Below are 57,671 nucleotides of genomic sequence, written 5' to 3' on the forward strand. Positions count from 1 at the left end.
AGATCAATTGCAATGTCAGGAGCTTCGATTGTATAAAATGTCACCACAGCCAAGAAAAAAGCGATACCAACCTTGAATTGATTTGGTACATTTCGATATGAAAAAATAGGGACAGTTGCAAAAAAAGCAGTAAATCGAACAAGTATAAGTAAAAAAGATGGTAAATAATTCAAATTAATCACTTCTAACATACCATTAACCTACAAACTGATTTAAATTTCGAAAAATATTACTAGCGAATTCGACCATGCGCACTAGCATCCATGGACCAAAAACAACTAGCCCAATCAACACCGCAACAATCTTTGGTATGAAGGCAAGTGTCTGTTCTTGAATTTGTGTTGTAGCTTGAAAAATACTAACCAATAAGCCAACAGTAAGTGCTAGTAACAACAATGGACCTGTAACGATTAACACAGTATAAATTCCTTGCTCCGCTAATGTAATGACATATTCTGCGCTCATCTTTTCACCTCTTCAAACAACTAACTAAATCCTTGCAGTAGTGATTCAGTTATCAAATACCAACCATCTACTAAAATAAATAATAATATCTTAAAAGGAAGTGAGATCATAACCGGAGGCAACATCATCATCCCCATGGACATTAAAACACTGGCTACAGCCATATCTATTACTAAAAATGGAATAAAGATCATAAACCCCATTTGAAAAGCCGTTTTTAATTCACTTATTGCAAAGGCTGGTATCAGCGTGGTTAAAGGAATGTCTTCCACTTTCTCTGGTTTCTCTGCTTCATTATATTTTAGAAACAAGGCTAAATCTTTTTGCCTTGTATGTTTTGCCATAAATTCCTTTAGTGGCATGCTTGCCTTGTTATAAGCTTCATCTAAAGTTATCTCTTCTTCAAATAGAGGTGTGATGGCCTCTTGATTCACCTGATGGAACGTAGGTGCCATAATAAAAAACGTTAGAAATAAAGCAATTCCAATTAAAACTTGATTTGGTGGCATTTGTTGTGTCGCCAATGAAGTTCTAACAAAAGACAAAACAACGATAATTCTAGTAAAACTAGTTAATAAAATAATAATACTTGGTGCTAATGAAAATACTGTTAACAGTAACAGTAATCGAACGGCTGTTGAAACATTACTTGGATCTGTACTTGAGAATAAGTCAATAAATTCATTCATATTTATCTTCTTCCTTGTGTTTATAACGATTGGTAACCTTTTTTCTCGTCTGTTTTAAATTATTTAATTCAGATTTAAACAGATGAGAAAAAGAGTCTGATATTTTTTCTTCGTTCTTTTCTTTTTTAATCGATAAATTGCTAAATGTACTGCCAAGTATTTTTGTTATGTGCGAACTATTTTCACTATCCGGGTTTTTTTCAGCAAAAAGTTTATCCTTTAAATCCTGGTCTTGTATTTCTGTTAGAAGTTCAATGTTTTCCCCAACACCGACCACAAATAAACGTTCACCTATTTGAATCACTTGAACAGATTTATTTGTTCCTAAAGGAATACCGCCTAAGTTTTTTAAAATGTTTGATTGCCTAGCAAATTTATTTTTTTTATTAATCAGTTTTAACATGCCGTAAATCAATCCAACAATTAGCAATAGTGAAAAGACGATACGAACAACAATAGTAAAAAAATTGGTTGATTGATCTTCTGAAATCGTCAAATCGTTACTATCTTGCTCTTTGTTCATTTGTTTACTGTTATTTTTTTCTTCTGAATCTTGCTGTTTATTTGCGTCATCATTAAGCCATTCATATACATTGTTATTGTCATTGTCTTGCGAAGCATTTATTGTATTAGGTAACGCAAAGAAACTTATCAGTAACAAAAAACAAATCATGACATATCTTTTATTCATTATCCACTCAACCTAATGCTTTTTGAATTGCTTCTATTACTCTATCAGCTTGAAATGGTTTAACAATAAAATCTTTAGCTCCAGCTTGAATCGCATCAATTACCATTGCTTGTTGTCCCATTGCTGAGCACATAATAATAATAGCATCGGGATTTATTTGTTTAATTTCTTTTAATGCCGTTATTCCATCTTTTTCAGGCATTGTAATGTCCATTGTTACTAAATCAGGTGTATGTTCTTTATACTTTTCTACTGCTTCATGTCCATCTTGTGCTTCCCCAACAACATCAAATCCATTTTTAACCAATATATCTTTAATCATCATACGCATGAAAGCTGCGTCATCAACAATTAATATGCTTTGTGCCATGTTAACCCCTCCATACCTTTTACTTTAATTTTTTTAATCTATCTGATTGACTAACAATATCTGTTACACGCACACCAAAATTTTCATCAATCACGACGACTTCACCTTGTGCGATTAATTTATTGTTTACATGAATATCTACTGGCTCACCTGCAAGCTTATCTAATTCAATAATAGAGCCAGAAGATAATTCTAAGATATCTTTCACTGTATGGGATGTTCTACCCAATTCTACAGTTACTTGTAGAGGGATATCTAACAACATATCTAAGTTTCGTTTTTCATGTTTAGGTAAATCCACTTGCTCAAAATTGGAAAATGAAGCGGAGTGCACTGTCGCACTTTCATGGGTACTTTCACCTAAATGTTTCGGCTTTACTTGTATATCTGAATTTGTTGCGCTAGCCTCATTCGTATGTTGTATATTTGACGACTGATTGCTTGTTTCAGTAGTTTGACTCTCATTATTTGTTGGAGGATTCAATAATCCATCTACCATATTTTTAGCAAACGGTATTGGTAATATTTGCATAATATTAGAATCGATTAATTCTCCAATTTTTAATTGAAATGAGACTTTAATTAATACATCATCATCAGGGATGTACTGATTATTCTTTTCAGTTTGTACATCAAAAATCATGATGGAAGGTGGTGATATGTCTACTCGTTTATGGAATACAGTTGACATACTAGTAGCCGCTGTACCCATCATTTGATTCATCGCTTCCTGTACTGCACTTAAATGAATGTCACTTAAATCTTCATTCGTTGTATGACCATCTCCACCAAGCATTAAATCTGCAATTATCGCAGCATCATTTGATTTCAACACAAACAAGTTCACACCTTCAAACCCATCTGTATATTGTACTTCAACACCAACATGTGGTTTAGGAAATTCATCAGCTAACTCATTTTGTTTAATGGTAGATATTGTCGGTGTTGTTATTTCTACTTTTTGACTCAATAATGTTGAAAGAGTTGTTGCTGAACTTCCAAATGATATATTACCAATTTCACCTAATGCATCGATTTCAACATCAGATAACACATCTTCTACTTCTGTTTTTGTGTCGTCACTTGAATTGCTTAACCCACTATCATCTGTACCATTAAGTAGCGCATTAATTTCATCTTGTGACAACATACCGTCATTCATCAATTGGATTCCCCCTTTTTTATTTCTTCTAATATCTGCACAGCTAGCTTATTCTTTTTCTTGCCTGGTTGCACGTAGAAAAGAGGCTCTTCATCAGCCAACAATACTAATGGATCTACAATAGACTGACTCAATTGTATGACATCATTCGTTTGCAAATTCAATAAATCATTCATCGTAATTTTAGTTTGCCCTAATAAAACTTGCATGTTTAATTTAGCTGCTTCTAAGTTTTTAGTTAAATCCTCGTACTCACCAGGTTTTCTTTCTTTATTATTTTCGGTCTGCATCCAATAATGGACAGATAATTTCGGTATTATTGGTTCTAGTACCACATGAGGAATACATATATTTATCATTCCGCTACTGTCACCTATCGTAGTATCTAATGACACGACAACGACCGTCTCATTCGGTGATACTAGTTGTAAAAATTGTGGATTTACCTCAAACTCCTCTAGCATTGGATCGATATCAACAAAAGAGGACCAAGCTTCTTGCAAGTAATCCAAACCATTTTCAAAAAGCTGTGTCATTAAAGTGGATTCAATTTCGGTAAGTGAATCTACTTTGTTAACACTTCCGCCTTGCCCTCCTAACATGCGTTCAAGCATTGCATACGCAATATTAGGATTAAATTCAAAAATAATTCTCCCATTGAGTGGTGACATACTATAAACATTTAATATTGTCATTGTTGGTATAGAGCGAATAAATTCTTCATATGGGATTTGATCAACCGATGCTACTGAAATATGTACGTATGTTCGTAATTGTGCAGAAAAATACGTCGTCAACAATCGCGCAAAATTTTCATGTATTCGTGATATACTTCTTATTTGGTCTTTAGAAAAGCGGAGTGCACGTTTAAAATCGTACACACGTACTTTGTTAGTTGCTTCATCTTGCCTGAGTTGATTTGCATCCATCTCTCCGGATGATAGTGCAGATAATAAAGCATCAATTTCATTTTGTGATAATATTTCATCTGCCAAACTTCTTCACCTCCTCGACAGGAGCCCTATCATTGTATAATTTTACTAATAATATATACATCGATGATCTTACCATCATCCATAAGCTCATTCATTTGATCTTTTAATTTAGTTTCTAGTGTTGATAATCCTTCTTGAAAATCTTTTTCTGTCAAATCAACCGACTCTTTAATTAAGAAGTTTTTTAATTGAAATTGTCGATTAATCACTTCTTTTTTTGCTTTTTTACTGTCTGTAATCAATTGAAATTGCACCTGTACGAAACTATCATCTTTTAAGTCTGTATTCATTTCCTCTGTTGTATGAGAATATTCTACCATCTCTTTAATACTTAACTCGTCAGATGTTTTATCATCATTGTTAAGAACGATATAAGCAATTGCTCCAACGCCAGCAATAGTGATAATAATTAAGCTTGTTATCATTGTTTTAAATAGTTTAGGATTCATCTTTTTCACTCACTTCTTTTTGAAATCCTTGTATACCAATCTTTTGGTAATACTGATCGACTGCTTCAATCACTTCAGAATGTGTTTCTCGAACAACGAGTTTCTTTCCGTTTATTAATGTTATTGTTGTATCAGGAAAGGATTGTATTTGCTCAATATACAATGCATTTAGTGTAAATGTTTCCCCAGTGAATTTTGTAATCTCAATCATTTGTATTTGGAGCAAGTTTGTTAGACTTGCTCCATGCCCCCTTTATTATCGTTTCAGGTTAACCAACTCTTGAAGTATTTCATCTGAAGTTGTTATAATTCTAGTGTTTGCCTGAAAACCTCGCTGAGCAGTAATCATTTCAGTAAATTCTTCAGCAAGGTCAACATTAGACATCTCTAATGCACCTGATACTACAGAAGCAGATCCGTTACTTTCTGGAATAACTAAATCAGCAAGATTATTGAAAACTCCGTCATCAGTAAATACTCCAGAGTTATTTGTTAATTGGAACGTATTTGATCCACTTTTTTGTAAACCACCTGGATTTGAGAATGATGCCAAGCGAATTTGCCCCGCAACCTGTACATTGTTATTCTCATCAACATAGTTCACCGTACCATCTGCAGCTATACTGAAGCTAGCAGCATTAGCTGGAATTTGGATTCGACTCAAATCTCCACTTAAAGCCATATCCCCGTTTGCATCCGCAGTAGCACCTTCCCCTAATAAATACAGCCCATTCGGATTAACGATATATCCATCATCATCTAAATAGAAATTTCCAGAACGACTAAAGCTAATATCTGATGCTTGCATGTCAACGTCGTCCGAGGCATCTAGACCTCTTCCTAAAACAAACATTCCATCACCTTCAAGTGCCATATCTAACGTTCTGTTCGTTGTTTGACGATTACCTTGTGTTTGAATATTATCAATCGAACCTACCTGCGAACCTAAACCTACTTGTGATGGGTTAATACCTCCTCGAATAGTTGTTGGAGCTTGTGCACCTGACATCGTTTGACTCATCATATCTTGAAATGTAACACGACCCTTTTTGAAACCGGATGTATTAACGTTTGCAATATTATTACCAACAACATCTAGCTTTGTTTGAAACCCTCTCATTCCTGAAATACCAGCATACATTGAACGTAACATGTAACATTCATTCCTCTCATTTATAAGTTATAAAATGGCTGTTTCTATCATTCCACAGCTCTCGGCTTCCCGGATAGGGTCCAGCCTAATCAATGACTATTGTTCCGTTGATGTTTGTAAAAATGCGGCTTTGCATTTCTTTTCTATCCAATGCTGTAACTACGGTGTTATTCTTCACGCTAACAAGTAATGTTGCCTCGTCCGTTATAACAAGTGAATCAGTAACACCTTTTTGTTTCGCTTCACTTACTTTCTCAAAAATGCTCTCCCATTTTGATGCATCAATCCTAATGTTTCTTTCATCTAAACGTGTTTGAGCATGCTTGCTAATTTTAAAAGATTGGGCACCTGTTAATACATCTTTAAAATTTGTTTTATTTTCAGTTTTAACTGTTTTATTTGGTTTGTTTGGCAATAAAACATGTTGGTGCACCTGTTGGATACGATGATCCATAATAATCCCCTCTCTAATTTTTAGAACTACTCGTTAGCAGGCTCTTCAATTTTGATAACCTCATCTGTATAAATATTTTGACCATTTTCTAGTTCTAATACGGCAAATCCTTTTTTTTCACTCACCGCAATAACGGAGCTTGTTATTTCTTCTTTTGGTTCAACGATTTCCCCTGTTTCCTCATCAAATTTATAAAAAGTCACTTCTTTACCGATTAAATGACTATACTGTATAACCGGAGACACCGATTGATTATTTACTAAATAACTAATCGACTGGTTCATATTCATCATTTGTTCTAACGAAGAAAATGTTGCCATTTGTGAGATAAATTCTTTATCTTCCATTGGATTTAATGGGTCTTGGTTTGCAAGCTGAGCCATAAGAATTTTCAGAAATTCATCTTTACCTAAATTTGAGCCACCAGTCCCTCTGGGCTGATTGCTTAAATAATACGATGGGTCAATTTTTGTCACCTTACTTCACCTACACTTTCTCATTCATCAGCAGCTCTTGAAAACTTAATGATTCATCCGTTGTTGGTTCATCTCGCTTATTATTCGCATCATCTTCTTGATGAGAGGATTCTGACATTTGCTCACCAAATTCCCCCTGTGCATCTTGTTGTGATAATTGAAATTGCTGCGTTTCTTGTTTTTCAATAACAACTTGTTGTGGAGAGAACATATGCTTTAATTGTTGTAAATTACCTTCTAACGCATCTTTAGCTAATTGCGTAGTTGTTGTAATCTTAACAAGCATTTCACCATTTTGTTGAATCATTTTAACTGTTATATCTCCAAGCTGTCTTGGATTTAAGCGTAGCAATAGCTCATTTGATCCTTTTGCCTTTGAGAAAAACTGACTTGATTTAAGAATTTGCTGAAATTTTTCTATTAACTCATTCTGTGTTGCTTTTGTGTTACTTGTATTTGATTGATTCATATAGACTAGATATTGTTCAACTTTTGAGATAGATTGACCAGTTGCATTAGGTATTGCTGTGTTCGTTTGTTTTATATCACTTGCTTCATTGGAATAGTTGGAGAGGGCATTTTTAACCCATTTAGCAACATCTGTTGAAGTCACTGTTGCATTAGTTTGATATGCTCCCTTTACAGCACCATTCAATCTTTTTTGGTAAACATGCATCAACTGGTTCCATAATTTAGCTTCAGCACCTTTTTGATTTGACAACACTTGATTAGCAGTATTCGATGAAGTATGGTTCATCTCATTCCATTGCTTCATTAATTTTAGTAATTGAGCACTCAGTTCATTGGTCGACCCCTTAGCATTTATCTGTTGCAGTACATCCTTTATTTGACCCCATAACTGGTTCGCTTTTTCTAAAATTGTTTCGCTACTATCCATTGGTTTTATTGACGATTGAGCAAAAGCTAGATTTTGTACAGTAAAAGCATTCTCCAAATCAAGACTTTGTTGTGTCTGAATTTGTTGATTGTTGCTAATGTACCAATGTATTATAGCTGCATCGATTTTATTCAATCCATCTATATCTAGTTTTTCTTGTAGCGCTGTTAACTCTTCTTGGCTTAATTGTTCCGAGAATTGCTCTAATTGTTGCGAATCAATTCCTAATAGCTGTAAAATATGTTCTTTATTTTGATCAAACTGCTGTAAAAATTGTAATAAATCTTGTTCTGACGCATCTTTACTTGTTAACATCGTTCGAATAGAACTAGATCTATTCGTGAGGCCGCTATTGGAGATAACTTTAAGTATGTTACCAAATTGACCCTCACTTTCTTGCTTAGGTACATTTAAATTATGAGCCATACTTCGTGTTGAAACGTGTGTTAATAAAGTACCGATATGCATTTTTTCACCCCCTTTCAACTTTAAATGGTTATTCTAACAAGCTTTTTGTTAATTTGGCAGCAATTTCTGCATCCATTTGACTCAAGACTTCTCCACGATCTTCATCTTTCATTTCGTTTAGTATCGCGGTGGTCGTTTCCAAATCTACACTAGCTAATATAGATGCAGCGCGATCTGGTTTCATTTCTTCATATGACTTTGTTAGCTTTGTTAAATTTTTTATTTCTTTTTGATCCACTTCTTTATTTTCAGTCGCTTGTGCTAACTGCTCTGTTAACTTCACAACCTCTTGATTCAATTCGTCAATTGTTTGACTTTGAGAAGACACTTCCACTTCTAATGTTTCAATTTTACTATCTTTTTCAGCTAGTTGATTTTTAAAGTTATCCTGCTCCCGAGCTTTATCTTCTTCTTCTTGGGTTGTAACTACTGTTGATATTATAGGAACTTGATTTGCTATTTCCTTTGATTTATTAATGACATCAATCCCCATTAAAGACAGAACAATAGATAGTACAATGATTAAGAAAATCAGTGGGACGATAATGACTAATACCCATTGAAAAAAACCTGCTTTTTTACGTTTTGTTTTTTCTTGTGTTTGAGCCATTTAATTCACCTAATTTCATTCTTTAAAAACTGTCGCATCGACGTTTCATCTAATTGTTTTGATTCTTTATATAAAATACTATTTTTTTTATTTAATTGTTTAGTTTCAACAATCTTTTCGATTTTTTTTACTTCTACATGAGCTGCTGTCAAGTTATCCTGTTTAAGTTCCATTTGAGTTCTTGCTTGATCAACTTGAGCTTGGATATGCTTTATTTTACTTTTTATCCCGTCGATATAAGCATGGTGAGTCGCTAACGTCGTCACGGTACCAGTAGACTCTAAGTAGTAATTATATTGAGCTTGCACTTCTTCCTTTTTTCTCAACAACTGGTACAATGTTGTCGCTACAGTTTCAAATTGATCAACAGATTGTTTGTATTCCATCTGTGCATTTTTTTTCAACCGCTCTTGGTGGGATAGTATTTTTTGAAAAGCGTGTATTTCTGCCATTAATTAACCCCTCCATACAACGTTTCCTTCATTATCTCAAATGCCTGTTCCCTTGAAACTGCTTCGTCCATTTCTTGTTTTAAAAAGCGAATGACTTTAGGATGAAATTGAATCGCATGATCGACTTCTTTACTTGCCCCTTTTTTATATGCACCAATTTGAATAAGTTCATAATTTTCCTCATACGTTGCTAAAATAGCTCGGATTTCTTGTGCTAATTGTTGTTCTTTTGTTGATGTGATTTGTGGCATAACACGACTAATTGATTTAAGTACATTAATAGCAGGATACTGTCCTTGTTCTGCTAATTTTCGATCCAAAACAAAATGTCCATCCAATATTCCTCTAGTTGTATCTGCAATTGGATCATTTAAATCATCTCCATCAACTAGCACGGTATAAAAAGCAGTAATCGTTCCCTTACTGCTTGTACCCGTCCTTTCTAACAACTTTGGCAACATGGCAAATACAGAAGGTGTATATCCTTTTGTTGTAGGTGGTTCACCGATTGCCAACCCTACTTCTCGTTGTGCCATCGCAACTCTAGTAACAGAATCCATCATTAAATTCACATTGTAGTTTTGGTCTCTAAAATATTCAGCTATTGCTGTTGCCGTATAAGCACCTTTAATTCGCATTAATGCAGGCTGATCAGATGTTGCAACAATGACAATAGATTTTTTCAAACCTTCTTCACCAAGGTCTTTTTCTACAAACTCTCTAACTTCTCTACCTCTTTCACCAATCAAAGCAATGACGTTAATGTCAGCTTCGCTATTACGAGCAATCATACCTAGTAAAGTACTTTTTCCAACGCCACTTCCAGCAAATATCCCCACGCGTTGACCTTTCCCTACTGTTAATAAGGTATCAATCGTTTTAACACCAATTTGGATTGGTTCTAAAATTCTCGGTCGTGCTAAAGGGTTGGGTGGTGATTGTTCTGTATGATAAGGTAGCAATCCCTTTGGTAACGCTGATTCGTCCAATGGTTCGCCAATCGCATTAACTATATTCCCAACCAAACCTTTTCCCACCTTGATTGTCAAAGGGGCATTAGTCGCTTCCACCAAACTTCCTGGACTAATTTCATTAATAGAAGCATATGGCATGAGCAGCACATTTTCATTATGAAAACCAACCACTTCAGCTAAAATTTTCGTTGTATCTGACGTATGGATGTAGCAAACATTGCCGATACTGACAGATGGTCCGACTGACTCAATCATTAGTCCAATCACACGCTTTATTTTGCCATAATATTTATACAAATCAGCTTGCTTCACATGTTCCGCAAAACGTTCAAGATTCACTATCCATTTCCTCCAACAACGCATGCAATTGATTGCGTAGATTTTCAAGTTGTGTATCTATACTTGCATCAATTTTCCCAATTGGAGTCTCTATAACACAGCTCCCCACCTGTAATGTATCATCAGGATAAAAGCTTAACTCTATTTTTGGATCTACGATAGAAAAAAGTTCGTCTTTATATTTTTGGCAAATAAGATAATCATCTGGATGTGCATGTATTTGAATGGTAGGTTGTTCTCTTGCTTCTTGTAACACACTTTTAACTATTTCTATGTAAGCATCTTTGTCAACAATTGATTGATGAACAATTTTCGTTGCGGCATCTAAGCTTATGTTTAAAATAAATCGTTCATTTTGAGTTATCATTTCCATTCGTTCAGCCCTAGTGATGTCTATTATTTTTTTTGCTTCATGAATTAAATTTTGATAATTTAATAGACTTTCTTGTTTGCCTTGTTCAAAACCAGCGTTGTACCCTTCTTCTTTTGCTTGCTCAATCCATGTTAACTTTTCTTCTTGCCATGCTATTTTCTCTGCTTCTATTTGCTTGTGTTTTGTCTCTATCCATTCTTGGGTGTCTTGTTTTTGTTCTTGTAATTGCTGTTCAGCTTTTGTAATTTGAACAAATTTATCTTCATAACTCTGTTGCTCTTCTTCCACATCTATTTTTGGTAAATGAATAGGTCTAAGACCAATCACTTTGCGAGAAGGACTACACAATAATATCATCTCCTCCACCGCGAGCAATTACAATTTCTCCAACCTCTTCTAAACGACGAATAGCAGAAACAATTCGAGTTTGAGCTTCCTCTACATCACGCAATCTGACAGGCCCCATAAATTCCATTTCCTCTTTAAAGGTTTCAACCATTCTAGTAGACATGTTGCTAAACGCAACTTCTTTCACTTCATCACTTGCTACTTTCAACGCTAAGCGGAGGTCATCATTTTCAACTTCACGAACAACACGTTGAATCGCCCGGTTGTCTAATGTAACAATATCTTCAAAGACAAACATACGTTTCTTAATTTCTTCTGCTAATTCTGGATCTTGAATTTCCAATGCATCCAAAATTGTTCGCTCTGTACTACGATCTACCCCATTTAACACTTCAACAACTGCTTGTATCCCACCAGTTTGTGTGTAATCTTGGGTAACCGTTGCAGACAATTTCCTCTCTAATATTTGTTCTACTTCATTAATTATTTCCGGTGAAGTAGAATCCATTAATGCAATTCGCTTTGCAATATCAGCTTGCATTTCTTGAGGAAGTTCTGAAAGAATTTGACCAGCTTGCTCTTTTTCTAAATAAGACAAAATAAGTGCGATTGTTTGCGGATGTTCGTTTTGAATAAAATTCAAAATTTGACCGGGTTCAGCTCTTCGTGCAAAATCAAATGGTTTAACTTGTAGAGAGGAAGTCAAACGATTAACAATATTTGTTGCTTCCTCTGCACCCAATGCTTTTTCTAGCACTGTTTTAGCATAATTAATCCCACCTTGAGTAATATAGTCTTGCGCTAATGCAATCTGGTGGAATTGATCTAGCACTACTTCTTTTTGATCTGATTCTACTTTTTTAACAGATGAAATTTCTAATGTTAGTTTTTCTATTTCTTCTTCCGTTAAGTGTTTGTAAACTTGAGCAGAAACATCTGGACCTAATGATATTAATAGAATCGCAGCTTTTTGTTTTCCTGTCAGTTTTTTATTTCGTACGACCATAAAGGTTTCCCCCTAATCTTCTGCAATCCAGCTGCGTAGTAATTTGGCAAATTCTTCAGGTTTGTCTTTTGCCATTTTTTCTAGCTGCTTTCTTCTAATAGATGATTCTGTATCAGCTTTGTTTTCAATATCTGGTATCTCAATTTCATTCTGTACGTTTACCTCTTCACTTATAACTTCATCTTCTGTTCTTCTTTTTCTAACAATGATAATAATTAAAGCAATAATACCAATTAATAAGATGGCACCAATAATATAAACCCAAGTCGGTATCCCTGTCATTAAAGGCTTTTGTCCTTGTGTGTGATTAAAGGTTTGGAACACAATAGAAGTTTTTTCTTGAGGATCAATATCCCCATATGTTTCATCTACAGACGTTGATATAATTGAATCTAAAATAGATGCAATACTTGCCTCTACATCTGCTTGTTCTTGTGCCGTTAACAACTCCGGTTCTCCATTTTCAGCAAGTGTTTCCTTTGAGTTATCTACTGCAATTTGAATTCCTAAATCGCGAACTTTATATGGACTTTCAACAATTTCACGTGTAATACGATCGAATTCATAGTTGATAGACTCCTGAACCATTTCGTACTCCCCGTTATTTCCATCTTCAGTAGCAGGATAGTTAGCTATGTCTTCTTCCCCTACCCCTGGTGTTCCTGCTGCTGCGGCTCCTTCACCTGTATACGTTTCTGTAATAGTTTCTACACTAACTGGTAATCCTTCTTTTTCTTCTTCATCCACTGGTTCAACAATTTCTTCTATACGATTTTCTTTTGTGAAATCAACGTCAGCTGTAACAGAAGCAACAACTTTATCTGCACCAATCATTGTTCCAAGTAATTGCTGGACACGGCGCTGGATATCACGCTCAATGTCCTGTTTTATTTGTTGCTGTGTTGCATATGTATCTCCACTTCCAATATTTTCTGATCCTTTTTGATCATAATAATTAAAATTTTGATCCATGATAACAATATTATCAGTAGCTAAGTTAGGTACTGTTTTTGACACTAAATGATAAAGTGAATTAATTTGACTTTCATCAAATTGATATCCCGGTGTCGTAGTGAGCACAACTGAAGCTGATGCTGTTTCTTGATCATCACTTATAAAAACTTGCTCCTGTGGTAAATTGATCATGACAGTTGCATCTTCAATACCGGAGATACCAGTAATTAATCCGGCAAGTTCTGTTTGCATCGCGTCTAATTTCATCACGTCAAATTCGTTATCTGTCATCCCCCACGAAGTATTCTGGCTAAAAAATGAGTAGTCAATACTACCACTATCCGGAATACCTTGGGCAGCTAAGTCAACTAATAACGTATCCGCTTGGTCGCTAGGCACCATAATGGTTGAACCTGACTCTTTTAATTCGTACTTAACTCCACGTGCATCTAGTTCAGCTTTTATCTGACCAATTTCTTGAACAGATAAATTATTATACAGTGCAACCATATTTGGCCTAGCTAACAAAAGTGTTCCGCCTATAACGATGACGAGAAACAAAATAATCATAGAAAAAAAGAACCCTTTTTGTTTTTTTGATTTTGCTTGCCAATAATCTATTATATTATTTTTATAGTTTTCTATTTTTTGTTTCATCCTCTGCCTCCATAAAACATAAGCAACGCATCTTTCATTTTAAATTAAATCTGCATTCTCATTATTTCGTTATAAGCATCTATTGCTTTTTTTTGCACTTCTATTGCCGTATTCAAGGTGATACTAGCCTTCTGAGCAGTGATCATTACATCATGTAAGTCATCAATCTCACCGTTAACTAAAGCTTTCGTCTTCTCGTCCGAAACTATTTGTGACGTGTTTAATTGGTTGATTGCATCTTTCAAACTTGAAGCAAACTGTTTTTGCGCCTTATTGGGCGATACGCTTTTTGCTTGGTCAGCTTGATTCAACGAATGAGGCATCAATTGCAAACTTTGAATCCCACTAGTCATTATTCACATCCCTTTCATAATCATTTCCCTATTTCTAATGCTTTCATTAACATACCTTTAGTAGCATTAAGCGATGTCACGTTTGCTTCATATGACCTTGTTGCACTCATAAGGTCAACCATCTCTTCTAGCGTATCCACGTTTGGCATTGCTACATAACCTTCCTCGTTAGCATCAGGGTGGCTTGGGTTATACACCATTGTAAATGGTTCATCATCCTCAGATATACTTGCAACTCTAACTCCTGATCCAATACTTGTATTTTTTGTCGCTTTATTTAGGTATGATGAAAAAGGTGTGCCGCTTTCTTGAAAAGTAACCATTTTTCTTCTATATGGCTCATATTCCCCTTGTTCATTAACGGTCGCCCTTGTTGTTTCCGCATTGGCGATATTTGATGATATCGTGTCCATGCGCAATCGTTGTGCAGTTAAAGCACTAGCACTCGTATTAATAGAATGAAATATACTCAATTACGCTCCTCCTCCACGAATAACGGTCTGTAAACTATTAAATTTACCATTTAAACGATCTACCAATGCTTGATAGTAAAGTTGATTTGTTGCTAGTTCAGACATTTCTTTATCAATATCGACATTATTCCCATTATGGTTGTACTGTGTATTTTTACTAGCTACAACTTGAAATGGTTGATTTTTTGTTCGGTTGAAGGTAAGATGTTTTTCATGTGTTCGTTTTGCTTGAAATTCAGTATCTAATTGTTTATGTAACACATCTTTAAAGACAACGTTTTTTGTTTTATAATTTTCAGTATCAACGTTTGCTATATTATTTGCGATTGTTTGATTTTTCAATGTTGAATAGTTTAATCCACTTTGAAGTGCACTAATTGATTCTCCAAATAACGACATACATTAACACCTCCTATAAATAACCCTTATAAAAATGTATTTTATATCGAATATTGTAAATTAAATATCATAAAGTGTCTATCCTATTTATGGATATACTAACTATAGTTTCAACCTAAATTGATTAATTGAGTCAAAAGTACTATCATGATGCGCTCATATTTCTAAAAAAAATGAAACGTATGTTTTACTGTCTAGAGTATCTAAGCGTTTATACATTATTGAAAATCGCTTGAAAGACGATATTATAAGTCATTTCACTTATACTAGTCTTATTTGCTCATTTTTTGTAATAATTAAGGTTTTTTTATATTTTAGGTTTAAGTTTGTGTTTAGGTTTTTTTGTTTTCTATTACTATTAGATGGAATTTTCAGCAAAAAAAAGACGCTTTTTTTAAAAGCGTCTTTTCACATATTAATTAATTTGATTTGATTCGTTGTAACTCCACAAGGAACTTATTATTTAGTACTTTGATATAAGTTCCTTTCATACCAAGTGATCTAGATTCTATCACACCTGCACTTTCTAATTTCCTTAAGGCATTAACGATAACCGAACGAGTAATACCTACACGATCTGCAATTTTACTTGCTACAAGTAAACCTTCATTACCATCTAATTCTTCAAATATATGTTCAATCGCCTCTAATTCACTATATGAAAGTGAACTTATTGCCATTTGCACAACCGCTTTGCTTCGTGCTTCTGTCTCAATTTCTTCTGTTTTTTCATGTAAAATCTCCATACCAACTACAGTTGCACCATATTCAGCAAGTAAAAGGTCATCATTGTTAAAACTATCAGTTAAACGACTTAATATTAAAGTCCCAAGTCTTTCTCCCCCACCTATGATAGGCACAAGCGTCGTTAGCCCACTTTTAAATAGTTCACGATTTTCTATAGGAAAGGCAGTGTACTTACTGTCAATATCAATATTCGAAGTAGTTTCATTAATATTAAACAAGCTATCTGTATACTCCTCTGGAAACTGCCTGTCTTCTAACATAGCTTTCATTCTCGCGTTTTCAATTTGCTGATTAATGGCAAATCCTAATAACTTTCCCCTTCTACTCACAACAAAAATATTTGCAGTAATTATATCTCTTAATGTAGCTGCCATCTCATTAAAGTTTACTGATTTCCCTGTTGTCTTCTGTAATATCGAATTGATTTTTCTAGCGCGATCTAATAGTTCCATTGTGCTCCTCCGTTCTCATTTAAGTTAAAATGATTTTCAATGTTGCTGTTGTTTAACTATATTAATTATCTTAAAGGATATATTGACTTAAATCTTTATCCTTAACAATTTTACCCAGTTTGTCTTCTACATAACCTTTAGTTATTTCAATTGTTGGCATTGTTACATCTGACGCTTCAAATGATAAATCTTCTAATAACTTCTCCAAAATGGTATGAAGTCTTCTGGCACCAATATTATCAGTTTCTTGATTTACTTCATAAGCAACTTTTGCAATATTTGTAATAGCTTCATCAGTAAACACTACTTCAATGTCTTCTGTTTTTAAAAGTGCTTGATATTGCTTTAACAATGCATTAGATGGCTCTATTAAAATACGTTTGAAATCATTAATTGATAACTTTTCTAGCTCTACCCTTATCGGAAATCTACCTTGTAGCTCAGGAATTAAATCAGAAGGTTTAGCCATATGAAAGGCACCTGCAGCTATAAATAGAATGTGATCTGTTTTCACTGGACCATACTTTGTCACAATCGTCGATCCTTCAATAATCGGTAAAATATCACGTTGCACCCCTTCACGAGACACATCCGCTGATTGCTCTGACTTACCCGCAACTTTATCAATTTCATCAATAAAAATAATACCTGATTGCTCAACCTTATCTAAGGCGACTTGAGTTACCTCATCCATATCAATTAATTTTTGTGCCTCTTGATGGATTAATACTTGCCTTGCTGCTTTTACAGGTAATTTTCTTTTATGTTTTTTCTTTGGCATGAATGCCCCTAGCGCATCTTGCATATTCATCCCCATTTGTTCTATTCCCGAACCTTGTAGCATATCAAACATATTAGCTGATTGTTCTTCAACCTCAACCGTAACTATTGTATCCTCTAGCTCCCCTGATGCTAATTGTTGAGCAATTTGTTTGCGCTTAGTTTGAATTTCTTGGTTTACTTCAGCAGATTTTTCTTCTGTTTCTTCTGATGTCTGCTCATTATTAAAAAGCATTTCAAATGGGTTCTTGACTTGAGTTTGTTGTTTTTTTGCAATTGGAACAATTAGCTTGATTAAGCGATCATTTGCATGCTTTCTCGCTCGTTCTTGCACTTGTGACATTTTTTGTTCTTTCACCATTCTAATCGATGTCTCTACCAAATCACGCACCATTGACTCTACATCTCTACCTACGTATCCAACTTCAGTGAATTTTGTTGCTTCTACTTTTAAGAAAGGGGCACCAACTAGTTTGGCTAAACGTCTTGCTATTTCAGTTTTACCTACACCTGTTGGACCAATCATTAAAATATTTTTTGGTACTATTTCATCCTTTATACTATCGTCCAATTTTGAACGACGATAGCGATTTCTCAAAGCTACTGCCACTGACTTTTTCGCTTGCTTTTGACCAATAATAAAACGATCTAATTCTGCGACAATTTGTTTAGGTGACATACCTACATCCACCTATAAAACCTCCTTAAACTAATCAATAACTTCTAATGTTATTTGATCGTTCGTATAGACACAAATTTCACCAGCAATCTCCAAAGCTGATTGTGCAATTTCTTTCGCGGATTTATCACCACTATAGCGCTTCAACGCTCTGCCTGCCGCTAACGCATAATTCCCACCCGAACCAATGGCTAAGATACCGTCATCAGGCTCAATTACTTCCCCTGTTCCGGATACTAGAAGTAATGTCTCTTTATTCATCACAATCAACATTGCTTCTAATTTTCGTAACACTTTATCACTTCGCCATTCTTTAGCTAATTCGACTGATGATCGTTGCAAGTTTCCATTAAAAGTATCTAGTTTCGCCTCGAATTTTTCAAAAAGTGTAAAAGCATCGGCAACAGATCCAGCAAAACCGGCTAATACTTGGCCTTTAAATAATTTACGAACTTTCCTTGCAGTATGTTTCATAACGACCGCATTTCCCATCGTCACTTGACCATCACCACTCATCGCACATTGACCGTTATGTTGGACTGCAAAAATCGTTGTTGCATGAAACTCATTACTCATCCTATCACCTCAATTTCTTTTTGCTCTTGGATGACTATCCATATAAATATGACGTAAACGATCCGTTGTTACATGTGTATAAATTTGTGTAGATGAAAGGTGTTCATGTCCAAGTAGTTCTTGAACACTTCGAAGATCAGCACCTGCATTTAACATATGTGTGGCGAATGAATGTCGTAATTTATGTGGGTGTAGTTTAATTGTAAGAGCTGCATCTTCTACCATTTTATTTAAAATTAACCGAATTCCTCTTGATGTAATCGGTCTTCCCCTTGCATTTAAAAAAACTTTATCTGTGCTTAATTTAGATTTATCTAATAATTTCTTTCTTCCGTCTTCCATGTAATCGGTTAACGCCTTAGCAGCGAAACTGCCAAATGGAACATACCTTTCTTTTCGACCTTTTCCTAATACTAAAATCGTTTGTAAATCTGAATCAATTGCATTTAGCGTAAGATTAGCGCATTCACTTACACGCACTCCCGTAGCATACATCACCTCTAAAATCGCTTGATTTCGTTGACCTAATGGTGTAGAGAGGTCATTAATTAAAAAAAGCTTTTCTAATTCTTCTTCATATAGAAAATTTGGAAGACGAGATTTATCTTTTGGTAACACAAGTTGCATAAACGGATTATCAGTAACTACATTTTCTCTTTCTAGGTAGGTATAAAAACTCCTTAAACTAGAGATTTTCCGAGAAACACTAGATCTTGCAAGTGATTTATTATATAAAGTAGTCAAATATAATCGAACCGTTTGATGTGTTACATGATGTAAATGCGCGATCCCTTCCGCATATAAAAATTGATAAAATAAATCAATATCTTTTTTGTAGAAATCTATCGTATAATTTGATGCATTTTTTTCTATTTGAAGATAGGATTGAAAAGATTGAAGTTGTTTTTTAAATTCGTCCATTTGCACCTCCACTAAGCGATTAAAGCTTAACATAACTATACTGACGATGCAATAAATTTTACCAAATTACCGAAAAATTCTGAAAGGTTTTCACTATTAAAGTTTGATGCATTTTTCTGTAAAGCAATATTACTTACCAATCGAGAATTATAGCCTGTTGTATCTTAGATGTCAAACAATATTTTTAATAGGATCATTTTTCGCACTATTAAGATTAATCATTACTATTGATTTCCTGTTTTTTAATGTCCTAAACCATTTTTATTTAAACTAAACAAACTTGAAAATTTTCATGTTCTTATAAATCACCCCTTACTATTAAGAAGCATATGAAAAAGAAGTTGCCCTCAGGCAACTTCTTAATAGTCATTTATTTCTGTGCTTCTTCTTTATAATCACAAGAAGAACATTGTATTTGCACGCCTTTTTTAGATTTTTTCTCTACGAGTAAACTTTGACATTTCGGACATGGACGAGCAATTGGTTTTTCCCAAGATAAGAAGTCGCATTCCGGATAATTATCACATCCATAAAACGTACGTCGCTTCTTTGATTTTCTTTCTACGATATTACCTGTTTTACAGCTTGGACATTTTACCCCTATTTCTTTAAGTATTGGCTTCGTATTGCGACAGTCGGGAAAATTAGAACACGCTAGGAATTTTCCATATCTCCCCATTTTATAAACCATTTCATGACCACATTTTTCACAGTCAATACCTGCTGGTTCATCTCTAATTTCTATTTTTTCCATTTCTTCTTCTGCTATTTTTAAACGTTTTTCAAAACCTTGGTAGAACTGATCAATTATTTCTACCCAATCTATCTTCCCGTCTTCGATATCGTCTAAATCACCCTCCATTTTCACTGTGAAATCAACATCTATAATTTGAGGGAAAAATTCTTTTATTAAGTCAATAACGATTTCTCCTAATTCAGTCGGTACAAATCTTTTATTATCTAGCGAGACATAACCTCTTCGTTGAATCGTGTCTAAGGTTGGAGCATACGTAGACGGTCTTCCTATTCCCTGTTCTTCCATAACTTTTACTAGTCTTGCTTCTGTATATCGTGGTGGCGGCTGAGTGAAGTGTTGATTTGGCTTAATCTCTTTTGCTTCCACAACCATGCCTTCCTCTAATTCAGGCAAAAATTTATCTTCTTCTTTTTTATTATCATCTGTTCCTTCAATATATACTTTCATAAATCCTTTAAATTTAATTTTGGATCCACTTGCTCTAAACATTACACCATTTTGGCTCATCGTAACGGTCATAGTATCCATAACGGCTGGTGCCATCAAACAAGCAATGAAACGATCCCATATTAGTTTATACAAGCGATATTGATCTCTAGTCAATATCGTTTTCAGTGTACTTGGATTGCGAAAAGCCGATGTTGGTCGGATTGCTTCATGCGCATCTTGCGCTCCATCTGATCGCTTTTTTTCAGTTACATTTCCAATGTAACTCTCACCATAATTTTCACTAATATAATTCTTACCTTCTTGCTTTGCTATATTAGACAATCTAGTAGAATCTGTACGCATATAAGTGATTAATCCTGTAATTCCACCATCTTTTTTTCCTAAATCAATTCCTTCATACAATTGCTGTGCCACCATCATTGTTTTTTTAGCTCTGAAATTTAATTTCCGAGCCGCTTCTTGCTGTAATGATGATGTCGTAAAAGGAGCAGAAGGGTTTCGTTTTCTTTCTTTTTTCTGTACTTTATCAACTTTGTATTGATTACTTGTTAATTTGGCTTGTATTTTTTCAACTACTTCTTTGTTAGGTAATTTTGTTTTTTTACCATCAATACCGTAAAAAGAACCTTCAAAGCTAGAAGTACCTTTCATAAATATGCCATCAATAGACCAATATTCTTCTGGTTTAAATTGATTAATCTCTCTTTCTCTATCAATAATCATTTTTACTGCAACCGACTGAACACGTCCTGCGCTTAGTCCTTTTTTAACCTTTTTCCACAATAATGGGCTAATATTATAACCGACTAAGCGATCAAGAATTCTCCTTGCTTGCTGTGCATCAACTAAATCCATATTAATTTTTCTTGGATGTTTGAAAGATTCTTTTATTGCATCTTTTGTGATTTCATTGAAAACGACACGACACTCAGAATGTTGATCGATATCCAAACTATGTGCAAGGTGCCAAGCAATTGCTTCACCTTCCCTATCAGGGTCAGCAGCAAGATAAACTTTTTTCGCTTTTTTGGCAGCGGTTTTCAATTCTTTTAAGACAGGACCTTTCCCGCGAATTGTGATGTACTTTGGGGTAAAGTCATTTTTTTCATCAACACCCATTTGGCTTTTCGGTAAGTCACGTACATGACCCATCGATGCTTTTACCCTGTATTTTTTTCCCAAATAACGTTCAATTGTTTTTGCCTTAGCAGGTGATTCTACTATTACTAAATAATCTGACATTTCATTTCCTCCCAGGAGGGTTTCTTCTTTTATCTATTTGATAAATCTTCACTATTATTAAATACTTCTCACCACTTTGTCAAACATAACCTGTTTTATTTGATTAAAAATAAGCTTCATATTAATGATTATTCATCAAATTCAGTCCCCATTTTTCCTGGATTTGGTTCCAATCCTCAATTAAATCATAGGTGTTTTGAACTAACTTCGCGCCATCTTGAATCATTTTATGACAACCTTGTGTCTGGGATAATAAAGGGTTTCCTGGTACAGCATAAACTTCTCTACCTTGTTCCAAAGCTTGATCTACAGTGATTAATGAGCCACTTTTTTCTTTTGCTTCAATTACAATAGTTCCAAAGCTTAATCCACTAATAATTCGATTCCTTTCTGGGAAATGATATTTTTTCGGAGGTATATCTGGAGGGTATTCAGAAATGACTAATTGGTTCGTAATTAACTTTTCAAATAATGCTTCATGCTGCTTTGGATAAACATGATTCAAACCGCTTCCGAGAACTGCAATTGTTTTACCTTGATAATAATGTGCTAAACGATGCGCGAACCCATCAATTCCTAAAGCCATTCCACTAACAAACAACCACTCTTGTTTAATTAATGGCCCTAAAATTGACAACATTTTAAACTTTGCCTCTTTTGAAGGATTCCTTGTTCCCACAACACTTAATGATGGTTGATACGTTAACAAATCTCTTTGTCCAAGTCCATATAAAACAAGTGGTGGGTCGGGGATACACCTCAATGATGACGGATAATCTTCATCCGATATCGTCCAAACATGATATTTTTCTAGATCATTTTGTACTTTTTCTAAAATTTTGGAATTATAAAGGTTGGAATATAATCTATCCGCTTGATCTTTTGAAATAAAGAGCGATGCTTGCATGTCTGTTGGAGTCCATTTATAGAGGTGATCTAGGGTTGGGTCTTGCTGTAAAAATCGATGAATCAGTTTTCTTGAAGTGAAACAAGCGTGATAAAGATGAATAAGACGAAAGCGCATGTGTTGCAATATACTTCACTCCTAATTGAAAACAACTCAGCTTGCTAGATTCCTATTGCTGAGTTGTTTCATGCTTTTTTGTATATAGCTTTATTGTATAAAAGCACTGTATGTTTGTCTATTCATTTTTTTCTATATTGGTTTGCTTATCCACTTGATAAATGAAAGCAAATACTTCTGCGACAGCTTGATATAGTTCCTCTGGAATCTTTTCATTTATATTTAATTTTGCTAATAACTCGATTAAAGTATGATCCTCTTGAATAGGAACGTTAGCATTTTTAGCTCGTTCTATAATTTCCTCTGCTATTAAACCAGTTCCTGTTGCGGATACTTTAGGAGCTGTATTTTTTTGTTCATCATAACTTAAAGCTACTGCTTTTTTTGGTTTGTACTTTTCTGTCATACCCGAACATCCACTCCTGTTTTAGAAACAATATGATTCTTTGTTTTCAATAATTGATGCTCTATCTCTTCAGAAAATTGCTTGAATTGAATTGACATTAATTTATATTCTTTGTTTTGTAGACCGTCTTGAAGCATCGGCTCTAACTGATCAAGCAATGGAATAATTTCTTGATTTTTATTATATACAGTTAAATTAATTTTTCGATTTAAAACTGACATATCAATGCATGTATCACCGATTTTTTCCAAAGATAAAAAAAAGACAATATGACAGTAATCTGGATCAATCTGATTACTCTCATTCTTTTTACTATCCATATTAATTGTTATATTTTGATTAGATCCTAAAAATCCCGGCAATTGAACACTAGTTTGGATGAACGCTCCTTCTTCCTGCACACTGGACAATTGCAATCCATTTAATGTATTGATCAACTGTTCAGATTCGCCTGTTTTTGCTGATGAAGCTTGCAAGAGCAACTGCTTTAGCGAAAAATTGTGTTTTAATTCAACTACATCATTTTTCGCTAATTGGTATTCATCAAGGACACCTGAAAAATTCAAAAAATGTTTTAGTTGTAATAAAAATTGATCTTTTGTGCTTATTACATTATTTCTTGTTAATGTTAAAAGTTCAATCACTTTATTTTCAGCTTGTTGTGGCAGTTGTTGATCTGCCACGCTTTTCAAGGTTGACAAAACAGGTTCTATGTTTTTCCATTCTGGATTCAATCTCCAATTAGTAAACGCTGCCCGCTCATTAACAGGAAATAAACTAGCTAATCTAGTACCTAAATGATATTTATCTAAAAATACTTGTAACTGTCGTTGCGCTTTAGTTTGAAGCTCATGATTTTTTCCAGAATGAACCATGGATTCCACTATCTTTTTAAATTGTGACATTTGCTGGTCTGTCAAACCTAACTGCCTTGAAAATGTTTCACCAAATTTTTTACTAATGTAGTTTTCCCCATGTTGATTCACTATTGATTGAAGCTGATTTTTTATCTCTTTTGTTTGAGTAGTATCTAAATGATTATCTAATAAACCAACTTGCTTCAAAGTGTGTAACATCGCTTGATCTCCCTGATTCATTTGTTGCTGAATCAACTGAACGACTTTTGACATATCTCGATTACTAGTCATTCCATAAATCATACTTTCAATACGATTTAATAACAATTGTTTATCTTTGATTGGCTGATTACTGGACTGCAATTGTTGATAGATCTGATAAAGCTGTTGCTGAATAGATTCCGTTTTTACACTCGTTAATGATCGATAAACAGAAGTGGTAATCGGCAATTGTTTTGCCATCATATCCAACAAAAATGGCATAGATGTTTTTATATTGTTTTGTTTTAATTCTAATGCTTGTCCCAGGCTTCTAGGGTTAAAAGTAATTTGTGATTGAATTAATTTTTGAATGAATTGTAAGTTTTCTTTTGTCATTGGCAATTGGAGTTGTTTTAACAAAGCCGCTGCTTGCTTCTCTAATGATTGCTTTCCTGATTGATCTATCAGTACTTTTAGATGCAATAGTTGATCATTTTCTTGTACTTGAAACCAATAGTTATTTTTTAAAGTTAATGCCGTTTTTAACTGTGCAATAACTTGCTGGTCTCCTAGTTGAATCATCGCTCTTTGATTAGGATAAATCTCTAGCACTTTTCCCGATACTATTTGCCCAACTCTTAATGTATTTACTTTCGCTTGAGTCTGGTTCATTGTTAATAAACGAGATGTAGAAAATGAATGCGATGAATAAATAGACAATTTAAATTCTCCCTTCTTATCGTTTCATTGGAGCAAAAGATTGTCGGTGATAAGGAGTAATTCCATACTGTTCTAATGCTTCTAAATGCGCTTTTGTTCCGTAGCCTTGATTTTGATTAAATTTATAATTTGGGAATTGATTGTGTAGTTTAGACATCATATCGTCACGTTTTACTTTAGCTAATATACTTGCTGCCGCAATACTAACACTTTTTTGATCACCTTTAATGATTGAATCTGTAGAATAAGGTAAATCAGCAAGATCCATTGCATCAATCAATAAATGATCTGGTTGAATAGAGAGAGTTTCCACCGCTTGTTTCATCGCTTGAATTGTTGCTTGATAAATATTTATTTGATCAATAATTTCGTTGTCTATGATGCCAAAACTATAAGAAATTGCTTCTTTTTGAATTTGATAATAAAAAGACTCCCGCTTCTGACGAGACATTTTTTTTGAATCATTGATGCCAGGAAAATAAGATTTGGGGTCTAGAATAACAGCAGCCGCAACAACTGGCCCGGCTAAAGGACCTCTACCTACTTCATCAATACCAACTACATATTTCTTTCCTTGCGCATAACACTTACGTTCGTATGTCATCATTTCATTATATTCAGATCTTAGCTTCTGCTCTTGATCGATTCTTTTATAGTATTGCTCTATAGCTCTTTGCACGCCTTTTCGATTATCTTTTTTTAGCAGCTGTAATTGTTGTTCTGTTAACATAGTCTCCGTCAACCACTTTTTCATTTCTTTCACTGATTTTTGTTCCATAATATCTTATTCCCCCATTTTATCTATTTATCGACATACTTCAAAAAAAATAAAGACATTCCAAAAATGAATGTCTTCATGATTAATTTAATAAGCTATTCTCGCTTAAAATTATGGAGCTTCCAAAGTAATTCTACCAATTTTTCCGTCTCTAAGATCTCTAATAATAACATCAGCAGTTTTTTCTAAATCAACATTTCCTCCACTTTCAATACAACCGCGCAAGCGACCGATGGATTCCATTACATGATAGACATCAGCGCTAGCTTCTTCTAGCTTATAACGAGACTGTAACGATGAGTAATAGTGTGTGGATAGATAATTTAAAACGAAAACTGCCACTTCTTCAGATGGTAACAGTTGGTCTTTAATCGTTCCAATTGCAGCTAATCGATACCCTACTACTTGATCTTCAAATTTGGGCCACAAAATCCCCGGGGTATCTAATAACTCAAAATCTTTTTTTACTTTTATCCATTGCTGTGTTGTTGTAACACCAGGTCTATCACCTGTTTTGGCAATTTTTCGTTTTGCAAGGCGATTAATTAAGGTTGATTTTCCTACATTAGGAATACCAATAATCATTGCTCTCGCTGGTCTAGGACGTATTCCTTTTCTTTTTAGCCGTTCCATTTTTTCTTGAGACATTTGCTTTGCTGTCAATATAACCTGCTCTATATCCTGTTTTTGTGAAACATCTACTGCTACTGCTGGAATATGCTTCTCTTTATAATAATTTAACCATTTATCCGTATAAACAGAATCCGCTAAATCTTTTTTCATTAACACATACATTTTTGGTTTTTGATTCAAAACTTGATGCAACATCGGGTTTTGTGAAGATAACGGTGCTCTAGCATCCACAAGCTCAATTACGAAATCAACTAGCTTTAGCTTGTCTTGCACTTCGCGTTTTGCTTTTGCCATGTGACCTGGAAACCATTGTATTGTCATTCTTTTTCCCCCTGCACAAAATCAAACCGATTCAATGGCCAATAGACCATGGATGCTTTTCCAACTAATTGATCATACGATACGAATCCAATACGAAAAGATCGGCTATCCGTAGAGTTATTACGATTATCGCCTAATACCAATATGTGATCTTCTGGGACTACTTTATAATCTCCTGGTAATTCTTCTAAGGAAAAGTCTTGTGTATATTTTTGACCTTCTTTTAATATTTCCTTTTGTTCCTCTAAAAAAGGTTCAGCTAGAGGTTCTCCATTAACATATAAAATATCATCTTTTATATGTACCGTTTCTCCTGGTAATCCGATTACTCTTTTAATATAATCCTTTTGCTCCGTTGCGTGAAAAACAACAATATCAAATCTTTTTGGTTCATTTATTTTATAATTTATTTTATTGACTAGCATATGATCACCATTATGTAAATTAGGCTGCATAGAAGGACCATCTACAACAATTGGTGCGAATATGAACGTTCGAACAATAAAAGCTAATATGGCTGCGATAACCAATGCTTTCAGCCAGTCAAACCATTCATTTTTTTTCTTGGTCATCTCTGTTTCCTCCAATACCAATCACACTCACTACTATCTATTGTAAATATTTTAACATATTACTTATTATGAATGTCATTGTTTTATCATGAAGAAAAAGGAGCTTGACAAATCAAGCTCCTTTTACAGTCATCATTAGCGAATTTCTTTAATACGTGCAGCTTTACCACGAAGGTTACGTAGGTAGTAAAGTTTCGCACGACGTACTTTACCGCGACGGCTAACTTCAATTTTATCAACGCGTGGTGAATGCAATGGCAATGTACGTTCAACACCTACACCGTAAGAAATTTTACGTACAGTAAATGTTTCACTAATTCCACCGTTTTGGCGTTTAATGACAACACCTTCAAACACCTGAATACGCTCACGTTCACCCTCAACAACTTTTACGTGAACTTTAACTGTGTCACCTGGGCGAAAATCAGGATGATCTGTACGAAGTTGCTCTTTTGTGATTTCATCAATTAAATGTTGCATTATGTCACACTCCTTCCAAACCAATGCTCTTATTCGATAATAATTAACAGCGGAACATCGTTTATACGACTTAAGCATTCACTTAAGCACAAGAAATAATATATCATAATATTATAGATACTTCAACTATTACTTAGTATTCTTTCTTAAATTCAGCAATCCAATCTTTCTCCTGATTTGAAAGCTGATAATTCGCTAATAAATCCGGTCTGCGCATCCACGTTCGAAAAATTGATTGCTTCTGCCTCCATGTTTCAATATGCTTGTGGTTTCCAGACAATAACACATCAGGTACTTCCAACCCTCGAAATACAGCAGGTCTTGTATAATGTGGATGCTCTAGCAAACCAGTTGAAAATGAATCTTCTGGTGCGGAAGCTTTATTCCCCAACACGCCTGGCAATAAACGTGCTACACTATCAATCACAACCATCGCACCTAATTCGCCACCAGTTAAAATATAATCTCCAATTGATATCTCATCTGTTACAAGTTCTTGACGAATTCGCTCATCATATCCTTCATAATGGCCGCAAATAAAAATGAGTTGTTCTTCTTGTGCTAGTTCCTCTGCTTTTTTTTGGGAGAAAGTTTCACCCTGTGGGCACATTAAAATGACACGTGGCTTGCTCTTATGTTTACCTTCTAAATCGTCCATTGCATCAAATATTGGTTGTGGCATCAACACCATGCCTGCTCCTCCACCATATGGATAATCATCAACTTTATGATGCTTATTAGTGGTATACTGACGGAAATCTACTGTTTGATACGAAAAAGCACCATTCTCTTGCGCTTTTTTTAATATAGAGTTATTCATGACACCTGTAAACATTTCAGGAAAAAGTGTTAATATATCAACATGCATTAGTCTAACAACCCTTCCATAAGCTCAACGATTACCTTTTTTTCGTTAACATCGATCAGTTTAACAACATCATCAATATAAGGTAAGAGAATATCTTTTTGGTTTGGACATTTCACCACCCATACATCATTCGCACCAGGTGAAAGAATTTCTTTAATTTCTCCTAGTAATTCTCCAGCAACAGTATATACCTTACAGCCAATAATCTCATGATAATAATAATCCCCTTCATCAAGAGGTTGAAGCTGATTTTCCTTGACAGTTAACAAACAGTCTTTCAGAGGCTCTACAGATTGAATCGAGTCATAGGATTCAAATTGTAGTAAATCAAATTGTTTATGTTTTCGGTGATGTTTTATCGTTAATGGAGTTAGTTCTCCATCTGCCTTTCCAAGTAAATACAGTATATTTCCTTTTTCAAATCGCTCTTCAAAATCTGTAATTCTGATAACTTTTACTTCGCCTTTAATCCCATGCGTATTAACGATTTTACCAACATTAAATAGTTTTATTTCACTCATTTTTTTCACCTACTTCGTCTATACGTATAATTTTATCATTCTTTACTACAATTACTTGATCGGTTACTACTTGGCTCCAATCCATTCCTATTTCAATATTGACAAGCGCTTGTACTTCTCTTTCTACTATTTCACTTTCTATCGGTAAATTATGTATCGTTTCTATTTGATTTTGTAATATCGCTTGTTTTTTCTTTCGTTCATTGATTTCTTTTTGAAATTTAGTGATGACTTTGTGTCTATTTAAAGGGTTATTACGTTCCATTCTTTTTTGCTCAAAAATTAATTGTTGATTTTCTTGTTCAAGTCGATCCAATCTTTGTTCGAATTTTGATATTAGTAGTGACCTGCTCTTTTCTGTTATAACTTGTTTTACTTTGACTTGTTTAATTATTTGCATGGACGCTACCTCTCTTTATTCTGATTTATCAAACTTGAACCTTCCGATCATGTCTAAATTCATTATACCTTTTTATTTGGTAAAGAAAAACAGGGAAAGGTATTTTGCTCCTCTCCCTGTTTTACATAATATCAAGAAAAATCCGTTTTTTGGAATCTGTATTTGCGGCATAAACAACGGTACGAATCGCTTTAGCAATCCGACCATTTTTACCGATTACCTTACCAACATCTTCAGAATGAATAGTAAGATGGTATATCATCTTATTAGATTCTTCCTTTACCTCTACTGAAATCTCACTTGGATTATCAACTAACGGTTCAACGATGCTTTTAATTAAGGCTTCCATATTATCACACTACTTTACTTTTTGTTTTTCGTGTCGTGGAATTTCTTCATGATGCCTTCATTAGAGAATAAATTACGAACGGTATCACTAGGTTTTGCACCTTTAGACATCCAGTCTAGCGCTTTATCTTCATCTAATTTTACTTCAACCGGGTTGGCAACCGGATTGTATGTGCCAATTTGCTCAATAATACGTCCATCACGAGGAGAACGAGAATCAGCTACTACTACACGATAAAAAGGATTACGTTTTGACCCCATACGTTTTAAGCGAATTTTTACTGCCATGTTTCGCACCTCCATATATAAATGTTTTACACAAGTTTAAATTTTATCAGAAGTTTGCAAGTCTGTAAAGTGTTTTTACATTACATGAAAGGAAAATTAAATCCTTTTCCCTTTTTTCCTTTCTTCCCTTTTTGCATATTTGTCATTTGCTTCATCATTTTTTTCATCTCTTCAAATTGTTTTAGCAAACGATTAACTTCTGATACCGGGCGTCCAGAGCCTTTTGCAATACGTTTTTTACGGCTTGCATTCATCAAGCTAGGATCTTCACGCTCTTTTTTAGTCATTGATTGAATAATTGCTTCAACGTGAACGAGCTGTTTTTCATCAAATTGAGCATTCTTCAACCCCTTCATTTTATTTGCTCCTGGTATCATGCTAATCAAATCTTCTAATGGTCCCATACTTTTCACTTGGTCCATTTGCTCAAGGAAATCATCAAAGGTAAACGAAGCAGAACGCATTTTCTCTTCCAATTCTTGCGCTTTTTTCTGGTCAACATTATCTTGGGCTTTTTCGATTAATGAAAGCACATCACCCATGCCTAAAATTCTAGAGGCCATACGTTCTGGATGGAACGCTTCTAATTCATCTAATTTTTCTCCCATACCAGCAAATTTGATCGGTTTATTCGTAACAGCTTTAATAGATAATGCAGCACCACCACGAGTGTCTCCATCTAATTTTGTTAAAATGACACCTGTTGTATCAAGTTGTTGATCAAAGCTCTCAGCAACATTAACTGCATCTTGACCGGTCATTGAATCTACTACAAGAAAAATTTCATCTGGATTTACGTTTTGTTTTATTTGTTGTAGTTCGTCCATTAAATGTTCGTCTACATGTAATCGACCAGCAGTATCAATAATAACATAATCTAAATGTTCTTCTTTCGCCTTGTCGATTGCTTGATTTGCAATGTCAATTGGACTTGCTTCTGTTCCTAATGAAAAAACAGGTAAATTCAGCTGTTTTCCTAACGTTTCTAATTGGTTAATCGCAGCAGGTCGGTATACGTCGGCAGCAACAAGTAATGGTTTTCTATTGTGCTTTTTACGAAGCAAATTGGCTAATTTACCAGTTGTTGTCGTTTTACCTGCACCTTGCAAACCAACCATCATGATCACTGTGGGAGGACGTTCACTCACGGCAATTTTGCTTTGTTCTCCACCCATTAACGTCGTTAGTTCCTCTTTTACTATTTTAATTACTTGTTGACCTGGTGTTAAACTTTCCATTACATCCTGACCAACCGCTCGCTCCTTGATGCGTTTAACAAGGTCTTTAACTACTTTAAAGTTAACGTCCGCTTCTAATAAAGCTAGACGCACCTCTCTAGTCATTTCTTTTACATCTTGTTCACTTACTTTCCCTTTTCCTGTCATCTTTCTTATCGTCTGCTGTAGACGCTCAGATAAACCTTCAAATGCCATAAAGAGTATCCTCCTACTCTAATTCTTTTAAAATAGATAATAAATCTAGCGCTTCTTCGTGATTTTGTAATTCTTCTGTCAATTGATCGACTACTTGCTGACGGCCAATAAACTTCTTGTATAATTGTAATTTCGTTTCATAACCCTCAAGCATTGTTTCTGTACGACGAATATTATCATATACCGCCTGTCTTGATACATCAAATGATTCAGATATTTCACCCAAAGAATAATCTTCCAAATAATACATCTCCATATAATTACGTTGTTTCGGCGTTAATAATGATTGATAAAAATCAAATAAAAAATTTATTCTTGTTGTTTTTTCTAGCATAACTAAACACTCCTCGTTAAGTGAAACATCTTTACATTTAATAGTAGGTGATGGATGAATTCACTGTCAAGCCATTATGCTTTATCTGAGTCAATCATATCAGCAAATAAGCCATAAACAAATGCATGTGCGTCAAAAGCTTCTAAGTCTGTTACTTTTTCGCCTAAACCTACAAATTTAACAGGAATGTTTAATTCTTTTCGAATAGCTAGAACAATTCCACCTTTTGCTGTCCCATCTAGTTTTGTTAAAACAATACCTGTTACATTTGTTGCTTGAGCGAATGTTTTAGCTTGGCTTAAAGCATTTTGACCTGTTGTTGCATCTAAAACTAATAATACTTCATGTGGTGCACCAGGGATTTCACGTTCAATTACTCGTTTCACCTTAGACAGCTCATTCATTAAATTCACTTTGTTCTGTAAACGACCTGCTGTATCACATAATAAAACATCTGCGTTTCTTGACTTTGCCGCCTGAATCCCGTCGTAGATAACAGCTGAAGGATCACTTCCTTCTCGATGTTTAATCACTTCTACACCAACTCTTTCTCCCCACACTTCTAACTGTTCAATTGCACCAGCACGAAAGGTATCACCAGCAACAAGCACGACCTTTTTACCTTGTTCTGTTAACTGATGAGCTAGCTTTCCAATCGAGGTTGTTTTTCCAACACCATTTACTCCTACAAATAAGTACACAGATAGATCATTTTCTTTAACAAAGAGATTTTCTTTCGTAATATCATCTTCTCCCGCATAAATTTCAACGAGTTTTTCAGAGATAACATCTTTTACACTCTCTGTATCCTTAATGTTTTGTCGCTTCACTTCCATTTTTAATTCATCAATCAAATCCATTACCGTTGTTACACCAACATCTGCTTGAATTAGTATTTCTTCCAAGTCCTCAAAAAAGTCCTCATCAACTTTACGATATCGCGCTACTAAATTATTAATTTTTGTTGAAAATGTATCTCTTGTTTTCGTTAAGCCTGACTTATATTTGTCAGACAAATCATGCTCTTCTTCAGAACCTGAAAATTTTTCTTTTAACTTCTTAAAAAAACTCATCCTAACTACTTCCTTTCCTGTTCATTACACACCTGTATGTATCATATCGTTTGTTTCCTCTAATTTGACAGAAACTAATCGTGATACGCCAGATTCTTGCATTGTTACACCATAAAGTACATCTGCTTCTTCCATTGTTCCTTTCCTATGTGTAATAACAATAAATTGTGTGTTACTACTATATTCTCTCAAATATCTAGCAAACCTGTGTACGTTAGCATCGTCCAATGCAGCTTCAACTTCATCTAACACACAAAACGGAACAGGACGAACACGTAAAATAGCAAATAATAATGCTATCGCCGTTAAAGCTCGTTCTCCACCAGATAATAAAGCTAACTGTTGTGCTTTTTTCCCTGGTGGCTGTGCTTTTATTTCAACACCAGTCTCTAATAGATCATTCGGATCTGTTAATTGTAATGCTGCATGTCCACCACCGAATAATTGTTGGAATACGTAAGAGAATTCCTCTTTAATTTGCATAAAGGTCTCTTCAAATCGGCGTTGCATTTCTTGATCCATTTCTGCAATCACCGTATAAAGCGTATCTTTTGCTTCGTTTAAGTCAGCTTGTTGTTCGGTTAAAAATTGATAACGCTCTTCAATTCTTTCGTATTCTTCAATTGCACCAATGTTTACCGTTCCTAATTCTTCAATCGACCTTTTTAATAATTTCACTTCACGACTAGCTTCTTCCATATTGTCAGCTTTTTGATACGTTTCCTGAGCTTTTTCAAAGGTGATTATATATTCTGATTGTAAGTGGTGTAATTTATTCTCTAATTCCACATCTAAACGGTTTGCTTTTACTTCGTTTGTTTGAATCTTTTCAAGAATAGCCTGCTTTTGATTCTGAATCGTTTTAATCTCTCTTTCAGCATCTTCTATCTGTTGTGTTTTAGCCATTCTTTGTTGTCTAAATTGTTGAATTTGAGTTGTTGTTTCTTGCTTCTCAAGTTCCTTATTCTTTATACTTGCTTCAATCTCCTGTTGCTTATTATTACTAGTTTGAAATGCCATCAATTCTTCTAGCTGTTTAGTAGTTTCCACTTTAGACTGATTCATTTCTTCAAGTACATCCGATAGATTCGTTACTTTCTCATTTTGGTGATAAACGTTTCTATCTTGTTTAGCTAACTGGATTCGAAGTTCGTGTAAATTATCTTGCAGTACTTGATGATTAACTTGATCTTCATTTTGCTTTTGAGTCAAATCCTCTATTTGATCTTTTAGCTTCGTTAAGTTACTATCCATTTGAGTCAACTGATCTTCGATATGTTGCTTTTGTTCTGTTAAACGCTGCATATCCTTCTTGATCTGTTCACTTTCTTGATCATAGACTGTCATATTGTCATTAATGTAACGAAGCTGTACAGTTCTTTCTGTATATTGTGCTTGTAATTCATTTTCCGTCTGTTGCAATACTTCTATTTTCCCGCGAACTTCTTCTAACTTCAATTCTTTACTTTCCACTTGTTTCTTTTGGTTTTTTACATTTTCTTCGAATGCTAATGTGCGTTTCTGATATGCTGTGATTTTCTCATTAAGCTCTTGTAAATCTTTTTCCCTTGTAAAAAGTGATTGACTGTTATTTTTCTTCGCACCACCTGACATGGACCCACCAGGATTGACCACATCACCATCTAACGTAACAACACGAAATCGACGTTCAGATAATCTTGCAAGTTCTGTCGCATCTTTTAATGTATTTGCAAAAATCGTATTTCCTAATAAATTGTGTATCACTGTGTAATATTTTTGATCAAATTCAATTAAATCAGCTGCTATTCCTACAAAACCAGCGTGATTCCTTAATTGTTTTATTAGGGTAGCAGGAATCACTTTAGGACGCATCGTTTGTAAAGGTAAAAATGTAGCTCTACCATTATTCGAACGCTTTAACCATTGAATAGCATGACGTGCAGATTGTTCATGGTCTATTACAATATGTTGTGATTGTGTGGTTAAAGCAGTCTCCATTGCAGTTAAATATTGTTTAGGTATATCAACAAGTTCAAGCACTGCACCATGTATGCCTTTTAATTGTCCTTTCTTCCTCGCTTTCAAGACGGCTTTTACCCCGTGAAAATATCCTTGAAAATCCTCCTTCATTTCAGCTAACATTTCTTGTCTAGATTTTAATTTTTCAATTTGCTGATAACCTTGCATTAATTTATCTTGAGACAGTTGATAATCTTTTTTCTTTTGCTGAATAGCTTCTTTCAGCCTTTCCAACTGTTCTTGTTGCTTGTTTATTTGTATATTGTATGCATTAAGCTCAGTTTTTACTTCGTTTAAGTTATCTGTTAATGCATCTCTAGAAGAGACTTGATCATCAAATTTCTGTTTGTGATTTTTTAATTTAAAAGCAATGTGTTCTAGCTGTTGCATAACCGATTGTTTTTCATTTCGTTTAGCTGCTTGCTGATTTAAGTCGTCAATATACTCTGCTTTTCGTTGTTCTATCTTCTCTTCGATATTTTCTTCCTTGTTTGCCAATTGGCTCTCTATTCTTTGTACTTTTTCTTGGATCTCATTTCGAGTATGTGTTAATTGCTCTAATTGATTTTTTTCTTTGTTATATTGCTCTGAAGAAACATTTATTTTCGCTTTAAGTGTTTCTAGGTTAGAGGATAGCTGTGCTTTATTCTCTTCAAAGTGGCGTGAACGTTCTTGCATTAGTTTTTTGTTACCTTCTAAACTCTCTAGCTCTTGTGTCAATGTCAATAAATAATCTTGTAAATGTTGAATCGACTCATCCATTTCTTGTATGACTTGCCGCTCTTTTTCAACAGCTGCTTCATTTTTTTGAATAGTAGTAGTCTTTTCTATGTCTTGATTTTTTTGTTGTTCAATTGCATTTAAATAAGCTTGCCAATCTTTATGCAATTGTTCTATTTCAGTAATTAATAAAGAAATTTCTTCTACTTTTAATGTCTCTTTTTTTTCAAGATATTCTTTTGCGACTGAGGCTTGTGCTTTTAAAGGGTCTAATTGCCCCTCTATTTCATAAATAATATCTTCTACTCGATTTAAATTTTCTTGTGTTTCAGCAAGTTTATATTCTGCTTTTTTCTTACGGTTTTTATATTTCAAAACACCTGCTGCCTCTTCAAAGATCGTACGACGTTCTTCCGCTTTAGAACTTAAAATTTCTTCTACTTTACCTTGACTAATAATAGAAAATGCTTCTTTTCCAAGTCCGGAATCCATGAATAGATCAATAATATCCTTTAATCGACAATTTTGTTTATTTAGTAAATACTCACTTTCCCCAGAACGATAGACGCGTCTTGTTACGCTTACTTCTTCATAATCAATCGGTAAAGTTTGATCTTTGTTATCTAAAACAAGGGTTACTTCTGCTACATTAAGTGGCTTTCTTGTATCGCTACCTTGAAAGATAATATCTTCCATCTTGGTGCCACGTAATGACTTAGCTGATTGTTCACCTAATACCCACCGGATCGCGTCTGTAACATTACTTTTCCCACTACCATTTGGTCCAACAACCGCTGTTACTCCAGGTACGAAATCAACCGAGATTCGCTCAGCAAAAGATTTAAAACCAACAGATTCAATTTTTTTTAGGAACATATGCATTCTCCTATTTAATCTAACAAAATAAGTATGTATTTTGAATGAATGTTTTCTTTTCAACTAATTTATTTTATCATAAAGAAGGAAGAGTTAGAAGATTAGTTTATTACGGAGGATGTTTGTAATAATCAATCTGACTAGTTACATTCTCGAAAAGTAGAAAGGGGCGATAGAGCATGAGTCAGTTAAATGAAGCAACGTCAGAAAATCTAGCATACTTGCTTGAAGAAATTGCAAAAAAATTAAAAGTAGTAAACCAAGCCATTTTAGATCCTGAAGATTATGATTTAAATAAATATAATCAGTTAAAGTTACTTTACGATGTTTTACGACAAAAAGGCCAACTCAGTGTTTCTGAAACACAAGCATTCATCGAAGAACTTGCATCCATTAGAAAATAGTTAGAATCGTTTAGCACTACTGCTAAACGGCGAGCTAATGTTATATGATTGTTGGCTTGTTTTTACGAATACACATTCATAAAAACGAGCCAACCATCACAAGTTAATGATAAGAATTAACTCTTATAATAATCCAAAGCTTTCTTTGCAGCTCTTTGCTCTGCTTCCTTCTTCGTTCGTCCATTCCCTTGACCGGAAACTTCTTTATTTACTTTCACTTGTGCTACAAATTCTCTGTCATGGGCAGGACCATTCTCTGCTACAATCTCGTATTCAATTTCTGCTGTTCCCTTTTGTTGAATCAATTCTTGCAGTTGGCTTTTATAATCCATTCCATGAAAAAAAGCACCTTGACTAATTTTAGGATACACATATCGCTCTAAAAATTGGATAACGACTTGAAATCCTTGATCTAAGTATAAAGCACCTATAAAAGCTTCAAATACATCGGCTAATAATGCTGGTCGATGTCGACCTCCAGTACGTTCTTCACCTTTTCCTAATAGTACAAATTGATGAAAGGTCAATTCTTTAGCAAAATCAACTAAAGCTGGCTCACAAACGATTGCAGCTCGTAACTTTGTTAAATCACCTTCAGCCATGTTGGGAAATGTTCGATATAAATACTGTGAAACACCTAACTCCAAGACAGCATCACCTAAAAACTCTAATCTTTCATTGTCACTTAATGGTTGTTTTTTATTTTCATTCACATAAGAAGAATGTGTGAATGCTTGCCGCAACAATCCTTCATTAAGAAACTGTATATTTATCTGATTTTGTAATGGCTGAAAATCCATAGACCTCTCCACCTTGACAAATATTTTAGATGTGGTAAAAGTCTCGCTTTTCAGCGAGACTTTTTTTCATAATATTAGTTTGTTACGATTGGTTATCTATGTAATTCACAGCATCACCAACTGTACCTATTTTTTCTGCATCTTCATCAGCAATTTCCATATCAAACTCATCTTCTAATTCCATAACAAGCTCAACTACATCTAATGAATCAGCTTCTAAATCATCTTTAAAAGAGGCTTCCATGGTTACTTTTTCCTCTTCTACATCTAAGCGATCAACTACAATTTTCTTTACACGATCAAAAGTCTCTGCCATCTTGCTGTCACCCCCTTTCAATATATTTATAATAAGTGCATACTTACATTACCATACCACCATCTACTTGTATAGTTTGTCCTGTAACATAAGAAGCATCATCGGAAGCAAGAAAACCAACGACATGCGCAACATCTTCTGCTTGACCTAAACGTGCTAATGGGATAAGTTCTGCCATCGCTTTTTGTTGCTCCTCTGTTAATTGATCTGTCATGTCTGTTTCAATAAATCCAGGTGCAACTGCATTTACTAAAATATTTCTACTAGCAAATTCCTTTGCTGCTGTTTTTGTCATGCCAATTACACCAGCTTTTGCAGCTACATAATTTGCTTGACCTGCATTACCACTAATACCGACTACTGAGGCAACATTAATAATACGACCATACCGTTGCTTCATCATTTGTCTTGTCACAGCTTTAGTAGTTAGAAAAACTCCTTTTAAATTCGTTTGAATGACATCATCGAATTCTGATTCTTTCATTCTCATGAGTAAATTATCTTTTGTAATACCAGCATTGTTGATTAAAATATCAAGACGACCAAATGTAGAAACTGCCTCTCGCACCATTTGTTTGACTTCTTCTTCTACCGACACATTTGCTTGAATTTTAATTGCTTTGGCACCCAGTTGTTTCACCTCATCAACAACTTCTTGAGCTTTTGCCTCATTACCTGCAAAATTTATGACGACATCAGCACCTTTTCGAGCTAGTTCTAATGCAATCGCTCGCCCAATACCTCTAGAAGCTCCAGTTACAAGTGCAACCTTTCCTTTAAACATTATGCTTCCTCCTTATACCACGTAACAAAATCATTCAAAGACTTTGAATCTTGAACTGTAAAAGTTTTCATTCGCCGATTAATTTTTTTAATTAATCCAGTCAATACTTTACCATTACCCACTTCTACAATTGCATCTATGTCAGATTTCATTATGTCATTCACTATTTCTTCAAATCGAACTGTGGAAAATAACTGTTCTACTAAAAGTTGCTTGATCTCCGTGTGATCCGTTACTCTTTCAGCAGTGACGTTTGCATAAGTAGGTAATGTTACATCCTCAATCATAATATTGTCCAGTGACTTAGCAAACGATTCAGCTGCTGACTTCATCAGTGATGAATGAAATGGTCCACTAACACTTAACGGTAATACACGTTTCGCTCCAGCTTCTTTTAGTTTCGTTATCGCCTGATCAATTGCATTTTTATCACCTGAGATAACAATTTGTCCAGGGCAATTCAAATTAGCAATCTCAATTATTTCATTTGTTTCTTGACCAATTACATCTAGTTCAGCTTGGAGCTGACTCTGACTTAAACCAAGTACTGCAGCCATTGTACCCTTTCCTTTTGGATAAGCTTGCTCCATTAACTTCCCTCTTGTTTGAACCAAGGATACAGCATCTTCAAAAGAGATAGATCCTGCTGCCACCAGTGCACTGTATTCTCCTAAACTATGTCCTGCTACCGCAACAGGAACTACTCCTTCTTCTTCTAACAACTTTGTAATAGCACTACTAACTAATAAAAGTGATGGCTGCGCATATTCCGTTTGTGTCAATGTTTCTATTGGACCTTCAAACATAAGTTTTGTAAGTTCTGTATCAAGGATTGAGTCAGCTTGCTTAAACATAGATTGAACAATAGGTGAGTTTTGAAATAATGTTTCACCCATTCCTACTTGTTGTGACCCTTGACCAGGATATACGAAAGCAACTTTCTTCATTCTATTCCTCCTCTGGGAGTGTTTCTATCGTAGCAACTGTTTTTTCTATCGTTTCTGTAACATTATTTTCAACCATATAACGCGCTTGTTTAATGGCACTATAAATTGCCCTTCCATCCGAAGATCCATGCGCTTTGATTACTGGTGCGGACAAGCCAAACAATCCAGCCCCACCATATTCAGCATAATCGAGCTGATTCTTTAGCTCTTTCAAACGATCTTTCATTAACATTGCAGCAAGTTTTGTTTTTAAATTGGATAAAAAGGATTGCTTTAGCATAGAGAACAAACTTAACGCTGTTCCTTCGATTGATTTCAATGCAACGTTGCCACTAAATCCATCAGTCACAATTACATCTGCTTTTCCTTCCAAGAGCTCTCTCGCTTCAATATTTCCAACAAAATTTATTGGCGCTTCCTTCAACATAGCAAATGCTTTCTTTGTTAATTCATTTCCTTTGCCATCTTCTGAACCAATATTTAACAAACCTATTTTAGGTGAAGTAACACCTCTGACTTTTTCCACGTAGACGCTACCCATTATCGCATATTGTAATAAATGCTTCGGCTTGGCATCAACATTAGCACCAACATCCAATAGTAAAAATCCCTTTTTATCAATTGTAGGTAGAGTAGGTGACAGTGCTGGTCGTTCTATTCCTTTAATTCTGCCAACATGAAACAGCCCAGCACTCATCAATGCACCAGTATTTCCGGCTGAAATACAAGCATCTGCTCTGTTTTCTTTCACTTCTTTTGCCATTAAAACAAGTGATGCATCTTTCTTTCTTCTTACCGCTCGAACCGGCTCGTCTTCACCAGTAATAACTGTATTTGTATGTATAATGGATATTCGTTCTGAAGATGTTAGCAATGGCTTTATTTTTTCTTCATCACCAATTAAAATAATTTCTATATCATTAAAGCCCTTTATAGCTTTCATTGCTCCTTCAACAATAACTTGCGGTGCATTGTCACCACCCATAGCGTCAATCGCTAGCTTCATTTCGACCTTCTCCTTTTTGTTCGTTTGATCGGTACATATCGAAAACGCCTGAGAAAACTATTTCATTATCGACATAACTATTAACTTCTACCTTGGTTCGCCTGTTATCTGTTGATGATGATACGACGTTCGCTTTTGCAACAACACGCTCTCCTTGCTTTACTTGGCGAGTAAATCTTATATCAGCTTTTATCGTTAAAGCTAACTGATCATTAATAACAGCCACGGCTAGCGAATTAGCTTGCGCAAACAAATGATGCCCACGTGCAATATTATTACGTGAAAAAACATGTTCTAATCCAATATCTAATATAGAAATTGCTCGTTCATCTAATTCTAAATCAATCACTTCACCAATAACCTCATCGATCGGCAATGCTTTAACCGTTTCGTTCCATTGATCTGTCGCTACCGATTTAATACGTTCTCTAAGTTCAGGTATAGCTAATTCCATCCGATCTAACCGAATCGTTTGAATGCTAACATAAAATTGATTAGCTAATGCTTCATCCGTAATAAATGGCATTTCTTCTATTGTTTGACGAAGTTTTTCCTGTCTTTGTTTCTTTGGCAACTTCATTACTTCACCATCCTAGTAGGTATATTAACTGTTTTTTATGACTAGGTACTAATAGTAATATATAACACCTATAATCTTCTTGCAAGTCATTTATTAATCAAAAGTGACTCCAGCCTCTTCAAATGTCTGTTTTACATAATTATTTAAAGCTTGGTACTCTGAATCATTGGTTAGCAAATGGTTATAAACGATCGACTGTGCATCATTTCTAGCTGTCTCAAGTGCACGATAATCCTGTGCAATATCAGCAACTTTAAATTCTGGAAGCCCACTTTGTTTCTTTCCAAAAAAATCTCCTGGCCCTCTTAATTGTAAATCTTGTTCTGCTAATTCAAATCCGTTTGTTGTTTCTGTCATGATCTTCATACGTTCTTTTCCTACATCACCTTTAGGATCTGCAATTAAAACACAATAACTTTGCGCTTCACCTCGTCCTACGCGCCCTCTTAGCTGATGAAGTTGCGATAATCCAAAACGCTCTGCATCATAAATCACCATTACAGTCGCGTTAGGCACATTTACTCCTACTTCTACCACGGTTGTGGATACTAACACTTGCACTTGGTTCGATGCAAACTGTTGCATGACTGCTTCTTTTTCATCGTTATGTAGTCGACCATGTAGTAATCCTACTTCAATTTGTTGAGAATTGTACATTTCTTGCAATTGTTGGTACAAATCTACCGCATTTTGAATATCTAATTTGTCCGATTCTTCAATAAGTGGGCATATGACATATGCTTGATAACCTTGCTTTACTTCTTTTTGAATAAATTGCAACACTCTTGTTAACATGTTGTCTTTTACCCAATAAGTTTCAACTGGCTTTCTTCCCACTGGCATTTCGTCAATTTGACTTACATCCATATCTCCAAAGCTTGTAATTGCTAAAGTTCTTGGAATTGGAGTTGCTGTCATAAACAAAACGTCTGGATCAATCCCTTTATCTCGCAACGCTTTTCGTTGGTTTACCCCAAAACGATGCTGTTCATCAACAATAACCGTACCAAGGTTAGCAAAATGAACATCCTCTTGTATTAACGCATGTGTCCCAACAATAATATCGATAGCTTGTTGTTCTATCAGAGATAAAATTTCTTTTCGCTTCTTCCCTTTGATTGATCCGGTCAACAGAGCAACGGAAACATTCTCTCCAAATAATGCTTGTAACGATGACATATGTTGCTCTGCTAAAATCTCGGTCGGTACCATCATAGCACCTTGTTTCCCTGCGACAATCGAAGCATACAAACTAATAGCAGCTACAGCTGTCTTTCCAGAACCTACATCTCCTTGTAGCAAGCGATTCATTCGATACGGTGAACGCATATCTTGAAGAATTTCCTGTAAAGATCTATTTTGTGCCTTGGTTAACTGAAATGGAAGTCTGTCAATAAATCGATTAACAAGTGAAAAATCAAATAGCTGACTATTCCCCTGTGTCCTTTCTCGATTTCTTTTTCTTAACAACTGCATTTTTAATTGGAACAACAACAATTCTTCATATATAAACCTTCGTTTTGCTTGCTTTAGTGCTTGAAAACTAGTAGGAAAATGTATTTCTTTCAATGCTTTCGCACGTGTTAACAGTTTATAGCTAGTCAAATAAGCAGAAGGTAATAATTCAACAATTTGCTCTTCATACTGTTCTAATGCTTTTTTTATAATCTTTTTTAGTTGAATCGATTTGAGCGGCTGTTTTACATAATATACAGGTTGTATTGGTTGATCGGTTTTCGCCTTCCCTTTTTTGTATTGTTCAATAGTAATCTGTAGACGGTGCTGATCCCATTTTCCTGTACATGTCACAATAGCTCCAGGTACTAATTGTTTCTTAGCAAATGGGCGATTAAACATCACACCTTTTACAACTGCATGTTCTACTTGCAAACGTACGATAAGCCTAGATTTTTTTCTACCGTAATAAGTTACAGTTGGTTCTCCAAGCACTTCTCCTTCAATGGTAACTTTATCATCATGAATCAGTTCGCTTAACGGTTTGATTTCATAATTCTCATAACGATTAGGGAAATAAAACAATAGATCATTCACTGTGCTAATACCTATTGCTTCTAACTGTTCTTTTAGCCTATTCCCTACACCACCAATTGTTTCAATCGGCCAATTCATCAATCCAATCACTCTTTCATAACATTATTTCCAGCAATTTTTGCTGCTAATGCCCTTCCAGTAGGCGTTGCTGCTAGTCCACCTTCAGCAGTTTCTCGCAATGCACTAGGCATTTGTTTACCCACTCGATACATTGCACCGATTACTTCATCACATGGAATTTTACTCGTTATTCCTGCAAGTGCCATATCAGCAGAAACAATGGCGTTAGAAGCCCCCGCCGCATTTCGTTTTACACAAGGAACTTCAACTAAACCTGCAACCGGATCACAAACAAGACCTAACATGTTTTTTAAGGTAATCGCAAAAGCTTCTGCACTTTGCTGTGGCGTCCCACCTGCCATTTCAACAACAGCAGCAGAAGCCATCGCTGCTGCTGAACCAACTTCAGCTTGACACCCACCTGCAGCACCCGAAATGAATGCATTGTTAGCAACAACGAAACCAAAAGCACCTGAAGTGAATAAAAAGTTAATCATTTGTTCTCTCGTAGGATTTAAACGCTCTTTGACAGCGAACAAAGCTCCAGGAACACAGCCAGCACTACCAGCAGTAGGGGTTGCGCAGATCACACCCATTGCAGCATTCACTTCATTTGTTGCTACTGCTTTACTTACGGCATCAAGAACTAACTCTCCAGATAGAGAATTTCCTTTTTTTAAGTATGCTTGTAATAATAATGCGTCACCCCCGACTAGTCCAGATTGGGACTTCACTCCCTTTAAACCATCTGCTACTGCTTTTTCCATAACAGAAAGGTTCTGCTCCATTTGTTTAATAATTTCATTTCTAGGCTTATCGTGAATCTCTATCTCTTGTCTGATCATTGCTTCTGCAATGGATATATTTTCATTTTCCGTAATGGAAATTAATTCTGCAACTGTACGAAACATGATTTCTTCCTCCTTACTTCTAAATAACAACTGTATACCGCAGCATTTTTAAAGCTTACAATATTTTAAGAATCGATTATATGAAATATAAGACTTATTACTTAATATTCATATAAAAGTTCTTCTAACAAACGATCAATCAACAATTTTTGATACATGTAAAATATGTTTAGCATCAGCTAATTCTTGTTCAATCAATGGATCTATATTTTGATCCAGTTCAATAACCATTAAAGCTTCTTTACCTATATCTTTTCTTGATACTTCCATTCTACCAATGTTGATTTCATGTTTTGCTAAAATTTGTGTTACTGAAGCAATCGCTCCAAATCGATCATTGTGCATAATAAGAATGGACGGATGATTTCCAGATAAATGCAAATCAAATCCGTTTAATTCCGTGATTTCAACTTTTCCTCCACCAATAGATACGCCTACCAGTTCCATACTTTCTAATCCATTCCCCATCTTTATTCTAACTGTATTCGGATGATCCACTGCAGCATCTTCTTCAAAGAAGCTAACCTTTATTCCTTTTTCTTTAGCAATGTTGATTGCGTGTCGAATATTTTCGTTTGCTGTATCAAAATCTAATATGCCTCCAACAACAGCAACGTCGGTTCCATGTCCTTGATATGTTTTGGCAAATGAACCATAAAAAATAATCTCAGCATAAGTCGGTTGTTTTCCAAACAGGTTACGAGCTGCTCTGCCAATGCGTGCAGCACCAGCTGTATGTGAACTGGAAGGGCCAACCATAACCGGACCAATAATATCAAATACAGATTTGAACTTCATAGATATACCTCATTTCAAATATTCTACTAATATAAACAATAATATATAATATAGTATAACTTTTTCACTGTTATATGAAAAGCTAGACCGTGCTTCATTTCTAAGTATATTTAGATCATTTTTTGTCAAATGTGATCATGTGATTTTTTACCTAATCTCATTATAACAAGATGGAAGTTCCAAAATTTGATATCGATTAAACATGCCTCTAATTATTTTCTGTCTGTTAATCGCTTTTTTGAAGCCATGATAGAAAAAAATACACCACCACATTTAGTATAGAGCTTTTTAACATAGAAAAAGCCCAGGAATTAACCTGAGCTAGAGCGATTATTCGATTGAAAAGATAAATGAGTAAATTGGCTGTTGTCCATTATGAACTTCTACCTCAATATCTTGATAGTTTTCCGCTAAGAAATCTTCTATTTCTTCGATTTCTTTGTCTGTCGCCTCTTCCCCTTGTAAAATAGTAATAATTTCATCATCTTCAGTAATTAACTCAGTCAAGAGTTGCTTGGTAACCTTTAGTTTATCTTTAGCTGTTGCCTTAATTGCTCCATCAGCTAATCCCATAAAATTACCATTGTCGATTGTCATACCATCAATTTTTGTATCTCTCACTGCATAAGTAACTTGTCCTGTTTTTACTTGCTCACTAGCTTCTAACATCGTTGTATGATTTACGTTTAGCGCTGCCTCTTGATGAAATGCTAGTAACGCACTCATACCTTGAGGAATCGTTTTTGTCGGTACAACGACTACCTCATCTTCACTTAATTGTGCAGCTTGTTCTGCGGCCATAACAATATTTTTATTATTTGGTAAAATAATAACTTGTTTAGCGTTTGCTTGTTTTATTGCTTCAGCAAGGTCTTGTGTACTCGGATTCATCGTTTGTCCACCTTGAATAACGACTGAAGCTCCCAAACTTTCAAAAAGCTCTTTAATTCCCTCTCCCATTGCAACAGAAATAATACCATACTCTTTCTTTTGTTTTGGTTCTTCTTTATTAATAGATTTTTCACCTACAATAGAAGTATGTTGTTGACGCATGTTCTCTACTTTTATACTAATAAAACTTCCGAAGCGTTGACCTAAGTTAAGTGCTTTACCAGGATATTCGACATGAACATGGACTTTCACAATGTCATCATCAGATACAACGAGTAAAGAGTCTCCCAATTGACTTAATTCATTACGGAAGACTTCTTCATCATATGGGCTTTCCTTTAATTTATCCGCTTCAAATTTAACCATAAACTCTGTGCAATATCCAAACTCAATATCTTCGGTCTGCATATAATCTTGTGCTAATTTATGATGTTCTGCATTCACCATATCATCCATATTAGCAGTAGCAAGGTTTGCTTCAGGTAAAGATTCTCCTTTTAGTGAGGCAAGAAAACCTTCATATATGACAACTAATCCTTGTCCTCCACTATCAACAACACCTACTTCCTTCAACACTGGCAGTAAATCTGGAGTAGACGCTAAGGACTTTTTCGATGCTTTTAATACTTCTTCCATAAATACAATAAAATCATCTGTTTCTTTAGCTAATTGTTCAGCTTGTTTAGCTGTATCTTTAGCAACAGTTAAAATGGTTCCTTCTACTGGTTTCATTACGGCTTTATATGCAGTATTAACACCAGCTGTCAATGCCTTTGCAAAATCTTCTGGCGTAAGAGATGTAGCACCATTAACGCCTTTAGCAAAGCCTCGGAATAACTGTGATAAAATAACTCCTGAGTTTCCTCGAGCCCCCATCAAAAGCCCCTTTGCTAATGCATCAGCAATTTCTCCTACACTATTTGCAGGTAGATCTCTCACTTCGTTTGCACCAGATGTCATCGACAAATTCATATTTGTACCTGTGTCTCCGTCGGGAACAGGAAATACATTTAATGCATCAATCATTTGAGCATTGTTCGTTAAGTGATTTGCACCAAGAAGTACCATCTGCTGAAATGCAGAACCTTCTAACTTTTGTAACACCACTACAACTTCCTCCTTCATAAGCTAAACATTACTAAATACCTAGTATCTATTAACTGATTCCTCGTTTATAATCATGATCTTTTTTATTATTCTGCTTGTACGCGTACACCTTGAATAAAGACATTCACTGAATGCATAGAAAGACCTAATGTTTTTTCAAGTGTATATTTCACTTGTGATTGCACATTATGAGCCACTTCAGAAATCTTTGTTCCATAACTCACAATAATATACATATCGATACTAATTAACTCTTCTTCCTGACGAACAACCACACCTTTTGCAAAGTTTTCTTTACGTAAAATCTCTGCAATTCCATCTTTCAGTTGGTTTTTTGAAGCCATTCCAACAATACCGTAACATTCAATAGCAGCTCCACCAGCTACTGTTGCAACTACTTCATTAGTAATGGTAACTTGTCCATCTTTTGTTTTCAGCTCAATAGCCATTCTAATAATCCTCCTCTAATATCTAGGAAATATATTTAAGTTTAACGTTTTAAGAGTTCTCTTGACTATTTTCATATTTTTTTTCATAAGGCTTACTCATCCTAAACTCATTCTACAATAATCGCCTCAACCATGAAAGCAATTTCATCGGTTGTTTATATTTGTGTTAATCCATGTATGCTACATATATAACTGTATTTAACCAAGACAAACCCCTTTATACAATGAACTAAACTTTAAAATCTGTCAAGTGTATATGCTTTATAACCAACCTCTTCCATTCGTTGTAGACACAATTTTTCTCACACGATCTATCCTAATAAACTTACACTTCCAAGATTGCAAAATTAAAAAAGGTATGATAAATTATAAAAGTATGTAATGAGATAGATGTATGTAGGAGGGATAATTATGGGACGTAAATGTATCGTTACTGGTCGTAAAACAACTACTGGAAATAACCGTTCTCACGCATTAAATGCAAATAAACGTAAGTGGAAAGCGAATGTTCAAAAAGTACGCATTATGGTTGATGGTAAACCGAAACGTGTTTATGTATCTACTCGTGCGCTAAAATCCGGAAAAGTAGAACGTGTTTAATTAAATAATGATCTGGGATAACAAAAAGCACCCTTTCACAAGGTGCTTTTTGTTGTTTTGGTAGGCTAAAACTAACTTTTCTTAAATGTACCGATAACGACACGTACAAAGCCACCAATGAACCTCGGGAGTTTAATAGTATAAAACTTCATGAGAAACCCTCCTCTTTTCCATATGACAAAGAAACGACTTATCGTATTATATGAACCTGCTACTTAAGAAGTACATCACAGCTCTTTATCATTATTAATATGCCTCTATCAAATGAAAAAGTACCTTTTTTCGAAAGAAGCTTGTTAGAAAGACATCTAGTAGATCCCCATGAAAGTGAGTGTTTATTTAACGGATAATAAAATCCTTCTAAACTCAGTCCCTCTATTGTTTGCGTAAAAGAAAGAAACGAGATATTCGTAAAAGGGTATGTTTCTTCAAGACAGTATGTCCCTGGCTCATATAACTGAATAACATTATATTTATCAATAATAATCGCTTCTATCTTTTCTTCCACTAACGGCAATAGCTGTTGAACGTTTGCAAGGGCATGATCCATCCTTCCGCCAGTTACACCATATAAATATATTTGATCTGGAAAAAGTGTCTTTGCATTATTAATCGCTAACTCTAAATCTGTTTGATCCTTTTCAATTGAATATCGAACTGTCTGCTTCGCACTTTTTTTTACATTTGCAAATGCATATGCATCCATTGAATCAAAATCTCCAATCGCAAGATCAATTGATACATTTTGATTTAGTAAAGTGATACAACCATAATCTGCTCCAATCCAATAGTCAACGACATCCATATCTTTTGATAAATCGGCAATATATTCATCTGGTCCACCTGCAACGATACCAACTGTCTTCACCTGTTGAGTCATCTATTTTTACTCTCCCTGTGTATCATTATTCAGCAGCTTGACGTATCACTTTAATTGCTTCTTTTCTATCCTCTTTACCAAAAATAGCACTTCCAGCTACTAATACGTCTACACCTGCATCTGTGCACTGTTTTGCAGTTTGTTCATTTATACCACCATCGACTTCAAATTCAACGTGTGGAGCAAACGCTTGACGCCATTCATTTACTTGTTTAATTTTTTCAACGACATTTGCGATAAATTTTTGACCACCAAAGCCAGGGTTTACGGTCATAAACAAAACAAGATCTACATCTTTTAAAATAGGATATAGAGCATTGGCTGGTGTTGCTGGATTTATAACAACACCCGCTTTTACTCCTTTTTCCTTAATCGCGTGAATCGTACGATGTAAGTGAGTACAAGCTTCAACATGAACAGTGATGATGTCAGCACCCGCTGATGCAAATGCATCAATGTATTGATCTGGATTATCAATCATTAAGTGTACATCTAAAGGCAAATTTGTAATTGGACGAATCGCTTCAACTATTAATGGTCCAATCGTAATATTAGGTACGAAGTGGCCATCCATCACATCCACATGAATATAATCCGCACCTGCCTGTTCAACCTCCATAATTTCTTTTTTTAGTTGTGAAAAATCAGCTGATAAAATAGATGGTGCAATTTTTGTCATTGTCTAATACCTCGGCTTTCTGCTTTGGATTTCTTGATAAAATTGAAGGTAATGTTCATACCTAAACAAAGCAATTTCATTCACATCAACAGCTTGCTTAACTGCGCATTTGGGTTCATTTACGTGCATGCAACCACGAAATTTACAATCATGTTGCCTTTTTGTTATTTCAGGAAAACATACGGGTAATGATTGGAGATCAAGCGTATCAAATTCTAATGAACTAAATCCTGGTGTATCAGCAACTAGTCCGTTGTATATCTCTACTAACTCCACATGTCTGGTTGTATGTTTTCCTCTTCCTAAGCTAGTTGAAATCTCATTTGTATCAATTTCTAGCGTAGGATTCAAACGATTTAGCAATGAAGATTTTCCAACACCAGATTGTCCAGCTATGACCGAAATTTTATTTGCAAAATAGTTACTTAATTGATCGTATTCTTTATTTTCTTGAGCTGATATTAATTCAACTTGATAACCGATTTTCTGATAGATCGATTGGTAGGATTGAATCTCTGCAAGCTCCGTATCGATCAGTTTATCTATTTTTGAAATAAAAATAATTGGCCGAATATCATTTGCCTCAACAAGAACTAAGAAACGATCTAATAGTAGTGTGCTAAAATCAGGCTCCTTGGCAGACACTACAATAATGGCTTGGTCAATATTGGCAACTGCAGGTCTTTTTAATTCATTTCGACGTTCTTTTATTGCGGTAATATACCCTTCGTTATCCTCTTGTATATCAAAATTGACATTATCCCCGACTAACGGGGTTAATTTTTTTTTTCGAAAAAGCCCTCTTCCCCTGCATTGATATAGACCCCGCTCTGTTTTCACATAGTAAAAACCACTAAGTGCCTTCATGATTTTTCCATCAGGCATGTACTTAGTCTCCTTCCACTTCATCATAAGTGATTGTTTTTTGTAAAATAACCTCGTCATCACGCTCTACTTTATAAGTAGCCACTTCCCCAGGGGCAATAGTTAACCGAATGGAAAAGTCGGTATCTTCATAAATTGTTTGTGTCTCATGTAGCGATGTTAACTCATTGTTCATATCTCCAATATATATACGTACATATTGAGGTGATTGCTTATTGTTCTCTGATTCACCTTGTCCAACAGTTTTACCTGTGTAAGGTACAGTAAAAGATACATTATGTGTGATTGGTGGTTTTTCTTTTTGACCAAGAGAAATAATTAAATGCACCGTTTCTTCTTCCTCTAATTGAGCACCTGCTTTTGGAGAATGAGAAATAACTGCTCCTTTTTTCACACTTTCGGAATATTGCTCGGATGTATCATAAGACAGATTATTGTTCGATAGATAGTCTTTTGCTTCTGATTCACTCATTCCTTTTAAATTAACTAATTCTACCGTATTCTTCCCTTTACTAATCTCAAATTGCACAATTGTTTCAGAAGGAATCACTTCCGTATTCACTTGAGGTGCTACTTGTGTAACAATTTGCCCGGCAGGTTTATCAGAGTGAACTTCTATATATTCCACATCTTTATAGCCTTTTTCTAGTAGAATTTTTTTTACTTGATTGTAGTCTCTACCTTCGTAATCTGCAAATTCTTCCTTTTCTTCTCCTAAACTAACATAAACAATTATTTCTTTTCCTTCTTTTGTTTTTGTTTCCGCACTAGGATTTGTTCGAATAACATGGTCCTCTGCAATTTGATCGGAATAAGTTTCTTCCTTTACTACCTTTAACCCGAGATCTGATAAGGTTTGTTCTGCATCGGCAAATGTTTCTTCTGTTACATCTGGGACAGTTACATCATCTGGCTGTAACCAATTGGGTAAAACAAATAATGCGAATAACCCTGATGCAATAAGAATGAAAAATGAAGCAATCATCCAAATCATTAATTTCTTTTTTGATTTCTTGTTCTTTTTCTTTGATTTATCACCTTTAGAACTATTTTTTTTACCTACTGGAACAGTATTTGACTTTGCATGAATAAGTGTATCTTGATTTTTCGTATGAGACGCATACGTTTGATCATCAATAACAGGGATAGCTTTCGTTGCTTCTCCTTCTTCTTCTGGTGAAACATACGGTGCTTCATTTAATCGACTTGGGTTTAATGCAGAGACCAAATCTTCTTCTAATCCTCGCACTGTTTCATATCGATAAAATGGATCTTTAGTAGTTGCCTTTAATACGACATTCTCTATACTTTGAGGAATTTCTGCATTCCATCGCCTCACCGATGGTGTATTTGTTTGTAAATGTTTTAGCGCTATCGATACAGCTGATTGCCCTGAGAAAGGTATATGACCGGTAAGCATTTCAAAAAAAACAATTCCTAATGAATAAATATCTGACTTATTTGTGGCTACTCCACCTCTTGCCTGTTCTGGCGATAAATAGTGCACAGAGCCTAAGACAGAATTTGTTTGTGTTAAAGATGTTGCACTTAAAGCCAACGCAATACCAAAATCAGTAATTTTCGCTTGACCATAGTCATTAATTAGTATGTTTTGCGGTTTAATATCTCTATGAACGATATTATTTTCATGGGCATGTTCAATAGCTGCTGTTAATTGCTTCATAATTTCAATCGATTCCTGAACAGGAATAGGCCCATATAATTGGATATATTTTTTTAATGTTACACCTTCAACATGCTCCATTACCATATAATAAATATTATCTTCTTCTCCAACGTCATAAATATTCACAATATTTGGATGAGATAAACTCGTTGCAGATTGAGCTTCTCGGTGAAAACGAGTAATAAATTCTTCATCATTTGCATATTCTAAGCGGAGTACTTTAATCGCTACATCACGATCTAATATCGTATCATGACCTAAATATACGTTGGCCATGCCGCCTCCACCTATCATTTTTATGACGTTGTAACGTTCATTTAACAAGTGACCTTCTAACAAGACGAATCACCTGCTTTTTCCGCACAATAATCAGATAAAACCAAAGTGATGTTATCCTCTCCACCACGTTCATTTGCCACTTCTACTAATGTTTTTGCTTTATCTTCTAACGGTTTATCATCAGTTAAAAAGGATAACAATTCACTGTTATCAATCTTATTAGATAAACCATCTGAACAAAGTAATAATTTATTTTCAGGTTGCCATGGCTTAGTAATAATATCTGGTTGAATATACTTTTCGGTTCCCAATGCCTTTGTTATCACATTTTTTCTCGGGTGAACTTCCGCATCTTCTTTTGATATTTGGCCGGAACGAACAAGCTCATTAACTAGTGAATGATCTTCAGTAACTTGGGAAAGCACACCAGATGTTAATAAATAACATCTGCTATCACCAATATGCGCCACACTAATAAAATCCTCTCCATAAATGACAGCTACTACAGTGGTACCCATTCCATAACACGTTTCATTTTCTTGTGCTTTTTGATAGACAGTTGTATTTGCCGTTTCAATGGCAGATTTTAACCAATTTCCGGCAGAAAGCTTGTCATGGAATTTTTCAGAGCGCCTCCATTCCTCTTGTAAGTGTTCAACAACAAGTCGGCTCGCTACATCGCCTGCTTTATGTCCTCCCATACCATCAGCTACTACAGATAAATATTGGTGTGACTTATTTTGAAAGACCCCACCATTATCTTCGTTATGCGGTCGGACTTTGCCTCGGTTTGTTAAAAAATAATGCATTCCATTCACCTCATACATCCATTTTGCTTCTATTATATTAATTATACTATTTCAAACACAATCTAGTTAGAAAAAAACCATCTGTGTGAAAGTCATCAGGGAAAATTTGCAATCCAACATCTGATATACCATACGAATCTTGAATTACATTTGGTAATGATTTAAAAAACATTGGGTCTACTTGATAATCTGGATTATCTTTTAAAAATGCGCGTACCACTTGTTCATTTTCTTCTCGATCTACCGTACAAGTACTATATAGAATTTTACCATCTTTTTTAACTAAAGGGGAAATATTTTCTAATAATTCTTTTTGTATTGCAGCTAAATTAGCAATATCTTTTTCCGTCTTTTGATACTTAATGTCAGGCTTGCCTCTTATTACACCTAAACCAGAACAAGGCGCATCAATTAGTATGCGATCAAACGTATTTTCGTTATGGAGATTAGCTAATTTACGTGAATCAGCACTTTTTGTAGTAATATTTGTTAAACCTAACTCTTTCGCTTTTTTATCTACAAGTTTTGCTTTCTTTTCATGTAAATCATAGGAAAAAATTTGACCGGTGTTGTTTAATTTCTCACCAATATGAGTTGCCTTCCCCCCAGGTGCACTACAAGCATCTAAAACAGTCATGTTATCGTTTAAGTCCATCATTTCTGCTACAAGCATTGAACTTTGATCTTGGATAGTTAATGCATGCGTTTGAAATAGAGAGCTTTTTAATACATTTCCTTTTACAATAATTCCTTGATTCGAAAACATAGATGGCGCAACCTCGTAACCTTCCTGTTGCAGCTGATACAACGCTTGCTCTCGAGTTATTTTGAGTGGCTGAACACGCACGGAAAATTGTTTTGTTATTAGGTTCTCCTCACACATTGCAGCTGCTTTATCATAACCATATTGTTCAACCCAACGATTTACCATCCATTTCGGGTGACTAGTAATGATACTTAACTTTTCTACACCACTTGATATGTTTTCAAAATTAGGGAAACCTGTTCTTTGTGCTTGACGTAATACACCATTTACAAAAGAAGCAATACCTTTATGCCCACGGTCTTTTGCGATACCTACAGCTTCATGGATAACTGCATGATCAGGTACTCTATCCAAGTAATGCATTTGATAAAAAGAGAGGTACAATAACCATTTCACCCAAGCATCCAGCTTCGCATTATTCTTTACAAAGTGTTTGACAAAATAGGCTAGTGTTAACTTTCTTTGTATTGACCCATAAACAATTTCTGTTAATAAACCATGGTCCTTCTCTGATACACGATTAGACTTTATCATTTGATCGATTAATAAATGACTATATGCTCCACCTTTATCAATTCTAAGTAAAATGTCTAATGCACTGGAACGCAATTTAAATTTTGTCATATTACTCTCCTAGTCTATCCCCTATTTGCAGATTTTTTCCTTTCCCTCTTAGAAAATCTTCCACTGTCATTTGCTTTTTCCCTGCAGGTTGCACTTGTTTTATTTTGATAGACCGTTTATCACCACAGCAAACGAGCATACCATTAGCATTTAAGTCTACAATTTCACCTGGATGTGCATCTATCTGTTTATCCACTAATTCTCCCCACCAAATTTTCATATTTTCTCCGTTCAAAGTAGTACTCGCGACTGGCCACGGATGCAGTCCACGAATGTGATTATAAACGGAAGCACTTGACTGACTCCAATCAATTTTTTCTTGTTCACGAGTAATATTAGGTGCATATGTCGCTTGTTGATCATCTTGTTCTATCGGATTAATGTCCCCACTAAATATTTTAGGTAACGTTTCATGTAGCAATGCTGCCCCCACACTAGCCAATTTATCGTGTAACGTACCGACATGGTCTGTTGATTCTATTAGTATACTGGCTTGAGATATAATTGCTCCAGCATCTAGTTTTTCTACCATATACATAATAGTAATACCTGTTTCTTTTTTTCCTTGTAAAAGCGCGTAATGGATCGGTGCACCACCACGTAGCTCTGGTAATAATGAAGCATGCACATTGATACATCCATCAGTTGGTGCTTCTAATAGGGCCTTTGGTAAAATTTGTCCAAAGGCGGCTGTTACAATTAAATCCGGATTATAAGCCAATATTTCTTCATATGTATCTTTTACTTTTTCTGGTTGGTAAATAGGGATATGATGCTTTTCAGCTTCTATCTTCACTGGAGGTGGTGTTAAGACACGCTTTCTTCCTTTTGGTCGATCTGGTTGTGTGACCACAAGAACGACTTCGTATTGATCTTTAATTAATTGCTGTAAAACTGGAACTGCGAAATCTGGCGTTCCCATAAATACAATTTTTTTCATTATAAAGTTCACTCCTACATTAATTGATACGGTTGAAGGTCGATTTGAATAAATAAATCATCTTTTCTCATATCGCCTTCAAAATAGGCTAATATTTTTTTTAATATATTGCGTTGATTCGGTTCATTTTTGTATTTTATCATGCATTGATAACGATATCTATCTTTTATCTTAGCAATTGGAGAAGGAGTTGGTCCAAGTATACGGGCTTGATCAGATAAGTGTTTTCTTAATAATAAACTAATTGTTTTCGTAATCTCCATCACTTTTAATTGATTTGGATGCGAGACAGTAATTAACGTTAAGTAGTAATAAGGTGGATATTGATATGTCTTTCTTATTAACATTTCTTTTTTAAAAAAAGAATCATAATCATACATAGCGGCAAGCTCAATGCTATAGTGTTCTGGTGTGTATGTTTGAACAATAACTTCCCCTGGTAATTGATGCCTTCCAGCTCTACCACTTACTTGTGTTAGTAATTGAAACGTTTTTTCAGAGGCACGAAAATCAGGTATATGTAACATGCTATCCGCAGCTAACACTCCAACTAAAGTTACATTCGCAAAATCCAAACCTTTTGCAATCATTTGTGTTCCTAATAATATATCAGCTTGATGATTACTAAATTTGTTTAATAATTTTTCGTGCGACCCTTTCCTTCTTGTTGTATCTACATCCATTCGAATAATGTTGGCCTCAGGTATCATTTCTTGCAATGCTTCTTCTACTTTCTGTGTTCCGGTTCCAAAATAACGAATCGTATCACTATCACATTTCGGACAATTACTAGGTTTTTTTTCCTCATAATTACAATAATGGCATTTCAAACTTTGATTGTTGCGATGGTAGGTTAATGCAATATCACAATGCGGACAATTATTTACGTGACCACAATCTCTACACATCACAAAAGTAGAATAACCGCGTCGGTTCAAAAATAAAACCATTTGCTCTTTTCTTTTCATTCGTTCTTCCATTGCTTGTTTTAATTGTCTTGAAAACATCGTTCGATTTCCTGCATGAAGTTCATCACGCATATCTACTAATTGAACAGTTGGCATTTCTGCTTCATTCATTCGTTGCGGCATGGATAACAACTGATAAATTCCTTTTTTAGCACGTGCAAACGATTCAAGTGAAGGAGTTGCACTGCCTAATACAACTGGGCAGTTATGATATTTCGCCCGATGAATAGCTACATCTCGCGCATGATACCTAGGGTGCTCTTCTTGTTTGTAGCTTGTTTCATGTTCTTCATCAATAATTAATAGACCTAAATTTTCAAATGGAGCAAATATAGCTGAACGGGCTCCCACTACAACTTGGACTTCTTTTCGATGTATTTTTCGCCATTCATCATATCGTTCGCCTTTCGATAATGCGCTATGCATTACCGCAACTTTTGCACCAAACCTCGCTTTAAACCGCTGAACCATCTGTGGAGTCAATGATATTTCCGGAACTAACACAATTGCTTCTTTATTTTTCTTCATCGCATGTTGAATAGCTTGTAAATAAACTTCTGTTTTACCACTACCAGTCACCCCTTGTAATAAAAAGACGTGATGCTGACTATAATCTAACGCTTCACAGATCGGAGCCATCGCTTGTTTTTGTTGATTCATTAAAGGTAGAGGTCTTGATCTTTCTTCCTCTTTGTTTTGATAAGGATCACGATAAATTTCTATTTTTTTTTCTTTTAATAAACCGTCATCTATTAATTGTTTTACCGTAGCATGCGTTGTATT

Annotated in this window: 65 protein-coding genes (2 of these 65 running past the window's edge); 2 read left to right on the forward strand and 63 right to left on the reverse strand. The window is 35.0% G+C overall.

Translation table 11 applies throughout. The features are described from left to right. The 43 genes from fliR to smc all read right to left on the reverse strand — a co-directional run. Positions 1-191: the beginning of a flagellar biosynthetic protein FliR gene (fliR, locus tag ACH6CY_RS01215; RefSeq protein WP_374065379.1), read on the reverse strand. It extends 589 nt beyond the left edge of the window; 191 of the gene's 780 nt are visible here — the first part of the coding sequence; its start codon is at positions 189-191; its stop codon lies off the left edge, out of view. A gap of 4 nt (positions 192-195) precedes the next feature. After that, the gene (gene fliQ / locus ACH6CY_RS01220; protein ID WP_374065380.1) at positions 196-465 is read right to left on the reverse strand and encodes a flagellar biosynthesis protein FliQ; all 270 of its coding nucleotides are present in this window, start codon (positions 463-465) and stop codon (positions 196-198) included. Between the two features lie 20 nt (positions 466-485). Further along, on the reverse strand, positions 486-1,154 hold the full coding sequence (fliP, locus tag ACH6CY_RS01225; protein ID WP_374065381.1) for a flagellar type III secretion system pore protein FliP: 669 nt from the start codon (positions 1,152-1,154) through the stop codon (positions 486-488). Further along, positions 1,147-1,845, reverse strand: a complete 699-nt coding sequence (locus tag ACH6CY_RS01230; RefSeq protein ID WP_374065382.1) for a flagellar biosynthetic protein FliO — start codon at positions 1,843-1,845, stop codon at positions 1,147-1,149. Before ACH6CY_RS01230 ends, fliP begins: the two co-directional genes overlap by 8 nt. A gap of 7 nt (positions 1,846-1,852) precedes the next feature. Next, positions 1,853-2,215 (reverse strand): response regulator, encoded by a 363-nt coding sequence (locus ACH6CY_RS01235; RefSeq protein ID WP_374065383.1) that lies wholly within the window; start codon positions 2,213-2,215, stop codon positions 1,853-1,855. A gap of 19 nt (positions 2,216-2,234) precedes the next feature. After that, positions 2,235-3,380, reverse strand: coding sequence for a flagellar motor switch phosphatase FliY (gene fliY / locus ACH6CY_RS01240; protein ID WP_374065384.1), 1,146 nt, complete (start codon positions 3,378-3,380; stop codon positions 2,235-2,237). Beyond that, positions 3,377-4,372: a flagellar motor switch protein FliM gene (gene fliM, locus ACH6CY_RS01245; protein ID WP_374065385.1), complete on the reverse strand. Its 996-nt coding sequence runs from the start codon at positions 4,370-4,372 to the stop codon at positions 3,377-3,379. The genes fliY and fliM overlap by 4 nt, the downstream gene beginning before the upstream one ends. A gap of 29 nt (positions 4,373-4,401) precedes the next feature. After that, positions 4,402-4,821: a flagellar basal body-associated FliL family protein gene (locus ACH6CY_RS01250; protein ID WP_374065386.1), complete on the reverse strand. Its 420-nt coding sequence runs from the start codon at positions 4,819-4,821 to the stop codon at positions 4,402-4,404. After that, positions 4,811-5,032 (reverse strand): flagellar FlbD family protein, encoded by a 222-nt coding sequence (locus ACH6CY_RS01255; protein WP_374065388.1) that lies wholly within the window; start codon positions 5,030-5,032, stop codon positions 4,811-4,813. Before ACH6CY_RS01255 ends, ACH6CY_RS01250 begins: the two co-directional genes overlap by 11 nt. Positions 5,033-5,077: 45 nt before the next feature. Then, entirely contained in the window at positions 5,078-5,974 is an 897-nt protein-coding gene (gene flgG / locus ACH6CY_RS01260) for a flagellar basal body rod protein FlgG (RefSeq protein WP_374065389.1), read from the reverse strand. Positions 5,975-6,059: 85 nt separating this feature from the next. Next, a complete protein-coding gene (locus ACH6CY_RS01265; protein ID WP_374065390.1) occupies positions 6,060-6,428 on the reverse strand; it encodes a TIGR02530 family flagellar biosynthesis protein in 369 nt (122 codons plus the stop codon). A 26-nt stretch (positions 6,429-6,454) separates the two neighbouring features. Continuing rightward, positions 6,455-6,904, reverse strand: a complete 450-nt coding sequence (gene flgD / locus ACH6CY_RS01270) for a flagellar hook assembly protein FlgD (RefSeq protein ID WP_374065391.1) — start codon at positions 6,902-6,904, stop codon at positions 6,455-6,457. 10 nt (positions 6,905-6,914) lie between these two features. Beyond that, a complete protein-coding gene (locus tag ACH6CY_RS01275) occupies positions 6,915-8,270 on the reverse strand; it encodes a flagellar hook-length control protein FliK (RefSeq protein WP_374065392.1) in 1,356 nt (451 codons plus the stop codon). A 28-nt stretch (positions 8,271-8,298) separates the two neighbouring features. Continuing rightward, positions 8,299-8,880, reverse strand: a complete 582-nt coding sequence (locus tag ACH6CY_RS01280; protein WP_374065393.1) for a MotE family protein — start codon at positions 8,878-8,880, stop codon at positions 8,299-8,301. 5 nt (positions 8,881-8,885) lie between these two features. After that, complete coding sequence (fliJ, locus tag ACH6CY_RS01285; RefSeq protein ID WP_374065394.1) at positions 8,886-9,332, reverse strand: flagellar export protein FliJ; 447 nt, start codon at positions 9,330-9,332, stop codon at positions 8,886-8,888. Beyond that, complete coding sequence (fliI, locus tag ACH6CY_RS01290; protein ID WP_374065395.1) at positions 9,332-10,645, reverse strand: flagellar protein export ATPase FliI; 1,314 nt, start codon at positions 10,643-10,645, stop codon at positions 9,332-9,334. Before fliI ends, fliJ begins: the two co-directional genes overlap by 1 nt. Then, the gene (fliH, locus tag ACH6CY_RS01295; RefSeq protein ID WP_374065396.1) at positions 10,635-11,345 is read right to left on the reverse strand and encodes a flagellar assembly protein FliH; all 711 of its coding nucleotides are present in this window, start codon (positions 11,343-11,345) and stop codon (positions 10,635-10,637) included. Before fliH ends, fliI begins: the two co-directional genes overlap by 11 nt. 13 nt (positions 11,346-11,358) lie before the next feature. Continuing rightward, positions 11,359-12,372: a flagellar motor switch protein FliG gene (gene fliG, locus ACH6CY_RS01300; protein ID WP_374065397.1), complete on the reverse strand. Its 1,014-nt coding sequence runs from the start codon at positions 12,370-12,372 to the stop codon at positions 11,359-11,361. 12 nt (positions 12,373-12,384) lie between these two features. After that, entirely contained in the window at positions 12,385-13,983 is a 1,599-nt protein-coding gene (gene fliF / locus ACH6CY_RS01305; protein ID WP_374065398.1) for a flagellar basal-body MS-ring/collar protein FliF, read from the reverse strand. A 44-nt stretch (positions 13,984-14,027) separates the two neighbouring features. Then, positions 14,028-14,306 carry a flagellar hook-basal body complex protein FliE gene (gene fliE, locus ACH6CY_RS01310; RefSeq protein WP_483874853.1) on the reverse strand — a complete coding sequence of 93 codons (279 nt, stop codon included), beginning with the start codon at positions 14,304-14,306 and terminating at the stop codon, positions 14,028-14,030. Between the two features lie 50 nt (positions 14,307-14,356). Continuing rightward, positions 14,357-14,809 (reverse strand): flagellar basal body rod protein FlgC, encoded by a 453-nt coding sequence (flgC, locus tag ACH6CY_RS01315; RefSeq protein ID WP_374065401.1) that lies wholly within the window; start codon positions 14,807-14,809, stop codon positions 14,357-14,359. Then, the gene (flgB, locus tag ACH6CY_RS01320; RefSeq protein ID WP_374065402.1) at positions 14,810-15,208 is read right to left on the reverse strand and encodes a flagellar basal body rod protein FlgB; all 399 of its coding nucleotides are present in this window, start codon (positions 15,206-15,208) and stop codon (positions 14,810-14,812) included. It lies immediately after the preceding gene. 419 nt (positions 15,209-15,627) lie between these two features. Beyond that, on the reverse strand, positions 15,628-16,407 hold the full coding sequence (codY, locus tag ACH6CY_RS01325) for a GTP-sensing pleiotropic transcriptional regulator CodY (protein ID WP_374065403.1): 780 nt from the start codon (positions 16,405-16,407) through the stop codon (positions 15,628-15,630). A 70-nt stretch (positions 16,408-16,477) separates the two neighbouring features. Then, on the reverse strand, positions 16,478-17,866 hold the full coding sequence (hslU, locus tag ACH6CY_RS01330) for an ATP-dependent protease ATPase subunit HslU (protein WP_374065496.1): 1,389 nt from the start codon (positions 17,864-17,866) through the stop codon (positions 16,478-16,480). A gap of 30 nt (positions 17,867-17,896) precedes the next feature. Further along, positions 17,897-18,442 carry an ATP-dependent protease subunit HslV gene (gene hslV, locus ACH6CY_RS01335; protein WP_374065404.1) on the reverse strand — a complete coding sequence of 182 codons (546 nt, stop codon included), beginning with the start codon at positions 18,440-18,442 and terminating at the stop codon, positions 17,897-17,899. 9 nt (positions 18,443-18,451) lie between these two features. Beyond that, positions 18,452-19,363, reverse strand: a complete 912-nt coding sequence (gene xerC / locus ACH6CY_RS01340) for a tyrosine recombinase XerC (protein ID WP_374065405.1) — start codon at positions 19,361-19,363, stop codon at positions 18,452-18,454. Between the two features lie 370 nt (positions 19,364-19,733). Then, on the reverse strand, positions 19,734-21,812 hold the full coding sequence (gene topA / locus ACH6CY_RS01345) for a type I DNA topoisomerase (protein WP_374065406.1): 2,079 nt from the start codon (positions 21,810-21,812) through the stop codon (positions 19,734-19,736). A 121-nt stretch (positions 21,813-21,933) separates the two neighbouring features. Continuing rightward, positions 21,934-22,836, reverse strand: a complete 903-nt coding sequence (gene dprA / locus ACH6CY_RS01350; RefSeq protein ID WP_374065497.1) for a DNA-processing protein DprA — start codon at positions 22,834-22,836, stop codon at positions 21,934-21,936. Between the two features lie 118 nt (positions 22,837-22,954). Beyond that, positions 22,955-23,242: an EscU/YscU/HrcU family type III secretion system export apparatus switch protein gene (locus tag ACH6CY_RS01355; protein WP_374065407.1), complete on the reverse strand. Its 288-nt coding sequence runs from the start codon at positions 23,240-23,242 to the stop codon at positions 22,955-22,957. Next, positions 23,239-25,020 carry a hypothetical protein gene (locus ACH6CY_RS01360; RefSeq protein ID WP_374065409.1) on the reverse strand — a complete coding sequence of 594 codons (1,782 nt, stop codon included), beginning with the start codon at positions 25,018-25,020 and terminating at the stop codon, positions 23,239-23,241. Before ACH6CY_RS01360 ends, ACH6CY_RS01355 begins: the two co-directional genes overlap by 4 nt. Before the next feature lie 16 nt (positions 25,021-25,036). Continuing rightward, entirely contained in the window at positions 25,037-25,798 is a 762-nt protein-coding gene (locus ACH6CY_RS01365) for a ribonuclease HII (protein ID WP_374065410.1), read from the reverse strand. Positions 25,799-25,909: 111 nt separating this feature from the next. Then, a complete protein-coding gene (gene ylqF, locus ACH6CY_RS01370; RefSeq protein WP_374065412.1) occupies positions 25,910-26,752 on the reverse strand; it encodes a ribosome biogenesis GTPase YlqF in 843 nt (280 codons plus the stop codon). Beyond that, positions 26,749-27,324, reverse strand: coding sequence for a signal peptidase I (gene lepB, locus ACH6CY_RS01375; RefSeq protein ID WP_374065413.1), 576 nt, complete (start codon positions 27,322-27,324; stop codon positions 26,749-26,751). Before lepB ends, ylqF begins: the two co-directional genes overlap by 4 nt. Positions 27,325-27,459: 135 nt before the next feature. Then, entirely contained in the window at positions 27,460-27,804 is a 345-nt protein-coding gene (gene rplS, locus ACH6CY_RS01380; protein WP_374065498.1) for a 50S ribosomal protein L19, read from the reverse strand. Positions 27,805-27,937: 133 nt separating this feature from the next. Continuing rightward, positions 27,938-28,672: a tRNA (guanosine(37)-N1)-methyltransferase TrmD gene (gene trmD / locus ACH6CY_RS01385; protein ID WP_374065414.1), complete on the reverse strand. Its 735-nt coding sequence runs from the start codon at positions 28,670-28,672 to the stop codon at positions 27,938-27,940. Next, on the reverse strand, positions 28,672-29,193 hold the full coding sequence (gene rimM, locus ACH6CY_RS01390; protein WP_374065415.1) for a ribosome maturation factor RimM: 522 nt from the start codon (positions 29,191-29,193) through the stop codon (positions 28,672-28,674). Before rimM ends, trmD begins: the two co-directional genes overlap by 1 nt. Further along, positions 29,186-29,593 carry a YlqD family protein gene (locus ACH6CY_RS01395; RefSeq protein ID WP_374065417.1) on the reverse strand — a complete coding sequence of 136 codons (408 nt, stop codon included), beginning with the start codon at positions 29,591-29,593 and terminating at the stop codon, positions 29,186-29,188. The genes rimM and ACH6CY_RS01395 overlap by 8 nt, the downstream gene beginning before the upstream one ends. A 121-nt stretch (positions 29,594-29,714) precedes the next feature. Next, positions 29,715-29,942, reverse strand: a complete 228-nt coding sequence (locus tag ACH6CY_RS01400) for a KH domain-containing protein (protein ID WP_374065419.1) — start codon at positions 29,940-29,942, stop codon at positions 29,715-29,717. A gap of 14 nt (positions 29,943-29,956) precedes the next feature. Then, on the reverse strand, positions 29,957-30,229 hold the full coding sequence (gene rpsP, locus ACH6CY_RS01405; protein WP_374065420.1) for a 30S ribosomal protein S16: 273 nt from the start codon (positions 30,227-30,229) through the stop codon (positions 29,957-29,959). A gap of 80 nt (positions 30,230-30,309) precedes the next feature. Further along, a complete protein-coding gene (gene ffh, locus ACH6CY_RS01410) occupies positions 30,310-31,662 on the reverse strand; it encodes a signal recognition particle protein (protein ID WP_374065421.1) in 1,353 nt (450 codons plus the stop codon). Between the two features lie 13 nt (positions 31,663-31,675). Further along, complete coding sequence (locus ACH6CY_RS01415; RefSeq protein ID WP_374065422.1) at positions 31,676-31,996, reverse strand: putative DNA-binding protein; 321 nt, start codon at positions 31,994-31,996, stop codon at positions 31,676-31,678. A 74-nt stretch (positions 31,997-32,070) separates the two neighbouring features. Continuing rightward, positions 32,071-33,069, reverse strand: a complete 999-nt coding sequence (ftsY, locus tag ACH6CY_RS01420) for a signal recognition particle-docking protein FtsY (protein ID WP_374065423.1) — start codon at positions 33,067-33,069, stop codon at positions 32,071-32,073. Between the two features lie 24 nt (positions 33,070-33,093). Beyond that, the gene (smc, locus tag ACH6CY_RS01425; RefSeq protein ID WP_374065424.1) at positions 33,094-36,666 is read right to left on the reverse strand and encodes a chromosome segregation protein SMC; all 3,573 of its coding nucleotides are present in this window, start codon (positions 36,664-36,666) and stop codon (positions 33,094-33,096) included. 179 nt (positions 36,667-36,845) lie between these two features. Between smc and ACH6CY_RS01430 the strand changes: the two genes are divergently transcribed. Then, positions 36,846-37,070 (forward strand): DUF1128 domain-containing protein, encoded by a 225-nt coding sequence (locus ACH6CY_RS01430; protein ID WP_374065425.1) that lies wholly within the window; start codon positions 36,846-36,848, stop codon positions 37,068-37,070. A 116-nt stretch (positions 37,071-37,186) separates the two neighbouring features. Here the strand turns inward: ACH6CY_RS01430 and rnc are convergent, their stop codons facing one another. From rnc to ACH6CY_RS01485, 11 genes are all read right to left on the reverse strand, one after another. Beyond that, complete coding sequence (gene rnc, locus ACH6CY_RS01435) at positions 37,187-37,870, reverse strand: ribonuclease III (protein WP_374065426.1); 684 nt, start codon at positions 37,868-37,870, stop codon at positions 37,187-37,189. A gap of 82 nt (positions 37,871-37,952) precedes the next feature. Beyond that, on the reverse strand, positions 37,953-38,186 hold the full coding sequence (locus tag ACH6CY_RS01440) for an acyl carrier protein (protein ID WP_374065427.1): 234 nt from the start codon (positions 38,184-38,186) through the stop codon (positions 37,953-37,955). 43 nt (positions 38,187-38,229) lie between these two features. After that, the gene (gene fabG, locus ACH6CY_RS01445) at positions 38,230-38,970 is read right to left on the reverse strand and encodes a 3-oxoacyl-[acyl-carrier-protein] reductase (protein ID WP_374065428.1); all 741 of its coding nucleotides are present in this window, start codon (positions 38,968-38,970) and stop codon (positions 38,230-38,232) included. Further along, positions 38,970-39,917, reverse strand: a complete 948-nt coding sequence (fabD, locus tag ACH6CY_RS01450; RefSeq protein ID WP_374065429.1) for an ACP S-malonyltransferase — start codon at positions 39,915-39,917, stop codon at positions 38,970-38,972. The genes fabG and fabD overlap by 1 nt, the downstream gene beginning before the upstream one ends. Before the next feature lies 1 nt (position 39,918). Then, positions 39,919-40,923: a phosphate acyltransferase PlsX gene (plsX, locus tag ACH6CY_RS01455; protein WP_374065430.1), complete on the reverse strand. Its 1,005-nt coding sequence runs from the start codon at positions 40,921-40,923 to the stop codon at positions 39,919-39,921. Beyond that, entirely contained in the window at positions 40,907-41,503 is a 597-nt protein-coding gene (gene fapR, locus ACH6CY_RS01460) for a transcription factor FapR (RefSeq protein ID WP_374065431.1), read from the reverse strand. Before fapR ends, plsX begins: the two co-directional genes overlap by 17 nt. 93 nt (positions 41,504-41,596) lie before the next feature. Then, positions 41,597-43,636 (reverse strand): ATP-dependent DNA helicase RecG, encoded by a 2,040-nt coding sequence (recG, locus tag ACH6CY_RS01465; RefSeq protein ID WP_374065432.1) that lies wholly within the window; start codon positions 43,634-43,636, stop codon positions 41,597-41,599. Positions 43,637-43,641: 5 nt separating this feature from the next. Next, positions 43,642-44,526, reverse strand: a complete 885-nt coding sequence (sdaAA, locus tag ACH6CY_RS01470; protein WP_374065433.1) for an L-serine ammonia-lyase, iron-sulfur-dependent, subunit alpha — start codon at positions 44,524-44,526, stop codon at positions 43,642-43,644. Between the two features lie 135 nt (positions 44,527-44,661). Next, the gene (gene sdaAB, locus ACH6CY_RS01475; protein WP_374065434.1) at positions 44,662-45,324 is read right to left on the reverse strand and encodes an L-serine ammonia-lyase, iron-sulfur-dependent subunit beta; all 663 of its coding nucleotides are present in this window, start codon (positions 45,322-45,324) and stop codon (positions 44,662-44,664) included. Positions 45,325-45,654: 330 nt separating this feature from the next. After that, positions 45,655-47,322: a DAK2 domain-containing protein gene (locus ACH6CY_RS01480; protein ID WP_374065435.1), complete on the reverse strand. Its 1,668-nt coding sequence runs from the start codon at positions 47,320-47,322 to the stop codon at positions 45,655-45,657. 86 nt (positions 47,323-47,408) lie between these two features. Further along, entirely contained in the window at positions 47,409-47,771 is a 363-nt protein-coding gene (locus tag ACH6CY_RS01485; protein WP_374065436.1) for an Asp23/Gls24 family envelope stress response protein, read from the reverse strand. Between the two features lie 411 nt (positions 47,772-48,182). Here ACH6CY_RS01485 and rpmB point away from each other — a divergent pair, with 411 nt between their 5' ends. Beyond that, positions 48,183-48,371 carry a 50S ribosomal protein L28 gene (gene rpmB / locus ACH6CY_RS01490; protein ID WP_374065437.1) on the forward strand — a complete coding sequence of 63 codons (189 nt, stop codon included), beginning with the start codon at positions 48,183-48,185 and terminating at the stop codon, positions 48,369-48,371. 71 nt (positions 48,372-48,442) lie between these two features. Here rpmB and spoVM read toward each other — a convergent pair whose 3' ends face one another. The 9 genes in view from spoVM to priA are tightly spaced (at most 59 nt apart) and all read right to left on the reverse strand, a layout consistent with a single transcriptional unit that may run on beyond the window. After that, entirely contained in the window at positions 48,443-48,523 is an 81-nt protein-coding gene (gene spoVM / locus ACH6CY_RS01495) for a stage V sporulation protein SpoVM (RefSeq protein WP_090856779.1), read from the reverse strand. Positions 48,524-48,582: 59 nt separating this feature from the next. Continuing rightward, the gene (locus ACH6CY_RS01500) at positions 48,583-49,251 is read right to left on the reverse strand and encodes a thiamine diphosphokinase (RefSeq protein WP_374065438.1); all 669 of its coding nucleotides are present in this window, start codon (positions 49,249-49,251) and stop codon (positions 48,583-48,585) included. A 25-nt stretch (positions 49,252-49,276) separates the two neighbouring features. Continuing rightward, a complete protein-coding gene (gene rpe, locus ACH6CY_RS01505; RefSeq protein WP_374065439.1) occupies positions 49,277-49,930 on the reverse strand; it encodes a ribulose-phosphate 3-epimerase in 654 nt (217 codons plus the stop codon). A gap of 3 nt (positions 49,931-49,933) precedes the next feature. Then, a complete protein-coding gene (gene rsgA / locus ACH6CY_RS01510; RefSeq protein WP_374065440.1) occupies positions 49,934-50,815 on the reverse strand; it encodes a ribosome small subunit-dependent GTPase A in 882 nt (293 codons plus the stop codon). A gap of 4 nt (positions 50,816-50,819) precedes the next feature. Continuing rightward, positions 50,820-52,841, reverse strand: a complete 2,022-nt coding sequence (gene pknB, locus ACH6CY_RS01515; RefSeq protein ID WP_374065441.1) for a Stk1 family PASTA domain-containing Ser/Thr kinase — start codon at positions 52,839-52,841, stop codon at positions 50,820-50,822. After that, positions 52,835-53,590 (reverse strand): Stp1/IreP family PP2C-type Ser/Thr phosphatase, encoded by a 756-nt coding sequence (locus ACH6CY_RS01520; RefSeq protein ID WP_374065442.1) that lies wholly within the window; start codon positions 53,588-53,590, stop codon positions 52,835-52,837. The genes pknB and ACH6CY_RS01520 overlap by 7 nt, the downstream gene beginning before the upstream one ends. A gap of 46 nt (positions 53,591-53,636) precedes the next feature. Continuing rightward, entirely contained in the window at positions 53,637-54,980 is a 1,344-nt protein-coding gene (gene rsmB / locus ACH6CY_RS01525; RefSeq protein ID WP_374065443.1) for a 16S rRNA (cytosine(967)-C(5))-methyltransferase RsmB, read from the reverse strand. A gap of 1 nt (position 54,981) precedes the next feature. Then, positions 54,982-55,920, reverse strand: coding sequence for a methionyl-tRNA formyltransferase (gene fmt, locus ACH6CY_RS01530; protein WP_374065444.1), 939 nt, complete (start codon positions 55,918-55,920; stop codon positions 54,982-54,984). 14 nt (positions 55,921-55,934) lie between these two features. Then, on the reverse strand, positions 55,935-57,671 hold the 3' portion of the coding sequence (gene priA / locus ACH6CY_RS01535; RefSeq protein WP_374065445.1) for a primosomal protein N'. The gene runs 669 nt beyond the window's last position; 1,737 of the gene's 2,406 nt are visible here — the last part of the coding sequence; its start codon lies beyond the right edge, outside the window — the gene reads right to left on this strand; the stop codon is at positions 55,935-55,937.

The sequence above is a fragment of the Paraliobacillus sp. JSM ZJ581 genome (assembly GCF_044383835.1).
Taxonomy (GTDB): Bacteria; Bacillota; Bacilli; order Bacillales; family Amphibacillaceae; genus Paraliobacillus.

What these genes read in the sequence shown, in the direction of transcription:
- fapR (WP_374065431.1), bottom strand. Translation starts at nt 41,503, where the DNA reads ATGAAGTTGCCAAAGAAACAAAGACAGGAAAAACTTCGTCAAACAATA.
- ftsY (WP_374065423.1), bottom strand. Translation starts at nt 33,069, where the DNA reads ATGAGTTTTTTTAAGAAGTTAAAAGAAAAATTTTCAGGTTCTGAAGAA.
- ACH6CY_RS01230 (WP_374065382.1), bottom strand. Translation starts at nt 1,845, where the DNA reads ATGAATAAAAGATATGTCATGATTTGTTTTTTGTTACTGATAAGTTTC.
- dprA (WP_374065497.1), bottom strand. Translation starts at nt 22,836, where the DNA reads ATGCGCTTTCGTCTTATTCATCTTTATCACGCTTGTTTCACTTCAAGA.
- smc (WP_374065424.1), bottom strand. Translation starts at nt 36,666, where the DNA reads ATGTTCCTAAAAAAAATTGAATCTGTTGGTTTTAAATCTTTTGCTGAG.
- spoVM (WP_090856779.1), bottom strand. Translation starts at nt 48,523, where the DNA reads ATGAAGTTTTATACTATTAAACTCCCGAGGTTCATTGGTGGCTTTGTA.
- hslV (WP_374065404.1), bottom strand. Translation starts at nt 18,442, where the DNA reads ATGAGTAATGAGTTTCATGCAACAACGATTTTTGCAGTCCAACATAAC.
- rimM (WP_374065415.1), bottom strand. Translation starts at nt 29,193, where the DNA reads ATGAGTGAAATAAAACTATTTAATGTTGGTAAAATCGTTAATACGCAT.
- rplS (WP_374065498.1), bottom strand. Translation starts at nt 27,804, where the DNA reads ATGCAACATTTAATTGATGAAATCACAAAAGAGCAACTTCGTACAGAT.
- rsgA (WP_374065440.1), bottom strand. Translation starts at nt 50,815, where the DNA reads ATGCCTGATGGAAAAATCATGAAGGCACTTAGTGGTTTTTACTATGTG.
- fliF (WP_374065398.1), bottom strand. Translation starts at nt 13,983, where the DNA reads ATGAAACAAAAAATAGAAAACTATAAAAATAATATAATAGATTATTGG.
- ACH6CY_RS01235 (WP_374065383.1), bottom strand. Translation starts at nt 2,215, where the DNA reads ATGGCACAAAGCATATTAATTGTTGATGACGCAGCTTTCATGCGTATG.
- fliQ (WP_374065380.1), bottom strand. Translation starts at nt 465, where the DNA reads ATGAGCGCAGAATATGTCATTACATTAGCGGAGCAAGGAATTTATACT.
- ACH6CY_RS01430 (WP_374065425.1), top strand. Translation starts at nt 36,846, where the DNA reads ATGAGTCAGTTAAATGAAGCAACGTCAGAAAATCTAGCATACTTGCTT.
- plsX (WP_374065430.1), bottom strand. Translation starts at nt 40,923, where the DNA reads ATGAAGCTAGCGATTGACGCTATGGGTGGTGACAATGCACCGCAAGTT.
- ACH6CY_RS01265 (WP_374065390.1), bottom strand. Translation starts at nt 6,428, where the DNA reads ATGGATCATCGTATCCAACAGGTGCACCAACATGTTTTATTGCCAAAC.
- hslU (WP_374065496.1), bottom strand. Translation starts at nt 17,866, where the DNA reads ATGTCACCTAAACAAATTGTCGCAGAATTAGATCGTTTTATTATTGGT.
- codY (WP_374065403.1), bottom strand. Translation starts at nt 16,407, where the DNA reads ATGGAACTATTAGATCGCGCTAGAAAAATCAATTCGATATTACAGAAG.
- ACH6CY_RS01250 (WP_374065386.1), bottom strand. Translation starts at nt 4,821, where the DNA reads ATGAATCCTAAACTATTTAAAACAATGATAACAAGCTTAATTATTATC.
- ACH6CY_RS01520 (WP_374065442.1), bottom strand. Translation starts at nt 53,590, where the DNA reads ATGCATTATTTTTTAACAAACCGAGGCAAAGTCCGACCGCATAACGAA.
- sdaAA (WP_374065433.1), bottom strand. Translation starts at nt 44,526, where the DNA reads ATGTTTCGTACAGTTGCAGAATTAATTTCCATTACGGAAAATGAAAAT.
- rsmB (WP_374065443.1), bottom strand. Translation starts at nt 54,980, where the DNA reads ATGACAAAATTTAAATTGCGTTCCAGTGCATTAGACATTTTACTTAGA.
- topA (WP_374065406.1), bottom strand. Translation starts at nt 21,812, where the DNA reads ATGTCAGATTATTTAGTAATAGTAGAATCACCTGCTAAGGCAAAAACA.
- ACH6CY_RS01255 (WP_374065388.1), bottom strand. Translation starts at nt 5,032, where the DNA reads ATGATTGAGATTACAAAATTCACTGGGGAAACATTTACACTAAATGCA.
- sdaAB (WP_374065434.1), bottom strand. Translation starts at nt 45,324, where the DNA reads ATGAAGTTCAAATCTGTATTTGATATTATTGGTCCGGTTATGGTTGGC.
- fliJ (WP_374065394.1), bottom strand. Translation starts at nt 9,332, where the DNA reads ATGGCAGAAATACACGCTTTTCAAAAAATACTATCCCACCAAGAGCGG.
- ACH6CY_RS01500 (WP_374065438.1), bottom strand. Translation starts at nt 49,251, where the DNA reads ATGACTCAACAGGTGAAGACAGTTGGTATCGTTGCAGGTGGACCAGAT.
- ACH6CY_RS01400 (WP_374065419.1), bottom strand. Translation starts at nt 29,942, where the DNA reads ATGGAAGCCTTAATTAAAAGCATCGTTGAACCGTTAGTTGATAATCCA.
- ACH6CY_RS01355 (WP_374065407.1), bottom strand. Translation starts at nt 23,242, where the DNA reads ATGACAGAAAAGTACAAACCAAAAAAAGCAGTAGCTTTAAGTTATGAT.
- rpmB (WP_374065437.1), top strand. Translation starts at nt 48,183, where the DNA reads ATGGGACGTAAATGTATCGTTACTGGTCGTAAAACAACTACTGGAAAT.
- trmD (WP_374065414.1), bottom strand. Translation starts at nt 28,672, where the DNA reads ATGCATGTTGATATATTAACACTTTTTCCTGAAATGTTTACAGGTGTC.
- rpsP (WP_374065420.1), bottom strand. Translation starts at nt 30,229, where the DNA reads ATGGCAGTAAAAATTCGCTTAAAACGTATGGGGTCAAAACGTAATCCT.
- rnc (WP_374065426.1), bottom strand. Translation starts at nt 37,870, where the DNA reads ATGGATTTTCAGCCATTACAAAATCAGATAAATATACAGTTTCTTAAT.
- fmt (WP_374065444.1), bottom strand. Translation starts at nt 55,920, where the DNA reads ATGAAAAAAATTGTATTTATGGGAACGCCAGATTTCGCAGTTCCAGTT.
- fliG (WP_374065397.1), bottom strand. Translation starts at nt 12,372, where the DNA reads ATGGTCGTACGAAATAAAAAACTGACAGGAAAACAAAAAGCTGCGATT.
- ACH6CY_RS01365 (WP_374065410.1), bottom strand. Translation starts at nt 25,798, where the DNA reads ATGGAACAAAAATCAGTGAAAGAAATGAAAAAGTGGTTGACGGAGACT.
- fliP (WP_374065381.1), bottom strand. Translation starts at nt 1,154, where the DNA reads ATGAATGAATTTATTGACTTATTCTCAAGTACAGATCCAAGTAATGTT.
- ACH6CY_RS01395 (WP_374065417.1), bottom strand. Translation starts at nt 29,593, where the DNA reads ATGCAAATAATTAAACAAGTCAAAGTAAAACAAGTTATAACAGAAAAG.
- flgG (WP_374065389.1), bottom strand. Translation starts at nt 5,974, where the DNA reads ATGTTACGTTCAATGTATGCTGGTATTTCAGGAATGAGAGGGTTTCAA.
- ACH6CY_RS01415 (WP_374065422.1), bottom strand. Translation starts at nt 31,996, where the DNA reads ATGCTAGAAAAAACAACAAGAATAAATTTTTTATTTGATTTTTATCAA.
- xerC (WP_374065405.1), bottom strand. Translation starts at nt 19,363, where the DNA reads ATGGACGAATTTAAAAAACAACTTCAATCTTTTCAATCCTATCTTCAA.
- ACH6CY_RS01280 (WP_374065393.1), bottom strand. Translation starts at nt 8,880, where the DNA reads ATGGCTCAAACACAAGAAAAAACAAAACGTAAAAAAGCAGGTTTTTTT.
- ACH6CY_RS01275 (WP_374065392.1), bottom strand. Translation starts at nt 8,270, where the DNA reads ATGCATATCGGTACTTTATTAACACACGTTTCAACACGAAGTATGGCT.
- flgB (WP_374065402.1), bottom strand. Translation starts at nt 15,208, where the DNA reads ATGTCGTTATTTGGAGAATCAATTAGTGCACTTCAAAGTGGATTAAAC.
- fabD (WP_374065429.1), bottom strand. Translation starts at nt 39,917, where the DNA reads ATGAAGAAAGTTGCTTTCGTATATCCTGGTCAAGGGTCACAACAAGTA.
- ylqF (WP_374065412.1), bottom strand. Translation starts at nt 26,752, where the DNA reads ATGACAATACAATGGTTTCCAGGTCACATGGCAAAAGCAAAACGCGAA.
- fliE (WP_483874853.1), bottom strand. Translation starts at nt 14,306, where the DNA reads ATGCCTCATTCGTTGAATCAAGCTGACCAAGCAAAAAGCGTATCGCCC.
- rpe (WP_374065439.1), bottom strand. Translation starts at nt 49,930, where the DNA reads ATGACAAAAATTGCACCATCTATTTTATCAGCTGATTTTTCACAACTA.
- fabG (WP_374065428.1), bottom strand. Translation starts at nt 38,970, where the DNA reads ATGTTTAAAGGAAAGGTTGCACTTGTAACTGGAGCTTCTAGAGGTATT.
- ACH6CY_RS01485 (WP_374065436.1), bottom strand. Translation starts at nt 47,771, where the DNA reads ATGGCTATTGAGCTGAAAACAAAAGATGGACAAGTTACCATTACTAAT.
- ffh (WP_374065421.1), bottom strand. Translation starts at nt 31,662, where the DNA reads ATGGCATTTGAAGGTTTATCTGAGCGTCTACAGCAGACGATAAGAAAG.
- ACH6CY_RS01440 (WP_374065427.1), bottom strand. Translation starts at nt 38,186, where the DNA reads ATGGCAGAGACTTTTGATCGTGTAAAGAAAATTGTAGTTGATCGCTTA.
- lepB (WP_374065413.1), bottom strand. Translation starts at nt 27,324, where the DNA reads ATGACCAAGAAAAAAAATGAATGGTTTGACTGGCTGAAAGCATTGGTT.